Origin of the sequence: Roseivivax halotolerans (assembly GCF_900115815.1) — a bacterium.
GTDB classification, from domain to species: domain Bacteria; phylum Pseudomonadota; class Alphaproteobacteria; order Rhodobacterales; family Rhodobacteraceae; genus Roseivivax; species Roseivivax halotolerans.
The window spans coordinates 380,726-423,124 of sequence record NZ_FOXV01000002.1; the positions used below are offsets into that span (position 1 = coordinate 380,726).

Genomic DNA, 42,399 nt, shown 5'->3' on the forward strand with positions numbered 1-42,399 from the left:
GGCAACCTGTCCGGGGGTGAGCATCGCGCGCGGCTTGAGCGCGGCGGTGCCTGACTGGTCCCAGATATTGGTATCGACCGCATCGGGCAGCACCGTCTGCACCCGAACGCCGTCGCGCTGCACCTCTTCGGCGAGGCTTTCGGAAAGCCCGAGAATCCCGAATTTAGAACTCGCATAAGGCCCGTCGAAAGCGCGTCCCTGCTTGCCGGTGACGGAGGAGATGTTGACGATATCGCCTTCCTTCTGCGCCAGCATCGGCTTCAGAACCGCGCGGTTCGACAGGAAAGTGCCGGTGAGGTTCACGTCGATGACCTTCCGCCATTCCTCGAAGGTCGTGTCGGCGACGGGCTTCAGCGTTCCCCCGACGCGCAGGATGCCAGCGGAGGCGACGAGGATGTCGATCCGTCCATCAAGGGCCATCGCGGTGTCGGCCATCCGCGCCATGTCGTCTTCCGAGGTGATGTCGGCGGCGCAGACCGTGGCCGCCGCGCCGATCTCTTCGGCGACGGGCGCGAGCGCCTCTGCGCTGAGGTCCACCAGAACGACGCGCGCGCCCTCCTCCGCGAATTTCAGCGCCGTGGCGCGGCCGATGCCGCCCGCGGCTCCGGTCACGATGGCTGTCTTGCCGCTGAGGCTGTCACTCATTGCGGGATCTCCTCGGTCATCAGGTCTGGGCTGCGCGGGCGCGCGGCATCGGCAGAAGGTGCGGGTCGGGCAGGGCCATCTCGAGACCGAGCTCGATGAGCCCGACGAGCGCGACGGCGAAACTCTCGGGCGACATCGTGCCGCCGAACGGTCCGGCGAGGGCCGTGCCCTCGATGAGGGGCGTCTCGACCGTGCCCGGAAAGATCGTGCGGACGACGATGCCCTCATCCTCGAGTTCGCGCGCCATCTCGCGGCCGAGCGCGGCAAGCGCGAATTTCGTCGCGCAATAGGCCGGGGCGAGCGCCTGGCCCTTCATCCCGTGCGGTGTGATGGAAGACCCGATATGCACGATGTCACCGAAGCCCGCCTCGCGCATCAGCGGCAGCACGGCATGATCGGCAAGAACAACTCCGTGCAGGTTGACGTCGATGGATTTCTGCCATTCGGCAAGGCTCAGATCATGCGTGCGAGGCGGCAGGCTGTCCGCGCTTTCACGCCCGTAGACGGCGGAGGCAACCAGCAGATCGACTTGACCGATCTCGCGCATGAGCGCCGCAATGCCGTCCATGTCGCCGGCTTTCGATACGTCAGCTGCCTGCGTGACATGGCCGAGCCCTGGCCCGGCGCCATCGAGCGCTTGGGCCAGCGCCGCAAGGCGGTCCTGCGCGCGCCCCACACCGACAACCTGCCAGCCGCGCCGCGCAAGCTCCAGCGCCACGGCCCAGCCGATCCCGCTTGTCGCGCCGGTGACGAGGGCGATCTGCCTATCGGTCATTGCGAACGCCTCCGCCGCAGGGCCGCGCGCAGGATGGGTCGCTGATGCGCCCGCGCACGGGTTCGCCGCTCTGCAGCCGCGCCGGGACGCTCGACCCCGGCGATGAAGGCACGCAAGGCCAGCGCGAAGAGGCGCGGTTTGACGATGGGGAAGAAATGCCCCGCACCGGGCACGACGATGCGGCGCGCGCCGGGCACAAGCTCCATCAGCGCCTCCGAGGTCGGCAGGCAATGGCTTTGTGCGCCGTAGACCAGCAGGAGCGGCATCTCGAGGGCAGCGAGCTTTTCGGGCGCGAGCGGCGCCTCGTCATCCATCTCTTGCCGCGCGCTGGTCCTCTCGAGCAAGCCCCGCCACTTTTCCGCACCCCGCGCGCCCATCTGCCGCGAGCGCAGGTTGATCCCGGCGCGTTTGCGAGGCCGGCCCGCCGCCCGGCCCTCCACGCGCGCCGAGACGCCGCCGGTCGCCAATGCCGCCTGTCCGCGCGCACCAAGATCCGACAACAGGCGAAAGTCGATCTCCGAATCGTCGGGCGGGAAGGTCTCGACCCCCTGTTCTTCGAGCTGTTTGCGCCAGACCGGCCAATGCGCCCAGTCGCAAAGCCGCATAGGTGGCTGGAGCGTCCCGACCTGAGTGTCCGCGACCGTCAGGCTCGCCACGCGATCGGGCGCCATCATCGCGACGACAAGCGCCACCCGCGCGCCGTGACTGTGCCCCACAAGATGCACCCGGCTCAGCCCGGTCTCGTCCATCAGCGCCAGCACATCCCGCGCGAGCGCCTCGAGCCCGTAGCCCGTCTCCGGCATGGAGCTGCCGCCGTGGCCGCGCAGATCGGGCAGCAGCATCGGCATCTCGCGGCCGAGATGCCGCACCGCACCGAGATACCAGAAGGCAAGGTTCGCGCCGAGGCCGTGGATAAGCACCACTGGCGTCTGCCCGTCCTCGAGAGGCGGGCCGACAAGCTGGTAGTTCAGCGTGACATCGGGGCGGACCAGTTCCGGCATGGCATCCCCCGCGTCAGTCCATGTAGCCGAGCTTTTTCATCTGTCTCAGGAGCGCCTCGCGCTCTTCCTTCGTGGGTTCGGGACGATCTGCGTCGCTCGTGGCGGCGGCGCTTTTGGTCGTTCCTGCCTTGGTCGCCGTGATGCCCGGCACCAGCGCCTCGACCGGCACCCGGCCTTCGAGGTTCTTGGGCACGGGCAGGCCGAGCAGGGTCAGCATCAGCGGCGTGATGTCGAGAAGGTTCAGCGCATCGACCTGCTCGTCCTGCCGGAATGCGGGGCCGTGACCGATGAAGATGCCCTCGGGCCGGTGCGTGCCATCCGCGAGATCGCGCGGCTTAACCGCCTCGTCCGAAGAGATGATCGACACGAACCCACCATCGCGCAGCTTGAGCGTGATGTCCGGGCACGGCTCCACGAAGGGGCGGCCACGCATCTTGTTCATGTCGAGCCCGGCGAGCACGGGCTTGCCGTCCTTGTCGGTCCAGGCCAAAAGCTCCTCGCGCAGCTTCAGCGCGACATCCATGTACTGATCCTCGGTCACGCCGGTGCCATCGCCGGGATCGGGCTTGATGAAGATCGCATTCGAGGACGGTGTGGGACAGAAGGCGCGCGTGCGCTTCCAGTCGATCATCGCCTGATGATCCTTGAGCTTGTCGGCGGCGAGCTTCGCCTCGCCCTCGCCATAGCCGCCATCGCGCCAGTGCAGGTAGCCCTTATCCGCGAGCCACTGGTTGATATAGACGATCTCGTCCGTCGGCCCGAACCCGTGATCCGAGGTAATGATCACGTTCACGTCCTCGCCCGCCGCCTCGACCATGCGGCGGATATTCTCGTCCATCCGCGCGTAGAAATCTGTGACGAGCCGCGTGATCTTGTCGGTCTCTTCGCCGGGCTCGCCCGAATAGACGTTCGGGTCCATGTAGCGGTAGAAGAGGTGCTGCACTTTATCCGGCCCGTCGAGCACGATCGCGGCAAGCTCGGTCGGATCTTCCTTGAGCAGGCGGCACATGACGTCCGTCCAGGCCTTGTCGCGGACGTTCTGCAGCTCGATCCATTCTTCATGCTCGTCGGGGGCGAGGCCCTGCACGACCTTCTTCTCCTCGCCGATATCCATGCCGAGGTCGCGATAGTCGAAATCGTCCGACGCCTTCAGCTCTTCGAAGAAGGCTGGCGGATGGATGCCGCCGCGAAGGTGCTTCCAGGGCACGAAACCCGACGCGATATAGCCGTCGATCTGCGGCGCGGGATAATAGCCGAAGAAATTGAGCGCGGTTGCCCGCTTGCCGCCGCGATTGGCCATCGAGAAGACAGACTCGGCGCGGTTGTCCCTGCCGTCATTGATCTTGAGGAAGACGTTGCCGTCCTCGAGGAAGGCCGGGCGAAGGAAGTCGTAGATCCCGTGCGTTTCAGGGCTGACGCCCGTGGTCATGGACGTCCAGGCCGGCGGCGTAAGCGGGTTCCGCGTCGACATCAGGTGCGCCACGGTCCCGTTCCGGATCAGGCTCGTGAGGAAGGGTAGAACACCCTGCTCGGACAATGGCTTGAGAAGGGTGAAGGTGGCCCCGTCAAGGCCGATCATCAGGACGCGCTGAGACACGGGGGATCGCTCCGGGCTGGAAATTCAAAACATGAAATACTGCAATTGCACAATTAATCGGGTAGCAGAGGCCTACTGCCCTCGCAAGGCAAACCACCGCTTGCACAGTAAGGTGTCGCACTATAGCCCGAACGTGCCTCAGGAATGGAAGACCCGATGTCGGACAAGCCGTCAAAGGACGCCGATCGCGACGTGACCGCCGAATTTTCCGATGTGCTGCGCGCACAGAAGGAAAAGCAGGAACGGCTGCGTCACGTGCAGGAATTCGTGACGACGCCGACCTTCCTGGATTTCGCGCAGATGTCGGTCGAGGTTTCGGACGATCCCGAGCAGCTCGAGGCGCGGCGCCGCGACATCACCTACCGGATAGAGATCCTGCGCTCCGTTCTCGGCTTGCTCGAGGATGAGCTCGAGGCGATGGATCGCGTCTCATCCGTGCAGGAACGCGACAAGGCCTGAGCTTCGAGCAATCCCGCCGTTGCATCTTCGGGCAGGCTGGGTCTTAGTCTTGGTGGAGAACCCTGCGCCATCCGAAGCGACGAGGTCGATGCCCGAACCCCTGTTCATAATCGCGCCGCCGCGGTCCTACACCTCGCTGATCGGCGGGATGATCGGTCAGCATCCGCAGATCTACGGTCTGCCGGAGCTGAACCTGGCCCATACCGAAACTCTGGGCGGCGTGATGGCCACGCTGAAAGGTCCGATCGCACCCTTGATCGCCGGAATCCTCAGGCTTCTGGCCGAACTGCACGAGGGCGAGCAGACCGAAGACGCCGTGGTGCGCGCCCGCGCCTGGATGATGAAGCGCGCCCATTGGACCGTCGACCGTGTCTTCCAGCACATCCAGGAGCAGGTCGGCGACCGCATCCTTCTGGAGAAAAGCCCGATGACGGTGATGAACGTGGAGCACATGCGCCGCCGTCACCGCATCTTTCCGCGCGCGAGTTACCTGCACCTTACACGGCATCCGGTAACCACCGGCACCTCGCTCATGTCCCTCCGCGAGACAATGTTCGCTGGTGGCGCGGTCGGCGGCGGCGAGGCGGCACCCGGCCGGCCCGCGCGAGATCCCGAGAACCAGTGGCGAGCCTGTCACGAGAATATCGAAGCCTTCACCGCCGAACTCGAACCGGGCCAATGCCTGCGCGTGAAGGCGGAACTGCTGCTGAGCGATCCCGAAGGCTACCTCGCGCAGATCTGCGACTGGCTCGGCATCGATAGCAGCCCCGAGGCCATCGAGGCGATGATGCACCCGGAGACCTCGCCCTTCGCCTGCCTCGGCCCGCCCTCGGCGAAGTTCGGCAACGATCCGAACTACCTCAAGAATCCCGCGCTCGACCGTGAGCGGATCAAGAAGGTCAAGGCACCGCCGCTCGACACGCCGATCACCTGGCGCAGCGACGGGTCTCATTTCGCGCCTGCGACGATGAAGCTCGCGCGGCAATTCGGCTACGGATGAGCGATATGGCGAAAGATCATCTCAAGGCTCCGGAGGTCCTGGCCAAGAACGGACTTGGTCATCCGTCGAGCGCCGTCGCGCAAGCCTTCGCCCTGTTCGATGGCGCGGTTTATCTCGGCGCATCTGCTCCACGCGCGAGCACGGCCGAAGACGCCGCGCGGATCTTCCGACACTTGCCGGACGGCGCCTCTTGGACGCCCTGCTATACCGCAGCGCCACGCCGGCTCGACGCGGCAGCAGAGGCGCGCCTTGCCGCGCGCCGCCCGCTGGCAGACGCCACCGGCGCTCCAGAGACATTGGCCGAAGCTTTCGGCATCACGTGCTTTGCCCCGTTCGAGGGCAAAGGCGACGGCCTAACGCGGCTTTATGCAGGGACGGCGTCGCTGTTTGGTCCGGGGCTCTTGCGATCCGGGCCAGGAGGCGCTTTCGAGGACATTTCCGCGCCGCCCTTTGCTGAAGGCGACATCGCGACGGGCGCGCTTCAGTCTTTTCAAGGCCGTCTCTACGCCGCGCCTCGGGGAGAGATCACCGCCGAGATCGACGAGGCGGCTGCGCCGCGTACGGCGCGTCTTTACGCATCAGACGATCCAGCCGATCCCGAGAGTTGGCAGCAAGCCTCGCGCCCCGGTTTCGGCACCGACCTGCCCGGCGAGATCGTCGCGCTCTGCGCAACGCACGGGCATCTCTATGCTGCGACGGCCTGCGCGCGGAAAGGCTTCGCGCTCTGGCGCACGGAAGGCGGCGAGAGCCTGCCGCATAACTGGACGCAAGTGCTCGAGGCCGGCGCATTCCGGTTCGCGCAGAACATGATGGCAGCCTCGCTCTGCGCCTTCGGAGACCATCTTTATATCGGCACCGGCATTCCGGGACTGGGCGCGGCGCGCACTATCGACGTGGCCGAAGCCGCGCCGGAGCTTTTGCGGATCGCGGCGGATGGAACCTGGGACGTCGTGGTTGGCACGACGCGCATCTCGCCCGACGGCCTCAAGGTGCCGCTCTCAGCGCAAGGGCCGGGGTTCGACGATCCGTTCAACGCGGCGATCTCGGCTCTCGTTGAACATGACGGCGCGCTTTACGCTGGCACGCAGAACTGGGCCCCCTACGCGGCGATCCATGCGGGCGAGGGTGTGCCCTTGCAAGGCGGCTTCCAACTCTGGCGCAGCCTGGATGGCGAAAGCTGGGAACCCGTTCTCGACGAAGGCGCGGGCGAGGTCACGGAGACCGGGATCCGCGCGATGATATCGACCGAGGCGGGCCTCTGGATCGGGACCGAGCGGCACACGCCCCTCATGCGCCTCATCGACCGTATGGCGGGCGGCGCGCGCACGGAACTCGCCGCTGCCTCAACAGGCTTCTCTGTCCTGAAACTGGCTTAACTGTAGCCCACGGCCCGCGCCGCTTTCGGCAAGGCGACCGGTGGCGCGGGTTGCGTCTCCACGATCTCGGCGAAGGGCTGTATGTCGCTCGGCGCATGCGCCCCGTATGGGCCCGGACCCGCAAAGGGCGAGGCTTCGGGCCTCGCCATAGCCGCGCAGGCCGCCGCGTCGGTCGTCAGTCCCAAAGCGCGGGCAAGCCTGCCCATCTCGGTCTCGGGCGCCGCGGCGACATCCTCGATCCGCACCGCGTGGCGCGGCGCATCCGGCAGAAGTTCGGCCAATGCCGCGGTTGCCTCTTCGGCCATCGACCAGAGCTTGACCGGATCGGGGCTCTTCTTCTGACCTTCGATCGCGCCGCCGCTTGCCCCGAGCAGGGTCGCCACCGCCCCGTCACCGCGCGACATGATGAGTTCGCGATAGCTGGCGGGATGCTTGCGCACTGTCACGATCTCCGCATCCGGGTAGAAGGCGGCGATCCGGGCGCGCGACTGCGTGTCGAAAAGTCCAGCGCCCAGCGGGATCACCGCGCGGCGCGGCGCGAGCCGGTCCCGGAAGAAGTCAGCGGCCATCGAGGTCGGCCAGAAGAGCCGCTCCATGAGCCAGCGGCGGGCCATCTCGACGGAGAGCATGCTCTGCTCGCCCCCAAGCAGAAGGCCGAGCGCGCGCAACAGACCGTGCAACTGAGCCGCGCGGAAGCCCGTCATCTCGAAGACCGCATCGTAAAGCGTGTCTTCCGTCTCGATATTGAGGAACGGAAGGTCGAAGGCTTCGGGGTTGCGGCCCAGCGCCGCGGCGATGGTGCCTATGGACGCGCCGGGCGCGCCGACGACAAGAATGGGTTTCGGCCGGCTCATCCCCATCACAATCCGTAGCGCTGGAAGAAGGCCACGATCCGCTGGGTCGCGTCGACTTCCTGGCTGACATTCCCGGCAAGCCGCGAGCCCGTCGGCGTGGAGCCCGGCCAGTTATGTCCGCCGCCTTCGACGACGTAGAATTCGAGGTCGACAGAACCCGCACAATCGAAGCTTTCCCGCACGACGCGCGTGCCGTCCTGCACCCGGTCGGCAAGAGCCTCCGTGCGGCCGCCGCCACAGCCATTGACCTGCGTCCAGAAGGATTCCGTCTGCGCCCGGGAAACCACGGACCCGCCGGCCCCGACCCCGAGGATCTTGATCGCCGCGACCTCGCCGCCGCCGAAGGGCATGAGCCGGTCATCGGTGCCATTGAAGAAAATCATTGGCTTGCGCGCGGTCGGACGGCATCTGTCGATCAGAGAGGTCGGCATATTCGCGACGACGACGCCGTAGGCGCGAAAGAGATCTGACGCCTCGCAGGCGAGCCGCTGCGTGAACATGCCCCCATTGGAAATGCCGGCCGCGAAGAGCCGCCCGGTATCGACACCGTAACGCGCGCGCACATCCGAGGCGACGGCGCGGACGAAGCCGACATCGTCGATATTCGAGGCCGTGGTCGGGCGGCCATCATTCCATTGCTTGTCGGCGGAATTGGGAAAAACCACGCCGAAACCATTCTGCTTGGCATATGCCGCGAACCGGGTTGTCGAGGCGATGCCCGCCCCCTCGCCCGCGCCGCCGTGGAACACGAGGACGACCGGCGCGCCTTGCCGCATCGTGGCGGGATCGACGTAATAGGTTCGTTGCACGCCCTGGTGAGTGAGGGCGATCTGCTGCAATCCGCTGGCCTGCGGCGCGGCCGGCCGGCGCTCGGCGCGGCGCTCCTCTATCCGGTCCTTGAACCGCTCTCGCAGCGCGTCGCGGATCGGCCTATCCGATTGCGCGAGCGCGGGCACGGCAAGGCTCGTCGCGACAAGGAGGAGGCTCAGGAAAGTCAGGACCGGACGTGGCATCTTTGCTCCAGGCTGCGATCTTCGAAGGGTTAGCAACGCCGCGCATGGCTGTCTATCGACGTTGCCGTCATGGGTACTGGCGAGCTCAACTGAGCCTATGGCAAGTGCCATGATCATGCGGTCCTTGGCGGCGAGACGGATAGAGACTGGCTCTCCTGACGGCGTGACGACTTCCGCCGCGTCGCGCGCCTCGGTTATCCGCGAGAGGACGAAGGAGCGCGGTCGGCCGGTCAATCCTTCACCGAGCATCTTGGCAACCGCTTCCTTGGCGCACCATCCCGACAGAAGCCGCGCGGCTGCTTCGGGCCCGGCGGGATCGATCACACCGAGACAGCCAAGCTCGTCGCTCGAGAACGCGCCCTCGGCCAAAAGATCGGCGGCGACGCCCTCTGCCGTTTCCATGTCGACGCCGATACGCGCGCCCGTCGGCCCCACTGCCGCCAGCGCCGCGCCGCCCGCATGGGATAGCGTGACCTCCGGCATCTCGCCCGGCACACCAAGCCAGTTGGGTCTTTCGGGCAGGATGTAGGGTCGCCCCTCGGCATCCGAGGCGATCTCGATATCGGCGGGCAGAAGCAATGCGCCATGCGCCGCGACGATCCAGGCGCGCGCCGCTTCCTTGAGCGCGATCCGTCCCATCAGCCAGTCGCGCCGCCGCTTTCCGGTGAGCGTCGCGAAATGGGCGCGTTCGGCATCAGAAAGGATCGTCGCCGCCAGAACCCGCGTCCAGATCCCGCCCGCATCGTCAAGAAACCCGCGCGGGAATGCCGGGACGGACCAGACGCGCACACCCTTCGGCGCAGAGGGGAAGAGCGCGGTCGCATCCTGACCGTACCACGCATCGCGCGGACGGTAGCGCGCCTCGTAGAAGCTGTGGGGCACATCGAAGAACCGGTCGCGCCAGCCCCTGACGGATAGAAGCCGCGTGCCGTCGGCGGCGATACAGTCGAAGTCGCCTTCGAGGAAGCGCGCGGCTTGCGGCTCATGGGTCGGCGCATCGTCCGCGTCGCGAAAGCCGAGCCGCCCGGACATGCGCGCGCCCGCGACCGCCTCACCCCGCGCATCGGGCAGGTCGATCCGCGCGATGCCGGAGGGAAAGGAGCTGAAATCCGTGCCCCATCCTTGCGCGATCCAGAAGGCCGTCACGTGGCCCACCTGGTCGAGCAGCGCGGGATTGATGAGCAGCCCTTCGGGAGCCTCGCCATTGGCGAAGAAGTCCTGCAACGGCATGTCCTTCAGGACGGCATCGAGCCCGCCCGCGTCCCATGCATCGAGCGTTGCGACACCTTGAAAGAGCGGCCCGTGGAACATGCCGGTCGTATAAAGCGCCTCGTCGGACCAAACCGGCGACTGCGGCGCGGCGAGCCCAGGCAACGGGGGCGGCAGGTCGTCCGCATCCATCGCCGCCTCGGCCTCGAACAGAAGCGCGCTTTCGCGAAGTAGCCGCACATGGACACGGGAGCCGCGCAGCTCAGCTTCGGTGGTCAGCGTTGCCGGGCCATCGTCGAAGGCCACCCAGTCGCGGGCGCGGACATTTTCAAGCCGTGTTGCAACCGTTCCCGTCAGGCAGGCGGCGGCTTCCAGCACCATCTCGAGGCTCACGGCGAGCGGTAGGACCGGCAGCGCCTGCAAGTCAGGATCGCTGTCCGAAACGTGGTCGGCATAGAAGGTATGATGAGCGATAAACGGGTCGCCGAGCGGGTCGAAATCGCTCTCGGCGCGCAGATGCGTGTCGCTCATATCGACGCGGTGCAGCAGCGGTGGCTGCCAGTCGCCGGGCTCGGTCTCGGACCCGGTTGCGCGCCCACCCATCGCGGCCTCCGCAACGCTACCCGCCGTTTCGAGGAAGCGCTGCATCAGGCCGAAATGCCCCTGCATGAGACCGGCGGCCATTGCGGGATCGGCGCGCTCTGCGGTGGTTTCGGACGGGGGTTCTGAATGCGGGGCCGGAGCAGGATGGCCCCGCTGGACCGTATCTGCGCGTTGCTCGGACATTGGCGCGACCGTGCCGGCATCCCTAGCCAGCGCGGTTGCAAGCTCGGCGGCGACATCTTCGGGCAAACGGACAATTGCGAGCGTGTTGTCGATCCGCTGCGGGCGGCGCTTCGGCGGATCCGCCTCGAGATCCTCGCGCGCCAGATCGCGCCCGGCAAAGAGCCCGGCAATATCGATCTCGCGTCCCGCGCAGAAGATCCGCCCCAACGCCTGCAAGAGATGTCCGAGTCCGCCGCGCCGCCGCGAGTCGAGCGCGATCGCCGTCGTATCGCGCCCCTTGAGCGTGTCCTCGACAAAGCCGGTGAGGTTGGAGGACGGCCCGATCTCGACGAAAAGACGCACGCCATCCTCGTAAAGCCGCTCGACCGTTTCGGTGAACCGCACCCGCGCCGCCCATTGATGTGCCGCGAGCGCACGCAGCGCATCGGGCTCTTCCGGCATCGGCGCGGCGCTCGCGCAGGAATAAACCGGCAGGGTTGGCGACGCGAAATCCATCGCGCGGTAGACAGTCTCGACCTTGTCGGCGACATCCTGAAACAGCGGCGTGTGGTAGGGTCGGTCGAAGGGCAGGAACGCGGTCATGCCGCCTTCGGGGCGCAGCTCTTCGGCAATGGCTTCCATCCGGGCGCGGCTGCCGAACAGCACCGCCTGGTGTTCGCAATTGTCGAGCGCGAGATGCACGTCGCGGTCCGCCTCGACGATCTCGAGGATCCGCGCGCGAGGCACGCCGCCCACCGTCAGAAGCGCGCCCGAGCCGACGCCGCCCGATGCCTCGATCTCTTGGTAAAGCCCGTTCAGCGCACGAATGCGCGTCGCGAAAGCGGCGCGATCCTCGGCCGTCTCCGTCTTTCCGAAGACGCCTGCAGCCGCGAGCGCCGAGTTCTCTCCCGAAGAATGGCCGAGGACCAGATCGGGCGTAAGGCCCACCCGTCCCATCACGGCCATAAGCGCCTGCGCGGCGATGAACATCGACTCCGAGCCAAATTCGAGACCGAAAAGCTTGTCCGCGAGGAGCTGCGAGAGCTCGGGCGAAAGGGTCGTCGGCGGCGGGAAAACGGACGCAGACGGCGGTGTCTCGCGCGATGGAAACAGCCCATCCCAGAAATCGAACCATGCGCGCGCCTCGGGGAAGGCGGTGAGCACCTCGCCGAGCATGCCCTGGTATTGCGCGCCTTCGCCGGGAAAGACGAAGACCATCTTGCCCCCGACCGGCGTGTCGGACGCGATGATGCCCGACTTGATGCGGAAACTCGTCTTGCCAGCCTCCAGCCGCTCGGCCGCTTTGACGAGCTTTTCCTCGAGGTCGGTCCGGCTCTCGGCCACGATGGCGAGGCGGTTGTCACCGGACCCCACCGTCTCGGCAGCGAAACGCGCGATCTCCGCAAGCGAGGCATCATCCCGCACCGCGATCCGCTGGCCGAGATGGCGCGCGCCGGTGGCAAGCTCTGGCGCGGAGGCAGCGGCGAGCACCACAAGCTCTTCCGCCCAGTTGGCGGGCGTTGCGCCGTGGCGGCGCGCCGGATCGTCAGCCTCCGTCCGCGCCTCTTCCAGAACCGCGTGCGAATTGACACCTCCGAAGCCGAACGCGTTTACCGCTGCCCGGCGCGGGACATCGGGCGCGCTGATCCAGGGCCGCGTCTCGGTGTTGACGTAGATCGGCGTCTCCTCGATCCCGATCCCGCCCCGCACCTTGTCGCAGAGCGTCGGCGGCAGCGTCTTGTGATAGAGCGCGAGCGCAGACTTGATGAGCCCCGCGGCACCGGCCGCCGGGATGCAATGCCCGATCATAGATTTCACCGACCCGATCGCCGTCGTCGGCAAGCCCGAGGCAGAGCGCCCTCCGAAAACATGGCTCAGCGCGCCGATCTCGGTGCGATCACCAAGCGGAATGCCCGTGCCGTGCGCCTCGATGAGGCCCGGCGGCGTCTCGGCTGTGCCCGCATCCGCGATTGCCCGCTCGATCGCGAGGCGCTCGCCTTCAAGCCGCGGCGCCAGAAGGCCCGAGCCCTTGCCGTCGCTCGACTGGCCCGCGCCCTTGAGGATCGCGTAGATCCTGTCACCCGCCGCTTCCGCATCTTCGCGCCGCTTGAGCGCCAGAAGTCCCAGCCCCTCGCCGAGAAGCGTGCCGTCGCCGCCTTCGGAGAACGGGCGCACATGTCCCTTGCCCGAAAGCGCGCCGAGCTGGTTGAACACCATGTAGACCTCGGCCGGGATCGAGGCGTTCACCCCGCCCGCGAGCATCATGTCAGACCGGCCCGCGCGCAGCTCGAGCATCGCGGAATTGACCGCGAGGATCGACGAGGAGCAAGCGGCGTCGAGAATGTAGTTCGGCCCGTTGAGGTTGAGCCGGTTGGCGATCCGGCCCGACATCACGTTCGGCACGAGGCCCGGCGCGATATCGGCGTTGAAGGGCGGCAGGCGCTTGGCCATTTCCTCCCGCACGCGGTCGAGCGTCGCGGGATCGGCCCAAGGCATGAGCTGCGCGAGGATCTCCCGCGTCTGGTCAAGGACGACGCCGTGCTGCACCACCGCCGCGTTGCCGCGATGCAGGTAGGTCGAATGGCCGATGATGACGCCGGTGCGCTCGGAATTGATCTCGGCCTGCCGCGCATCGGCGAGAGCGGCCTGCGCCACCCGGAGGGCGACGAACTGGTCCGGCTCGCTGCCGTCGACCGAGGACGGCATCACGCCGAGATCGACGGGATCGGCAGCGAAATTCTCACCAAGATAGCCGCCGCGCGCAGTTGGAATGTGGGTCGGGCCTTCGGCGCTCAGATAGCGCTCGGCTTCCCATTCGGGGGGCGGTTCTCCGACGAAATCCAGCTTGGCGCAGATATTGGCCCAGAAGCGATGGATATCGCCCGCGCCCGGAAACATGCCGGCCATACCGACAATGGCGATATCGCCCTGCCCTGTCCCTGCCCGGCTCATTCCGCTGCCTCGGCGCGCGGCGCACCGGTCACGTCGGACAGGATCTCGCCCTTGAAGCCCGCGAAGCGTGCAAGCCCCGCATCGGATGTGCACTCAAAGGCTTCGCAGACGAATACCGGCCGGTCGTCCGCATCGACAACGACAGCGTCGAACAGGACCTGCGGCGCGGCGACATCAGTCCGCATCTTGAGAACCATGCGCGCGGGCTCTCCGCCGCTGAGCGGCACGAGCCGGCCGATGGCATTCGGCAGCGCAGGCGCGTCGCGCGTCACGACAGACCAGACCCAGGCAAGCTGCGCCACGGCATCGAGGAGGCCCGGATCGACCGTCCAACCCGGGCCCGCACCGAAGGCATCGGCCGGGCTTGGCGCGATGCGGGCGGAGACGCCACTTTCATCGAGGCCGGTGAGGTCTTTCACGCGCTGGTATTCCGAGCCGTGGAACAGCATGTCGCGATAGGCCGCGCGGGCAGAGACCGGCGAGGCAGCAGGCCGCGTCATCAACACCTCGAGCGCCAAATCCTCGATCCCGTCGAGCATTGCCGCGTCGGTCTTGGGACGCAGAAGCGCCGAGGCGCGGTAATGACCGCGATGGGGCGGCTCGGCCGCTTTCAGATCGACGCGGGCGGAAAAACCTGTCGGATCGCCATGTTCCGCCGAATTGCCCACGACCAGAAGATCGCGCCTGCCGTCGTCGTCGAGCCGGAGCCCGTTCAGCGCGCGCAGATCCGAAAGGCCCGCAACGCGCCAATCGGGCCAGATCGCGGCGGCGGCTTCGGCGCAGATCTCGGCGGCGCAAGCCAGAGGCAGGACCGCCGTGCCGCCAATCCGATGTGCATCGAGCCAGGGATCGGATGCGACGCTCAAATGCCGCGCGATGGCGGTGCCGCCCTTGGGCGCGGGCACTGGCGTCGGGTCCGGCAGAAGCGGGAAGGCGGAAGGGGCGACCGGCGCCGCAGCCACCGGCTCGCCGCCCGCGCGGTCGCTTTCGTGTTTCTCCCAGGGGCCCGCCCCGAGCGTGACTTCGGCGACGCCATCCGGCGCGCGCAGGATCTCGTCGAAGAAGGCCTCCGCGCCGCCGGAGGCCGGCACGAGCGTCACGCCCTGAGCCTCGAATTTCGCGCGCACCGCGTCCGAAACCATGCCCGCGCCGAACTTCGTCGCGTCCCACGGCCCCCAGTTGATCGCGACGGCACGGCTGTTCGCCCAGCGATGATCGAGCGCGCAGGCGATGCGGTTCAACACTTCATTCGCGGTGGCATAATCGGTCTGGCCCGAATTGCCGTAGCGCCCCGCGACCGACGCAAAGAGCGCGAAGAAAGCCGGTGGCGCGGCATCGAGCCCCGCTGCAAGCGCCAGCGCGCCCATGACCTTGGTCTCGACCACGCGGTCCCAGCTCTCGGGCGTTTTGTCCTGGATCAGCTTGTCCTCGATCACGCCCGCGCCGTGAATGACGCCGTGAACCGGGCCGATATCGCTCAGCAAGGCGCGTACGGCGTCAGGATCGGCCATGTCGCAGGCGCGATAGCTGACCTCGGCTGCGCCGAGCGCGGCAAGATCGGCCAGGTTCGCGCGGATCTCGCGATCCCGCTGGATCGCGCCGAGGCGACGTTCGATGAGGACGGGCGTGACCGCCTCGCCCTGCGCCTTCGCCTCGGCGGCGAGATGCTTGCGCAGAGCACCGGCATCGCGGATCGCCGCAAGGTCGGCAGGCTCATCGCCCGGCAGATCGGAGCGGCCCACCAGCACGAGCCGCGCACCGGCGCGGGCGAAAGGACGGAGAATTTCTGCGGTGATGCCGCGCGCACCGCCGGTCGCGAGGATCAGCGCGCCTTGAGGCAGATCGCGCGGTGCAAGCTCCGTGACTTCGCGCGCCACGCTGCGGAAGATGGTGCGCGTGCCGCCCGGATAGCCGACCTCGATCCGGCCCTCATGCGCGGAGAGCTCGGCGAAGAGGATGTCCGCCATCTTGTCGGCATCGAGCCCGGGATCGAGATCGACCGCGCGGGTCCGGGCCTCGGGCCATTCCTCGCGCAGTGATTTCGCAAGGCCCGTAGACCCACCCGCAAGCGTCAGGCCGGCCGTGCCGTCGCGCCCGAACATGCCGCTAAGCGCGGAGGCGAAAAGAACGCGGCCGGTCTTGAGGCTGTCCGCATGATCGCGGGCGAGCGCATAGGCGCTCTTCTCCGACGCGGCCAGGGCCGCACGCCACGCCTCGAGCCCGGCATCGAGCGGAACGGGAATCGCGTCGAGCGCTGCAAGATGCACGAGACCTGCGAGCGGCGTGCCGGTTTGCGCGGGCACTTCCGCTGGCACGATCTCGGGCGTGCCGCCAGCCGCGGCGATGCGCTCTGCAAGACGCTTCGCCACGCCACGGCTGTCTTCGGTCAGAAGATAGGTGCCTTTCCGCAGAGGCCCTGTGACGGGGCCCGGCTGGGCCTCCGCCTCGAAAACGAACCGGGGCGGTCGGGCCATGTCGACATGGTCCGCATTCTCCGCCCCGGCAGGATCAAAAGGGACCGGCGCCCCTTCTTTTTCAAGATGCGTCGCCAGCGTCTCGACGATCGCGCCGAGGGTCTTTTGCGCGTTCAGCGTCTCGCCGATCGGCGCGGCAGCTTTCGCCTGCCCCTCCGGCAGTGCCTTGACCAGCGCGCCGACGATCTCGAGCCGTTTGATCGAGTCGATGCCGAGGTCGGCTTCGATGCCCTGATCGAGGCCCAGCATGTCGGAGGGATAGCCCGTCCGGTCCTCCACGATCTCGAGCAGGAGGGCGGTCATGCCGGCCTTGTCGAGCCCGGCGGACGACGCGGCGGGAGCGGCGGCAGGCTGCGGCGCCGGGGCGGGCGCATCCGCTTTGGGCGCTGCCGCGGCGGCCTGAGGTTCGGGCTGCGCGGCCGGAGCGGGCGCAGGCGCGACCGGCGCCGGTGCAGCAGCGTGCGCGGCAATCGCCGGACGCTGCATCGCCGGGCGCGATGTCGGCGCGAAACGCTGCACCGGACGCGCGCTGCGTGCCGCCGGAGCCTGTGCGCCAAGGCTCGCCAGCATCACGCGCTCCTGGGTTTCGAGGAAGCACGCCATCGTGGCCTGGAAGCCGGCCATGATCGTCTCGCTCGGGGTGTCATAGTAGGTTTCTGGATAGACCGCCTCGCTCCGAGACAGGTCCTGTGGGCTCTGGTCCATGCGGGTCTCCTTTCGCGGTCCAGGGGATACGACCTCCGTGATGGTGGCCGTGGCGGGTAGGTGTGCAGGACGCGACGGGTCGGTCGCGGGTTTCGCCCCGCGCGCCTCGATGTCCTCGAGCGTGAGAACGGGCAGCGGCGGGCTGCCTGCGGGGCGAGCGCCCGATCCGTTCAGCATCCAGATATTGCGGCCTGGCTCTTCGATGCGTTCGACCGGGCCCTTGAGCGCAATGCTCTGCGCCCCGCGTCCCGAGAAGAGCCGCGCGAGATCGAGCGTCGCGCCTTGCGACAGAAGCTGCCCGAGCGCGCCGAGGAAGCCTGCAAGACCGCCCTCTTCATCATCGACCGAAATCGCGAGCACGTCTTCGCCCTGAAGGCACTGTCGGACCATGCCCGCATGACTGCCCTTGGGCCCGAGGCTCAGGAAGACGCGCGCACCGTCGCGGTGCATCGCCTGCACTTCGCTCATGAATTCCACCGGGCGGGCAAGCTGGCGCGCGAGCGTGCGGCGCACGGCCTTTGCGTCGGCCTCGTAAGGCTCGGCCGTCGTGTTGGCGTAGACCGGGAAAGCCGGTGCCGCGACCGGCATCTTGTTGAGGAACCCGGCGAGACGCTTTTCCGCCGGGGCGACGATCGGCGAATGAAACGCCGCGCCGACCGGCAGGACCCGGAAGGAGAGTCCCTCGGTCTCTGCTTTCGCGCCCGCCGCTTCGATGGCGGCGCGGGTGCCCGAAAGGATGCTCTGTTCCGGTGCGTTGTGATTGGCGACACAGATGTCGTCCATTCCGGCGATCAACGCCTCGATCCGCTCGCGCGGGGCACGGACCGCCGCCATCGTGCCAAGGTCTGCCCCGTCCCCTGCCTCGACCATGAAGCGGCCGCGGGCGCGGGAGACGCGGAAAAGATCGTCCCGCGCGATTGCGCCGGCAGCGTGAAGCGCGACAAATTCACCGTAGCTGTGGCCCGCGGCCATATCGGGCGCGAGGCCGAGGTTGCGGAAGACGTCCCACAGACCGGCCTCGACCGCGCCGAGGGCGGGCTGCGCCATGTCGGTCCGGGTGAGCGTTTTGGCTGCCTCTTGGCGCGCCTCTGCGTCGTAGGCGGCCTCGGGCAGGATCGCGCGGCTCAACGGCTCGCCCAGTGCGGCATCGGCGGCGGCGAGGCTCGCGGCCATCTCGGGCAGCATCATCGCGAGATCGGCGAACATGTCGGGATATTGGCTGCCCTGCCCCGGGAAGATGAGCGCGAGCTTACCCCCGCTCCCAAGGCGCGGGCTGTCGCTCCAGCTTGCGCCGGCGGGTAGCGGGCCGCCATCTTCAAGCGCCTTGAGAAGCGCGACAAGCCGTGCGGACAGATCCGCCACGTCCGAGATCACGAGCGTCGTGGTCAGCCCTTTCTTCGGGGCGGCCTCCCAGAGGCTCAGCGCAAGATCGGCAAGCTCCGGCGTCCAGCCTTGTCCAAGCCGGTCAAGCTGGGTGCGGATCTGCGAGGCCACGGCCTTTGCGGACGCGCCGCGCCAGACCAACAGCTCATGCGGCCAGCGCGACCGCGCGGGCGGCATGAGCGCCGGGATCGCGCGCTTGGCGTCATGCTCCTCAAGCGTCACGTGGAAATTGGTGCCACCGAAGCCGAAGGCGGAAACACCCGCGCGACGCGGCTCCCCGTTATCGAGCCAAGGGCGCGGACGGTCCACGAGATAGAGCGGAAGACTCTCGTCGGTCAGCTTCGCATTGGGCGCACCCTGGCGGCCATGCGGCGGCAGCACCGAATGATGAAGCGAGAGCGAGGCCTTGATGAGCCCCGAGATCCCCGCCGCCGCCTTGGTGTGACCGATCTGCGTTTTCACCGATCCGATCGCGGCGGAACGCGGTGCGGCCCCGGCCTCGGTCAGCAGCCTCGTCACGGTCTCCATCTCGGCGGTGTCGCCGACGACGGTGCCGGTGCCATGCGCCTCGAACAGACCCACCGTTTCGGGACCATAGCCCGCCATTTCGTAGGCCCGGCGCAGGGCGCGGATCTGCCCGTCGGGATGCGGCGCGGTCATCGACTTGGCCTTCCCGTCCGACGAGCCGCCGACGCCCTTGATGACCGAATAGATGCGGTCGCCGTCACGCTCTGCATCAGCAAGCCGCTTCATCGCGATCATCGCAAGGCCTTCGGAGATAACGATCCCGTCCGCGTCAGCTTCGAAGGACGCGCAACGCCCGCGCGGGCTGAGTGCGCGTGTCTTGGAGAAGCACAGATAGCCGAACGGGCCCTGGACCGTGTCGATCCCGCCCGCCAGCACCATGTCCGACCGCCCCGTCTCAAGCTCGAGCACGCCCTGGTAGACCGCCGCGAGCGAGGAGGCGCAAGCCGCGTCGATCGTGTAATTCACCCCGCCGAAATCGAGCCGGTTCGCGGTGCGACCGGCCGCCACGTTCAGAAGGATTCCGGCGAAACTGTCTTCCGTCCATTCAGGCAGATAGGACGCGGCGTCCCCGTCGATCTTGCCGAGGAAGCGCGGCATCTCCGACCTGACGGCATATTGCGCGCCGACATCGCCTGCGCCGCCTGACGCTCCGAGGATAACGGACGTCTTGAGCCGCGGACCTTTGATCCCCGCCTCGCCCGTCAGCCCCGCATCGTCGAGGCAGCGCCGCGCCACCTCGAGCGTCATCAACTGCAACGGATCGAGCGCCTTCACCGCGCGCGGCGGAATGCCGTAGCGCATCGGATCGAAGGGCATGTCCTCGAGGAAGCCGCCCCATTTGGAATAGATCTTGTCGGGCGCGTTCTGGTCCGGGTCGAAGTAGATCCGCCAATCCCAGCGATGCGACGGGATCTCCGAGATCGCGGAACGCCCGTCGAGCAGGTTTTCCCAGTATTCGCGCAAGTTCCGCGCACCGGGCAGAAGCGCAGACATTCCGACAATGGCGATATCGGCCGGCTCGGGCGCCCGCACGTCTGCGGGAGTGACCTCTGGCTTCTCCGCCTGAGCCGCGATCTCGCGCAGAAGCGCGCCGCCGTCTTCGCAGATGCCTGTGTGCAAGCCGCGGATGTCGGTCAGCGCGTCGCGCAGCTGCGCGACCTGGCCGATCATGTACATGCCTTCCTGAAGCTGCCGCTCGACCGGCACGGTAAGAAGATCGTCCCCTTGCCGCTCGGTCGCCTTGGAGGCGATGCGCAGGCGGCCGAGCGTGAGGCTCTCCAGCTCTTCGCGCATATCCTCCGCACCCACGCCCTGCGCTTCGAGCGCGCGGCGCTTGGCGGCAAATTCCTGTGCGAAGGGGGTGAGCGCAGCGCGGCTCGCATGGCCTGCGCCGGTCTCCAGCGTCACGGTTTCGGTGCAGGTAAGAAGCGTGTTCTGGAACGTGTCCGCGATGGCCCCGTCCCGCACCGCTTCTTCGGTAAAGAGATACGCGGTGCCGACCAGCACGCCGACCTTGATGCCCTTCGCGGCGAGCGGCGCGGCGAAGGCCCCGACGATGGCCGCGGAGGCCGCATCGTGGATGCCGCCCGCGAAAAGAACAGAGATCTCGGAGGCGGTCTTGGCGTCGTCCACCTCTTCGAGAATCGTGCGGACCATGTTGTCCCAGAGAACCAGCGAGGACATCGGCCCCACATGGCCGCCGCATTCGCGCCCTTCGAAGACGAAGCGGCGCGCACCTTGGTCAAGGAACATCGACAACAGGCGCGGCGAGGGAACATGCAGGTATGAGGGGATGCCATCGGCCTCGAGCGCGACCGCCTGATCGGGGCGCCCGCCCGCAATGAGCGCGAAGGAAGGTCCATGCTTGAGCGCGACCTCCACCTGGTCCTTCACGAGCTGCGAGGGCGCAAAGCCCAGAAGGCCCACACCCCAGCTCTTGCCCTGAAGCCGCTCGGCCACATCCGCCAGAAGCTTGTCGGCCTGGGCCGGGCGCATCAGTGCCAGTGCCACCATCGGCAGCGCGCCACCTTCGGCCACCGACTGCGCGAAAGGCGCAACGTCGGAGACGCGTGTCATCGGCCCCTGGACGATCGGAAACTCGGTGCGGTGGTCCGCTGCGAGCGGCGTGCCAGCACCGAGAATGTCGGTATCCGCCGCGCGGGCGACCGCTTCGGCGGAAAGCTTTTCAAGCGCCGCGCAGAGACGTCCGACGCTGCCATAGCGCCGCGCAAGATCAGGGGCGAAGGCCGCCGCCTGCCCCATCGGCGCAAGATCGCCACCCGTGATATTCCAGCCGAACGCCCCGTCCGCGAGTGCGTTCTGCGCCTCGGCGACGGCTCCCGCGATATGCGCGCGAAGGCTTGCGGCGGCGTTCCTGCCCGGTGCTTCGATACCGCACCAGCGCAGGCCGCACTGACCTTCGATCAACACCGTCTCGCCACCGGTCATCCGCGCAAGGATCGGCGCGACACGGTCCGCGAGCGCGCTCTCGCGCAGCATCAAGCATTGATCGTCGAGAACCACGCCCGCGGCACCGCCCGCGCGCACCGCGCCTGCCGAATGCAGACCGATGCCACCGCGCACGAAAACCTGCGACAGCCCGGCAGCGCGGGCTTTCTGAAGAAGGATGAAGCTCGTCGCCTCGCCGACGCGACCGCCCGCTTCGTGGCCTTTGAGGATCACGCCATCCGCCGCAAACGGACCGGAAAGGCGGTCGTCCCACGTCGTTGCCTCGAGCATCACATGAATGCCCGCCACGCGCATGGCCTCGACTTGGGGCTTGGACGCGAAGGCGACCGAAGCCGGAAGAATGACCGTGCCGAGACCCGCCTCACGGTAGGTACCGACAAGTTCGGAGGCGAGCGCCGCATCGGCCACCTCCACGGCCCAGCCCGCCGGAGCCGTCTGCGACAGACGCGAAAGCCCCGCTTCGAGCGCGCCCTCCGGCAGCGGCAGCTCCGCGTTGAAGACGCCGATCCGCCCTGCCCGCTGCGCCGCGATGGCGAGCGAGGGGTCGCCCGTACCCGCGGGGGTCAGAACAAGGATACCGAAATCTTGGTCCATGTCGCGTCTCCGTCAGGGGCGTACGCAGCGCCCGTCCTTGAGCGTCAGGTCTTCTTCGTGATGCTGGGCGCGGCGTCGGCGATGGCCTCGGCCTCTGTTGTCTTCGTGGTCTCTGCGGTCTTTTCATCCGCTTCGAGCTTCTCGAGGCAGGCCTGAAGCTTCTCGATCCGCTCTTGCAGCTTGTCGCGCAGCTTTTCGGGATCGCGCCCCTGCGCGAGCGGCGTTCCGGCCTCGGCCGCAGCGCCGTCGCCCGCACGATTGGCCATCATGCGCCGCAGCAGCGGGCGTCCGCGAAGACCGCCGGCCGCTCCGGCGCCAGCGCCGCCTGCCGCGCCCGCGGCCAAGCCGCCGCCACGCGGTCCCGCCCCGCCATTCTGGGCGCGCGCGCGCAGACGTTCTCGCAACGCGCCACCGCCGGCTCCGGCACCCGCGCCGCCACCGCCAAGCCCTAGGCCGGCGCCCACACCGAGTGGACCGCCACCCCCAGCCTGTGCGCCACCGCCGCGCCGCTCAGCCAGGATCTGGCGCAGCCGCGCGCCGCGCTCACCGGTCGCTCCTCCCGCACCAGCGCCCGCGCCGCCGCCACCACGCCGCGCCCTGAGACGCTTCAATGCTTCGAGACGCTTGTCGTCTTCGGTATCAGCCATGACAGTCCCCTTCCCACTTCCACACCCGTGTTCTGCGCGCTTTGTGTCGTGGCGCAGTATTCCGTCAGATCAGACTTGCCTTCCTCGGCCGCGGGCCTTCGACATACGGCACCTCGAAGACCTTCTCGTGCATCACCGGCCCATGGCCGAAATATCCCTGTTCCCCAAAGGCTTCGCCATGATCGCCCATGATCATGAACCACGTGTTCGACGGTGCCTTGTCAAAGAGCGCACCGAGCAGCCCGTCGAGATATTCGACACAGCGGATCTGTTGCTGATGCAGCCCGCGCATCACGTCGTCCGAGAAGAATTCGTCAACGCTCATCGCGGATGCGCCACGACCGCCAGCATCGCCGCCCTGGGCCAGCGTCTTGGCGACGCCGTGCAGTCCCGAAATATGGGGCAGTGCCTCGTCCTTGAGCATGTAGGGGTAATGCGTCTCGCCGAGATTGAAGAAGTGGAAGCTGGGATGATCGCGGGAGAAGCTCACGTCCTCGATCATGCCCGCGAAATCATTGTGGTTGGACATCAGCTTGTAATCGTCGAACGCGTTCGAGATGACCGTCTGCGGGTTCAGGACCGGCATCGAGACCCGGCCCACGGTGCGATAGCCATACTGGCGCAACATGCCCGGCAGCGAGAGCTGCGGCAGGAACGTCTCGAAGGCGAGGTCTGGGATCTCGAGGCGATCGGACCACTTCGCGAAATCCTCCTTGTAGACCTCGGAGGCGTAGACATGGGCTGGCGACAGATGCGGCACGAGGCCCATCATGAAGGTGTAATGCGACGGCGCCGTCCACGAGGCGTAGGAGTAGCGCTTCTGGATATCGCCAAGCTTGCGCAGGTTCGGCGCATCGGCGGCCATGACCGAGTCATAGCGGCAGGAATCGTAGGTAATGAGGACCAGATTGCGCGGCATGTCGTGTCGGTGTCCTCTCAGCCGGCGGCGGCTTCACGGCGGGCGGCGAGACGTGCGCGGATCGCGCCGCGGCGGGCACCGCCATCCTCGCCCGGAGCGGGGAGTTTCTCTGCGATGGCCGCCTTGAGCGCGGCCGCATGCGACGCCGCATCCGCGGGCACCTCGGCCTCTGCGAGCGTTGTCAGCTCGGGATGTGTTTCCTGCAGCTTGGGCGAGTTCAGGATCGCGGCGCGATAGCATTCCGAGGCATCACCGGGACGCCCCATCGCGAGGTAGATATCGCCCATCGCCTTCTGCACGAAACCCGATCGGCGCGCCTTGGGGCCGAGTTTCATCAGCATGTCGAGGGCATCGCCGTGGCGGCCCGTCTGCGACCGCGCTTGCGCCGCACGGAGCGTGGCGCGCAGATTGTTCGGCTTGATCGCGATGGCGCGTTCAAAGCTGCGGACGGCTTGCGCTGGCTCGTCGAGCGCGGCCTGCACTTGGCCCAGCGCCTGATGCACCGGCGCACGGTCCGGCGCGAGGCTTGCCGCCTTGTCGAGCGCCTCTCGCGCCGCATCCATCTCGCCCTGACGCATGAGGATGCGGCCAAGCTGGTAATGCGGCATCCAGAGATCTGGCTTGATGTCCGAGACGCGGGTCAATTCACGCACGGCCTCGTCCGTCGCACCCGATTGCGCGAGGGCGCTCGCGAGAGACATCCGCAGCCGCACATCCTGTGGATTGTGCAAAACGCCTTCGCGCAGCGCCTCGAGTGCCTCGGAAGACTTGCCCGCCTCTTTCAACATGCGCGCCAGGCGCAGATACGCGGCGCTTGCCGACGGATCGAGCGCGATCGCGGTCTCCAGCTCCGTCATGGCTTCCTCGCTCTCGCCCATCTTGCCGAGCATTCCGGCACTCAGGATCTGGGCGGGGACGAGATCGGGCTTCAGCGCTTGCGCTTCCTGGAAGTGCTCCAGCGCGCGGTGCGGATCGTTCAGCTTGGCAAAGACCCGCCCAAGCCCGAGATGCGCGATTGCAAGGTCTGGTTGTGCTTCCAAAAGATCTGTAAAGATCTCTTGAGACGTATCCAGATCGCCGTCCTTCAGGGCGGCCATCCCGTCTTTGACGCGCTGACGCAAGAGTGCCTGGCTCTCACGGGCAAATTGGCGGTCGGACATCTCAGATCCCCCTGAAATATTCTTGGCGGCGCGAAATGCGTGCGCCTTGGCAGGCTTGGTGGCAGCGTCTCAAAAACACCCCCGGTATAAGGATTGGCAGAGATCACGTCTACATGAACCTCCGCTAAGTCACGCTTGACTTTTCAGAATCACCTTTATTCCGCCACTGGCTATATAATTGAAAGTTAACTATCTTTTTGCAAACGCATTATTGCGCGAAGGCGAATTTGCGGCGAAGTAGCGCGTCAGAAATGCTGCGCTGCGGCTAAAAAGTTGAGCATCAGTGACAGATTTACAACGACATATCGGCGCATGGCCGCCGCAGAGACCGCGGCAGCGCGAATCGGTATTTGTAAATTCTCGAATCGATTCGACCGAGCTGCGCGATCCGGCTGTCAGGTGACCTTGGAGCGCTTCGCATAAGCGGGGTCGCGCCACATGTCTTCCCCGATGACACGTGTCAGCACGGAAACCGCCGCGTCGATATCCGCCGTGTCGAGAAAGAGCGGCGTCAGCCCGAAGCGCATGATGTCCGGCGCCCGGAAATCGCCGATGACGCCGTGTGCAATCAGTGCTTGCATTGCCTCGTAGCCGTGTTCGAACCGGAACGAGACCTGGCTGCCGCGCATCGCGGGATCGCGGGGGCTCGCCAGAGCGAGGTCCGGGCACGCCGCTTCGACACCGGCGATGAACCGCTCGGACAATTCGATGGAGGCTGCGCGCACATCCTCCATCGCGACCCCGTCCCAGAGGTCGAGCGCGGCATCGAGCGCGGCCATCTGCAGAACCGGCGGCGTGCCGACGCGCATGCGCTCGATCCCTTGCGCGGGCCGGTAAGCGGGCTCGAAGGCGAACGGCGCGTCATGGCCGAGCCAGCCCTGCAGGGCCGGCATCACCGTATCGGCGAGATCGGGTCGCACGTAGATGAAAGCCGGGGCACCGGGCCCGCCATTGAGATACTTGTAGGTGCAACCGACCGCGAACTCGGCACCGGCGGCTGTCAGGTCGATCGGAAGCGCACCGGCGGAATGCGCCAGATCCCAGATCGCCACCGCGCCTGCATCCTGTGCCGCGCGCGTCAACGCGGCCATGTCGTGACGCCGCCCGGTGCGGTAATCTACCTCGGTCAGCATCAGCGCCGCGACGTCCGGGCCGATCCGGGCCGCGATGTCCTCGGGGTCGACGACCTCGAGCCGGTGCCCTTGCCCCAGCGTCGCGATCAGCCCTTCCGCCATGTAGAGATCGGTCGGGAAATTGCCACTGTCGGACAGAACGACCTTGCGGTCGGGGCGCATCGCCAGCGCGGCGGCCAGCGCCTGATAGACCTTCACCGACAATGTATCGCCCAGAACGACGGAGCCTTCGGGCGCACCGATGAGCTTGCCGATCCGGTCGCCGATCCGCGCGGGCTGCGCCATCCAGCCGGCCTTGTTCCACCCGCCGATGAGCATGTCTCCCCATTCGTGGCGCATCGCCTCCTGCATCCGGACGAGCGCGGCATTGGGCAGCGGGCCTAACGAGTTCCCATCGAGATAGATCACGCCTTCGGGCAGATGGAAGAGATGCTTTCGTGTGACGGATGATGCGGCTGACATGGAAGCTCCGGCTCGGTGACGGGCAAGCTATGACATGAACGCTCGCTCCCGAGAAGGTGCGCGGGACTTTCTTCGCTTCGGTGCTACCGTTCCATGCAGACGGACCAACAGGAGAAAACATGATGCGCCGAGCGCTCGTTTCCACACTTCTCATTGCTGCCCCGACCCTCGCCCAGGCCGAGCCTGCCCGCTACGAGCTCGACCCGGCGCATACGACCGTGGCCTTTCTAATCGATCACGTCGGTTATGCAGCGACCCTTGGCCTGTTCGGCGAGGTCGCGGGAACCTTCACATACGACATGGAGACCCAGGAACTCAGCGACGTCGAGGTTACGGTTCAGACCGGCAGCCTCGAGACCATGAACGACGCACGGGACGAACATGTGCGCTCGGGCGATTTCCTGGCCGTGAACGATCATCCCGAAATGGTGTTCACCGCCGATAGCGGCACCCCGTCAAGCGATACCGAAGGCGAGGTCGCGGGCGAGCTGACGCTTCTGGGACAGACGAACCCCCTTGTACTCGATGTCACGCTGAACAAGGCCGAGGAATATCCGTTCGGCCATGGCCGCTTCGTTCTCGGGCTGACCGTCCGGGGCAGCCTCAACCGGAGCGATTGGGGCATGACCTACGGCGTCGACAACGGGCTTGTCGGCGACGAGGTGACGCTCATCATCGAGACCGAAGCGATGCGTATGGACGAATAAAGCCAGTCCGCGCCGCCGGGGCACCGGCGGCGCGGTGTCGCATCAGGCCGCGGACCGGGCCTCCGCCCTCTCCGCCGCGTAGCCCGTCCATCCGTTCTTCGTATAGCGCGCCGCAACCGCGCCGGCCTCGTCCAGACGGACCAAGGTCAGCCAGCCATTGTCGAACAGGGCCCGCACTTGCGGCTGGCGCTCCAGCACCTCCGAGATCATCGCCTCGGGCGCGTCGATGGCGACAACGAGGCGGCTGGCGGCATGGCGCGGCGCTTCACCGTCATGCACCGATTGCCAAGGCAGACCGGCGCGCAAGGCTCCGCCATTTCCCTCGAGCACACCGATGCCGCCCACGACATTGTGCAGCAGCTTGTTCCCTGCTCCGAAGGTCTCCGGCGCGACCGTCGAGCCGTGGTATTGCAGCGCGATCCAGCTTGCCACGACGACGGGCGCGCTGAGGATCAGCTCGAGCGTTGCGGCATCCTCGTCCTGCCGCCAATCGTAATCGTGCAGGAAGACACGGCCGCCAAGATCGCGCCCGGCCGTGCGGGAGCGCGGCGCGGCGATGAAGCCCCGGCATCCGGCAAGCCCCCATTCGGGCCGGATCTCGGACCAGTCCTGCCCGCGAGCGGCGAGCGCATCGGCGACCCCGTGCGGAAGGCTCTGAGCCCGTTCCGTTCGAGCCATCGCACCGGCCTGCTTGAGCGCCAGCTTGAGGCGCGCGATATCGCCTGCATGGCTGTTGTGCACACCGTCGGTGAAGAGCGCAACCTCGTCGGAAACGGTGTCGTGCAGCCCGGCGACGAAATGGGTGTCCGCCGGGATCTCGATGCCCTCGCCCGCGAGCCTGCCGCGCACCGCCTGATCGTTCAGAAGTGCAGCCAGAAGGCGCGCGTTCACGTCACCTGCATGTCCGCCACAGGCCCCGCATTGCAATGCGCTGCGGTGAGGCGCGTTGGCGACCTCCGATCCGTGACCGCAAATCAGCACAAGTCGCGCGAAGCCAGAGGTCAGCGACATCGCCTTGAGAATACGCGCGGCAGCCGCGACACGCTCCTCGAGGGGCAGATGAAGCGTCGGCGCGTGGCTTGACGAGGCCGGTTTCGGAAGGCCGAGACCGTCGCGAACGAGCTTGCCGACATAAAGCGGCCCTGCGGCCTCGACGAAGGCGAAGGCCGAGACGGCGGCGCGCTTGAAACGCCCCCAGGCGCGGATCGCGCGCAGGTAGATCCTGCTTTCGGTATCGTCGCCCTCAGCCTGCGTATCGACCGCCGGGGCCAGCAGGATCGGGGCGCGCATCTCGACGATGTCGGAGGCATGGCCATGATGCCGGATGGGCAAGCCGAAGAAACCGGCAAAGCCGATGGTCCGCAGGTCGGGATCTGCCGCCTCCAATGCACGGCGCAGAACTTCGGAGCGCACGTCGATGCAGAATGCCGCCTGGATCGCAGGACGTGCACCGGTCACTGCGGCGGACGGGCCGTCAAGCATGTCGGCGAGCTTCCGCTCTGCACTCAGATCGGCGGCCTCCTGCAACGCCGCGCTCAGCCGCATCTCCTGATCGGGCTCGATCGGCATTGTATATTCATGCAAAGCTGCGTGCCATGCGTCGCAAGTGAGCGCTCCGCCTTGTTCGAGAAGGGCCTCATCCCAGATCAGCCGGATCGTGAGCAGTTCGAAGAGCGTGCGGTCGCGGCCGCCATCCCGCTCCGCGATCCAGCCGAGATGCCGCGCATATTGCGCCCAGCCCGACAATGTCACGAGAAGCCGATGAAAGTAGAGCTGAGCCGCCTCCCGCGTCAGCCCGAGCGCGTCGCACGCCGCGCAGAAGGCCGCGCGCACATCCGTCGGCGCCTCGGCAACGCGCGCATTGAAGCCATGAAGCCCCGCAAGACCGGGCGTGAGGTCGCGGCTGCCATAGGCCCGCCAGGACCGCCAAGCATCGCCTTTGGCCGCGGGCCAGAACGCCTGACCCTGATCGAAATGCGCCGCGGCCCAGGAGCCGAACCGCTCTTCGATCAGCCCAGGCCAATCGATGCCGCTGGCCGCGCGCGCCAGATCGGCCACCGTCGGCAGAGGCTGTACCGAGGGCGCATTGACCCGCGCCGCGCGGCGCAGCGCATCTGACGTGATGCCGTGCCGGGCCGCGGCATCGGCCAGATCCTCCGGCGTGATCTCACCGCTATCAATCATCTCGGAGACGGATTTCCGAGGCAGGAACATCGCCCCACCGCCGACCCGTGCGAGGCGTGCCGCGGCAACGGCGCGGTCCTCCCTGGCCTGTCCAAGCCACGGGTTGACCGCGACCGTCGCCTCCAGAGGAAAAGCAGGCGGCACCTGGCGGATTGCATCCTCGGCAGCCGCGAAGAACTCGAGCGCTTCGCCGGGCCATGTCATGTGCATGTTCATTGGATCTCCTCCTTTCCGGGGGTCCAGCGGCCGCTGAGCCGTTCAAGGACCGCGTTGATATAAAGGCCGTTCATCAGATGGACGCGCATCCCCGCGGCTGCCGGATGTCCGGCCCAGAGCGGGAAGGTGGTCTGCGCGACGGCGGCGATGGCGAAACTGACGAGCGCAAGGATGATGGTCGCCCAGATCAGCCCGTCCGGTGCGGGCGGTGGCGGCAACGTTCCTGAAGAGGCCAGCGTCGCGCCCTGCTGCAGCGCGAAATACGCCACGGTCGCGGCGACCGACATCGCCACCGTTCGCCAGGCCAATGCGCGCGGCGCGAGATCGGCCAGACCTTGGGCGATCAGGTAGACCACGCCGAAGATGAGGATCGCGCCCAGCGCCACGGTCTGCGGCGGCTTCGATCCGATCCCGAAGGCGAGGCCGACCACCATGTAAAGCGCCAGTGCGAGGCCGAAGGCCCGCGCGACCGCGCCGAGCTTCGGCACCGCAACCGGGCCGGGCCGCCGGATCGCCGCGACCTCGCGCACCGCATCGCCCGAGGCAAGGAAGGCATGCGCCTTGTAAAGTGAGTGCGCGACGATATGCAGAAGCGCCAGCGGGAACAGGGCGAGCCCGCATTGCAGGACCATGAAGCCCATCTGGGCCGATGTGGACCAAGCGAGCGCGGTCTTCACCGCCGGTTGCGTCAGGGCGACCGCCGCACCGATGAGAGCGCTGAACCCGCCGATGAGCGCAAGCACCGCTAGCACGCCGGGCACCGCGACCAGAACGTCGGCAAAGCGAATGAGAAGGAAGCCGCCCGCGTTCACAACGCCCGCATGCAGGAGAGCGGAGACCGGCGTCGGCGCCTCCATGACCTCGGTCAGCCAGGCGTGCGTCGGCACGAGCGCGGATTTGAAGATCGCCGCGACCGCCAGAAGAAGCGCTGCAAGCCAGAGTGTCCCGGTGCCTTGCCCGGCTTGCGCGGCCGCATTGATCGCCGCGATATCTGACGTGCCGAACCCCGCAACGAGAAGGCCGACCGCCAGGAGGAGCGACCCGCTCGCGACGATGCCGCTCAGAGCCTTCTTGCGCGCGGCGCGCTGCGCACCCGACCGCCCGGGATAGAACAGCAGAAGCCTGTGAAGCGCGGCACCGGTCGCAACCCAGCCAAGCGCAAGTTGCACGACGTTCCCCGCCGTGACGAGCAGGAGAACGCAGGCGATGGTGGCCGACATCCAGCCCATGAACGCAGGCTGACGGGTTTCGCCGTCCATCGCCACACGCGAAAAGCGCAGCACGATCCAGCCGACGAAAGCGACAGTGAGTGCCATTGCCACGCTGACGATGTCGAGACGCACGGAGAACCCGATCTCGGCAAAACCGATAAGCGGGCTGGTGACCGGACCAGACAGCCACAAGAAGGCGCCTGCCGCGAGCGCGACGACCAAGGCGCCAAGCGCGGCAATCTCAGGGACGCGCAAGAGCCGCGCGCCCCTGGCAGGTGGCCGCTGTGCCATCAGCAATGCTGCGGCAGCCAAGAGAGCCGGCGCGATGAGTAGGGGAAGGCTCATGATATCTCTCCTTCGTTCAATCGAAGGGACATCTAGAGGGCGGCTTGTTTGAGATAAATTATATTGTTTGGAATGTTTCGTTCTATTAATTAGAACAAATGCGTCTCAACTATCATCATCTGCGCTATTTCCAGGAGGTCGCCCAGGAAGGCACGCTGACCCACGCGGCGGCGCGCCTGAACGTCTCGCAATCGGCGCTCTCCTCGCAGATCCGGCTTCTGGAAGAGCGGCTTGGGCATAAGCTCTTCGAGCGAACGGGGCGCAAGCTCGTGCTGACCGAAGCCGGACGCATCGCGCTCGATCACGCCGAGCGCATCTTCGACATGGGTGACGACCTGATCGCCATGCTCGCACAGACCGGCGATGTGGCACCGCCGCTGCGCGTGGGGGCGCTGTCGACGCTGTCGCGGAACTTCCAGCTGCAATTCCTGCGGCCGGTCCTCGGCGCGGCAGCGACCGAACTCGTGCTCACGTCGGGCAACAGCCAGACGTTGCTGACCGCGCTCGAGGATGTGGCGCTCGACGTGGTTCTTCTGACCGAATTGCCCCCGCGGGATCGCCTGCCCGGGCTCGTGGCGCATCGCCTCTCCGAGCAGCCCGTGGCGATCCACGGAACGGAGCGCCGCCTGCGGCACCCCGACCTCGCGACGCTTCTGTCCGAAGAGCCGGTGATCCTGCCCACGGAAAGCTCCATCCGGACCGGGTTCGACAGTCTCGTGGATCGGCTTGGCATCACCCCGCGCATCGCCGCGATCGTTGACGACATGGCGATGGTCCGGCTCTTGGCGCGGGACGATATCGGTCTCGCGATTACGCCTCCGGTCGTCCTCGCCGACGAATTGGCGCAAGGACTTCTGGTGCGCGCGCCCTTCGAGCTCGACATCGTTGAGAGCTTCTTCGCGGTGACGGCCAAACGGACTTTTCCGCATCCGCTTCTCGGTCGGCTGCTCTCACCGTCCAAGACATAACGCAAATTCGCACTTCAGGATTCGGAACCCCGCGTTTTCGCACATATCACGTCGCGATTTGCGGAGTTGGCTTGGCGATCTTGATCGTCAAGTCTTGGGCATCGCTTGTTCAGGAGAAACCGTCATGAGCTGGAACCCTGCCCTCGATCCCCATTGCCCGACCGGCGACGAAGTCGATGCGATCGAGACCGTTATCATCCCGCGCGCTCGCGATCTCGGCGGGTTCGAGGTGCGCCGCGCCCTACCGGCACCCCGCCGGCAGATGGTGGGCCCGTTCATCTTCTTCGACCAGATGGGACCGGCGGAGTTCCTTCCAACGCGCGGGCTCGACGTAAGACCGCACCCGCATATCGGTCTGGCAACCATCTCCTATCTCTACAGGGGCCGGATGCACCACCGCGACAGCCTCGGCACCGATGCCTGGATCGAGCCGGGCGCGGTCAACTGGATGGTCGCAGGCCACGGGATCACCCATTCCGAGCGCACCGACGATGCCACCCAGACAGAGACCATGCCCTTTTTCGGTATCCAGACCTGGGTGGCGCTGCCGAAGGATCACGAGGATCGCGCGCCGGAATTCGAACATGCCCCGGCGGATGCGCTGCCTGTGCTCGACGGCGAAGGCAAACGTGTGCGGCTGATCCTCGGCTCGGCCTGGGGCGAACGCGCGCCGGTGAACACCGCGTCCGAGATGTTCTATGTGGATGCACGGCTTGAGCCCGGCGCGGCGATCCCGCTGCCAGAGGATCACGAGGACCGCGGTGTCTACGTGGTGGAAGGCGCGGTGACCGTCGCGGGGGAAACCTTTGAGGCAGGACGCATGATGGTTTTCCGGCCCGGCGACCGCGTGTCGCTGCGCGCGGGGCCGCAAGGCGCGCGGATCATGCTTCTGGGAGGCGAGACGCTCGAAGGATCACGCTATATCTGGTGGAACTTCGTTGCGTCTTCGAAAGAGCGGATCGAGGAGGCCAAAGAGGCCTGGCGCGCGGGCGACTGGCAGAATGGGCGCTTCCATCTTCCGCCGGGCGACGATGCGGAGTTCATCCCGCTCCCCGAAAAGTAACGGGTGTGGAGCGCGCCGTGGCAGCGCGCCCCACACTCGGTCGGCTCAGTTCTGAAGCGACCAAAGATAGGCGAGAAGGTCGCGGCGATCCGCCTCGTCGCGGAGGCCCGGATAGCTCATCTTCGTGCCGGGCGCGTAGTCGCGCGGATTGGTGAGCCAAGCGTCCATCGCTTCGGGCGTCCATTGCTCGCCCTGCAGATCCTGCAAGGCGGAGCTGTAATTGTAGCCCTCAATGGACGCGATATCGCGGCCGATCGAGTTCACGAGGTGCGGGCCGACACGGTTCTGTTCCTGGTCGGCGACATGGCAGGCGCGGCACTGGTTCCAGGTCTGGCTGCCGGCTTCGGCATCACCATCGAGAAAAGCCATCTGCGCCTCGGGCCACGCACCATCGGACGCACCGCCCTCCGAGCTTGCTTCGGTGCTGTCCTCCGCCTCAACCTCGGACGCCGCGTCGTCGCTGGACGAGGCATCGGCGGTTTCGGTGTCCTCAGTGGCAGCCTCGCCTTCATCCGCGGCAGCCGCATCGGTATCCTCGGACGCGGACGGCTCCTCTGCGGCGGCCGTCTCGGTTTCTTGGGCAGGCGCGTCCGCTTCGTCCGCAGCAGCTGTCTCGGTCTCCTCGGCAGGCGCGTCCGCCTCATCCGAAGCAGCTGTCTCGGTCTCCTCGGCAGGCGTTTCCGCTTCGTCCGCAGCAGCTGTCTCGGTCCCCTCGGCAGGCGCGTCCGCCTCATCCGCAGCAGCCGTCTCGGTCTCTTCAGCAGGCGCACCCGCTTCGTCCGCAGCAGCTGTCTCGGTCTCCTCGGCAGGCGCATCCGCTTCATCCGAAGCAGCTGTCTCGGTCTCCTCGGGCGCAGCCTCCTGCTCGGTGTCGGGTTCTTGCGCCACCTCATCCGTCTCGGCAGAGGCCGTCTCGACCGCCGCGTTCCGGCTTCCCTCATCCGCCATCTGCGGATCGGGCACGACGAGCGCAAACCAGGCTGCCGCCAAGACCAGCGCACCACCGAAGACGCAGATCGCGCCGAAGACGCCCTGATCGAAGTTATCCATATCCTTGAACATGATCTCGTTCTCCCTGTCCTGTCTCCGTCCGATCTGTATCGCGCGGGCGAAGAGAAAAGACCCGCTCTCGACCTTTTGCGCGGCGGCGTTGCGCCCGGCACCGGACGCCGCTTGGGAACGAAGCTGCACCGCGCGGTCTTTACACGCAAGCGCACCGCACCAGTTCTCTGCGTTACCGCGCGATCCTGCCCGCCAAGACAATGCCCGCCGCCCGGAGATCGGGCCGTGGACACCGGAGACACAGATGAAGCTCAACCTCCTCGCCATCGCAATCGCTGCAAGCCCGACCGTTCTGGGCGCGCAGGATCTCGTGACCCGGAACCGCGTCGGCCTGCCGGATGCTCCGAACACGCTGACGTTCCGGCTGACGGCCTACGATCTTTATTCAACGGATCAGGACACGAAGGCGGCCTTCGAAGAGCTTTTCAGCGAGTTCATCGAGGCGCGCCCCGACTGGAAAATCGAAACGCAGCTCCAGACCGGAAATATCGGCCAGGAACAGGCGCGGCTTCTGCAGCAGGTGCGCGCGGGGCGCGGTCCCGATTGCGCGATGATCGACAGCTCGCAGCTGGCCGTCTTCAAGAATGCCGGTGTCCTGCAACCGATGAACGCGGTTTTCTCCGAGGAGGAGGTTGCCGACCTTTTTCCGTATGTGCGCGATGCCATCACCGATGAGGGCGGCAACGTTCTGGCCTGGTGGTGGTTCACCGATCTGCGCGTCCTCTACCGCGACACTTCGGTGGTGCCCGACGCGCCGCAGACTTGGGACGAGGTTCAGGTGGCCGCGGAGGCCGCCGTCGAAGAGGGCAAGGAAGGCATTCTTTTCAATGGCGGGCGCTGGGAAGGCACCGCTTTCGACTGGCTCGCCAATTACTGGGCGCAAGGCGGCACGCTTGTGGACGAGAACGGCGCACCCGTCTTCGCCGAAGGTGAGAACCGCCAGAAGTTCCTTGATGCCGTGGCCTATTATCAGCGTCTCGTGGAGGCCGGTGCGGCGCCCCAGCGGGTGACCTCGATCACAGATTACGATGCGTTCAACGCCGCCGCGGCGGCAGGCACGGCGGCAATGTTCGTCGGCGGCAACTGGCAATACGGTCAGTTGCGAAACACGCTGCCGGAAGAGGATTTCGCCGATTGGGCGGTCTCGGAACTACCTGGCCCCACGGCTGACCAGCGCGCCACGGGCACAGGCGGCTGGAGCATTGCCGCGTTGTCCGACGATCCCGAAAAGGCGGAGCTCTGCGGCGAGATCGTGAAGGAGATCTATGCCGGTCCCGGCAATGCCTACCAGGGTCTCTTGCCGACATCGGAAGCCATCTACGAGCGCTACGACGCGTATGACGGCCCCGAATTCGAGCTATTCGCCGAGGCGCTGCAGAACGGCGTGGCCCGGCCCGGCGCGGAGATCTACCCGGAGATTTCCAACCAGATCCAGATCCTGATCGGCGATGTCCTGTCCGGCTCCGCCTCCCCCGAAGAGGCGCTCGAGGCCGCGGCGTCCGCGGTTCAGGCGGCTTACGAGCGGCAGTGACGGCAACGTCGGAGCGCGCACCGGGCCAGGTGCATCCCGCGCCCTGGCTCGTGCCGGCGGTGCTTGTCCTTGCGGCCTTCTACGCCGTGCCGGTCTTCGATGTGGCACGCCTTGCGTTCAGTGACGCGAGCCTCGTCGATCCCGCGACCGAGGTATCGACTGCAGCCTTTCGCGCTGTCCTGAGCAATCCGGCGCTTCCCGGCGTCGTCGCCACGACGCTCCTCTTCGTCGTCGTGAATGTCGTTGCGCTTCAGATCCTCGGTCTTGCCATCGCGCTCCTCATCGCGCGGGGCGAGCGGCGCGAACTGCCCGGCATGGCGGCCTTCCGGACGTTGGTTTTGGCAGCATGGGTGGTCCCCGGCATCGCCAACGGGCTTATCTGGCAGATCCTCTTCGACGAGGCCCCATACGGCACGCTGAACTCCATTCTGGGCGGTCTCGGGCTCGGCCCGGTCGCTTGGCTCTCCGATCCGCAGATGGCGCTCGTCTCCGCCGTGATCGCCAACCTGTGGCAGGGCACCGCCTTTTCGATGATCGTGCTTTATGCCGCGCGGCGCGGCATCGATCCGACACTCTACGAGGTCGCCGCACTCGATGGCGCGGGGCCCTGGCGGACGTTTCGCGCGATCACGCTGCCGCTTCTGCGCCGGGCCATCGCGGTGAACACGGTGCTGGTATCCGTCCAGACGCTCAACACCTTCGACTCGATCCTCGCACTGACTGGCGGCGGGCCGGGGCGGGCAACGGAAGTCTTGGCGCTCTTCACGTTCAACACCGTCTTCTACAACCTCGACCTCGCTGCGGGCTGCGTTCTCGCGCTTTTGCTCTTCGCGCTCGGCATGGCGTTTACCCTGCTGATCGGCTGGCTCAATCGAGGAGCGAGCGAGACATGAGCGCCGCCCGAACCGCAGATATCCTGACCTATGTGGCTCTGATCGCTCTCGGCGTGTTCTTCGCCGTGCCTTTCGCCTGGCTCATCAGCCTCGCGCTACGCACGCCCGCCGAGGTCTATCTCGGCGCGGCGCGCTTCATTCCGTCCGAGCCGACTCTCGCGAATTTCGCCACGATCCTCTCCGATCCGGCGTTTCTCATCTACCTCTGGAACGGGCTGAAACTGTCCGCCGCGGGCGGCGGGCTGGCGGTCGCGCTGGCAATCCCGGCGGCCTATGCGTGCTCCCGCATCGATTTTCGCGGACGCGGCGCGGTGATGGTGTCGCTGCTGGCGGTGCAGATGATCTCGCCCCTGGTGATCCTCGTGCCGCTTTATCGATGGATGAATGCGCTCGACCTTCTGAACCGGGATATCTCGGTGATCGCGATTTACGGCGCGCTGGGTATGCCGCTCGCGGTGTGGCTTCTGAAGGTCGCTTTCGATGCGATCCCGCGCGAGCTTGAGGAAGCGGCAGAGATCGACGGCGCGTCGCGGGTCGATATCCTGATGCGGATCACGCTGCCGCTTGCGCGCCCCGGGATCGCCTCCGCCTTCATCCTCGCGATGGTGATGAACTGGTCGCAATTCCTGATCCCCTTCGTGCTTCTGGAGCGGGACGCCGACTGGCCGATCTCGGTGGCGATCTTCAACTTCGCAGGCTCGGTGAGCGCCTCGACCACCCAGCTGCTCGCCGCCGCTTGCCTCGTGGCGGTGTTGCCGGCGGTCACGATCTTCGTGCTTCTGCAACGTATGATCGTCTCCGCATTGATCGCGGGCGCAGTGAAAGGCTGACGCGCTTGCCGCGATATGAACCCTTGCGGAATTCGAAACATCTTATAATCTGCATAAATGATTATACGTCGCAGAACCTTCCTGGGCTCGGGGCTTGCCTTTGCCTCGCTCGCCTCCACCGCGCTCCTGCCAACCCGCGCCGTCTCCGAAATGTCTCTGGGGGACGCGCGCCTTCGCACTGTTTCGGATGGCAACCTCATCCTGCCCGAAAGCTTCGTGATCGGCGATCTGCCCGAAGACGAGGCGGTGCCCATCGTCAAAGCTGCGGGATACGCCCCTGACAATCTCGAAGCGCCTTGCAACCTTGCGCTTTGGGAGGACGGCGATGCCCGTGTCCTCTTCGATGCAGGCTCTGGCAGCGGCTTCATGCCGTCGGCGGGCGAGATCGTCGGCAACCTCGAAGCCCTCGGCCTCGCGCCGGACGACATCACGCATGTCATCTTCACGCATGGCCATCCCGACCACCTGTGGGGGGCACTCGACGATTTCGACGAGCCGCTTTTTCTGAACGCGCAGCATTACATGGGCGCGGAAGAGCATGCCTATTGGTCCGACCCGGCCACGCTCGACACGATCGGCGCCGCGCGGCAGAGCTTTGCCGCCGGTGCGGCGCGCAGGCTCGAGGTTCTGGGCGACGGCCTGACACTCGCGGGCGCGGGCGACGAGATCCTGCCGGGTCTGTCGATGGTCTCCCTTCCCGGCCACACGCCGGGTCACATGGGCGCGCGGATCGTAAGTGGCGGAGAGAGTGTTCTCATCGTCGGTGACGCGATCGGGAACGCGCATCTGGCACTCGCGCGCCCGGGATGGCCGAGCCCCGCCGATCAAGACCCCGATCAGGGGATCGCGACCCGCATCTCGCTGCTGGAGGACCTGGCCGCGAGCGGCGAGACGATGGTCGGCTTCCATCTGCCCGATGGCGGCATCGGCCGCATCGAAGCCGCGGCGGCCGGCTACAGCTTCCGCGCCCTCTGAAAGTTATTCGGCCGCCTGCGGCACCCGCGCGAGCTGACACTGGCTCCAGAGCTCTCCGAGCGCAGCCAGCAGCTTGGCGACATCCGTGCCCGAATGCACCGGCGAGGGCGTGATCCTAAGACGCTCGGTCCCTTTGGGCACGGTGGGATAATTGATCGGCTGGATGTAGATCCCGTGGCGAGACATCAGAACATCAGACAGATAGCGGCATTTGACGGGATCGCCGACCATGACCGGGATGATGTGACTGGGGTTGTCGAGATGGGGGATGCCCAGCCGGTCGAGCCCTGCACGCACCTGTGAAACACGCGCCTTTTGCGCCGCACGCTCCGACTGGGACATCTTGAGATGCCGGACACTGGCGAGCGCCCCCGATGCGACGGCGGGTGGCAGAGCCGTGGTGAAGATGAAGCCGCTCGCGAAAGACCGGATGAAGTCGACCAGCGCCGCGGAGGCGGCGATATAGCCCCCCATAACGCCGAACGCCTTGCCGAGCGTTCCTTCGATCACGGTCAGGCGATCCATGAGGCCCCGCTCTTCGGCGACCCCGCCGCCGCGCGGGCCGTACAATCCGACCGCATGAACCTCGTCGAGATAGGTCATGGCACCGTAGCGATCCGCAAGATCGCAGATCTCCGCGATCGGGGCGATATCCCCATCCATAGAATAGACGCTCTCGAAGGCGATAAGCTTGGGCGTCTCCGCCGGCAGCGCCGCGAGATGCGCTTCGAGATCGGCGAGATCGTTGTGTCGCCAGATCACCTTCCGCGCACCGGAATGGCGAATGCCCTCTATCATGGAGGCATGGTTGAGCGCATCCGACAGGATCACCAGGCCCGGAATGCGCGCGCCGAGCGTTCCAAGGGTCGCCCAATTCGAGACATACCCGCTCGTGAACAGGAGCGCCGCCTCCTTGTCGTGAAGCCCCGCGAGTTCCGCCTCTAGTTCGACATGGGCGCGCGTGGTTCCAGAGATATTGCGCGTCCCGCCCGCCCCGGCCCCGACCTCGTCCACGGCACGATGCATGGCATAGAGCACATCCGGGTGCTGCCCCATGCCGAGATAGTCGTTGGAGCACCAGACGGTCACGTCACGGCTCGTGCCCTCGCAGCGCTCGAGGGCCCGAGGGAACTGTCCGCAGCGGCGTTCGAGATCGGCGAAGCGGCGGTAGTTTCCCTCCTCGCGAAGACGGGTCAGCGCGTCCGAGAAGAAGCGGTCGGGGTGAAACGTCATGTGCCGCCGGCCTCGGCCACGATCTCGGAAAGAAGGTCCTCGACGGCCTGCATCGGGCCGTCCGGGTAGTCGCGATGCATGATCTGCACGACCCCGTCGCGGTCGGTGACGGCAATGCCGTAAGGGCAGTGCACGATGTTCATCGGGTCGGCTTCCATGACCTGTCGGCTGATTACGGCCGAGCAGAAGATGAAGATGTCCGCCTCGGTGAAAAGCATCTCCTCCGAGCCGACATCCTCGCCCGTGCGGTTCAGCATCTCGCCAACATGGCTGGTATAGTCGATCACCAGCCCTTTGTTCACGATGGCATTCTCCACCGCGAAACTGGCATCGCCGAAACTGCCCTCGAAATCATACGTGATCGCCTCCTGCGCGAAGGCTGGCGCGGCCATGAATGCGGCGGCGATGATAGATGATCTGAACATGTCGCTCCCCCCTTGGAATTCAGGTCTGCGCCGGGCGAACGGGCCGCCCGGCGCGTCGGCCTCAGCCGAACATGTCGCTGGTGATGGCCGCATACCAACCGACGCTCTCTTGGTAGGTCTGCGCGCGCGTGGCCTCGTCCTCGCCGGTCTCCGAGATGAAACCGCCGGTGCTGGCGATCTTCTCCTCGGTCGCCTCGTAGGAGGCACCGACCTTCACACCGTCCTCGGGCGCGATGAGCGACCAGCAGGTGTTGGAGAACTTCGCCGGGAAGACGCGGCTGTCGGTCAAAGCGCCAAGCACGGCATTGGCACAGACCTTGGCCTGGCTGTTGGCCGAGAAGCCGGATTTCGGCATGTCGCCCTGCGCGGCGGCGTCCCCGAGAACATGGATCGCCTCGTCCATCTTGGACGACATGTCGGCCGCGTTGACCGGGGCCCAGTCGCCCTCGGTGATGCCGGCCGCGTGCGCGATCTCGCCCGCCTTCTGAGCCGGAATGACGTTGCAGACATCGACCTGCTCCACGACGCCGTCGATATCGAGTGTCATCTCGGAGGGGTTCACCGATACGTTCTCGCCGCCGAAATCAGGACCGATCCGCTCGATCATGCCGCCGTAATGCTTCTGCCAGCCCTCCTCGAAAAGCGCCTGCTTGGAGAAATTGGCCTTGGGATCGACGATCAGGATCTTCGCCGTCGGATTTATCTCTTTCAGGGTATGCGCCACCATCGAGACCCGCTCATAAGGTCCGGGCGGGCAGCGATAGGGATTGGGCGGCGCGACCATTGCAAAGCGGCCGCCTTCCGGCATCGCAAGGATCTGAGCCTTCAGAAGCTCTGTTTGCGAGCCGCCCTTGTAGGCATGGGGCATGGCGCTCTGCGCCGAGACGTCCCAGCCCGGAACCGCGCCATCCTTGAAGTCGATGCCCGGCGACAGGATCAGCCGGTCGTAGGGCACGGTGGCTCCGCTTGCCAGCGCCACGGTCTTGGCGTCTCGGTCTACGCCCACGGCCCAGTCATGCACGACATTGATGCCGTAGTCGGCGGCAAGCGTGCCGTAGCCGTGGCCGAGGCCATCCATGTCCCGGACACCGCCAAGATAGAGGTTCGAGAAGAAACAGGTGTAGTATTGCCGCGTCGGCTCGATCAGGGTGACGTTCACAGCACCCCCTGAATCCTTGGCAATGTAGCGCGCGGCGGTCGCCCCGCCCGCACCGCCACCGACGACGACGACACGCGGCGCGCCCTGTGCCATGACCATCGGAGCGGCCAGAACGGCGCTTCCGGCGGCGAGACCGCTCAGAACGGTCCGTCTGTTGAGTTTCATGTTGTCTCCTCCCGGTGTTGTGCGGGCCCTTATTCGACCTCGCTGAAATACTTGGCGAGCGCGGCGATCTCCTCTTCGCCGAGCCGCTTCGCAATCGTCTCCATCACTTGATGCTGCCGCTCGCCGATCCGGTAATCCACGAGCGCGCCGACGATATAGCTTTCGGGCAGCATGTGGATCTGAGGGATCGCGCCCTGAGGGTTCGGCGAATGGCAGGCGGTGCATTCGGAGGCGAGGTAGGCCCCGTAATCCGCATCGGCCTCGATCGCCATGATCTCGGCGATCTCCGGATGCACGAGGCTTTGATCGGCCAGCACAATCTGCGCGCTGGTTACCGCGCCGGAGCAGAGTGCCGTGAAGACACCGCCCCTCATTCCGGGCTCTCGGACTGGATGTAGGCGGTGACCGCCGCGATCTCGTCCTCGCTCCGCAGGCCGGCAAACGACATCTTGGTGCCCTGGTAGGTCTCGCGCGGGTTGGCGAGAAACTCGGCCAGATGCTCCTCGGTCCAGATGACGCCGTCCTCACCAGCCGATTGCATCGCGCCGGAGTAGGAAAAACCATCGACGCCCGCGACCGTCCGGCCGATCAGGCCGTTCAGCTCAGGACCGACACGGTTTTGCGCGTCCGGGCCGACCTGGTGGCAGGCCTGACATTTGCGGAAGACCTTCGCGCCTTCCTCGACCAGCGCCGGATCGACGGCGGCGACCTCCTCGGCGGCCGATGCGGGTTCTTCGGCAGCAGGTTCCGCCGCAGCTTCTTCCTCGGCCGGAGCCTCGGGTTCGACGGCGCTTTCCTGCATCGACGCGCCACCGCCGCCTTCAAGATCGATGCCGCCGCCATCGCTGTCCGGCGTCACGTCGAGGACGCGGGCGCGCATGACGATCTCCACGCTGTCCTTGCAATTCTCCATGCAGACCTCGCCCGAGAAACGATCAAGCTCCGTGTCGGCGCGATCGTCCATGTAGAAGTTGCCCGCATTTGGCATCTCGATCTCACCGAAACTGTCCCGCGACAGGACGAAATCGTCTTCCACGACCTCGTTGAGATAGAGGATATAGGCAGTGATCGCGTAAACATCGTCATCGCTCAGCGATTGCGCGTTGCCGAAGGGCATCGCCCGGTGGACGTAATCGAAGACGGTCGAGGCATAGGGCCAGTAAGAGCCCACGGTCTTGACCGGATCCTCGGCATCGAGCGTGCCGAAGCCCATGGAGTGAGAACGGCGGTGGAAAAGTCGGCCACGGGAGCGGCGGGATGAGCCTGCTGCGGGCGGCGTAAAAGTCGGCCACCTTTGCCCTTTCTGGTGACA

At 66.5% G+C, this 42,399-nt stretch carries 29 protein-coding genes (1 of these 29 running past the window's edge); 10 read left to right on the plus strand and 19 right to left on the minus strand.

The window, feature by feature from the left end:
- The 4 genes in view from BM171_RS04810 to BM171_RS04825 are tightly spaced (at most 19 nt apart) and all read right to left on the minus strand, a layout consistent with a single transcriptional unit that may run on beyond the window.
- Positions 1 to 645: the 5' portion of an SDR family oxidoreductase gene (locus tag BM171_RS04810; protein ID WP_093009682.1), read on the minus strand. It extends 108 nt beyond the left edge of the window; 645 of the gene's 753 nt are visible here — the first part of the coding sequence; the start codon lies at positions 643 to 645; the stop codon falls past the left edge of the window.
- Between the two features lie 19 nt (positions 646 to 664).
- The gene (locus BM171_RS04815) at positions 665 to 1,420 is read right to left on the minus strand and encodes an SDR family oxidoreductase (protein WP_093009683.1); all 756 of its coding nucleotides are present in this window, start codon (positions 1,418 to 1,420) and stop codon (positions 665 to 667) included.
- Positions 1,417 to 2,421: an alpha/beta fold hydrolase gene (locus BM171_RS04820; RefSeq protein ID WP_093009684.1), complete on the minus strand. Its 1,005-nt coding sequence runs from the start codon at positions 2,419 to 2,421 to the stop codon at positions 1,417 to 1,419. Before BM171_RS04820 ends, BM171_RS04815 begins: the two co-directional genes overlap by 4 nt.
- A gap of 13 nt (positions 2,422 to 2,434) precedes the next feature.
- Positions 2,435 to 4,018 (minus strand): alkaline phosphatase family protein, encoded by a 1,584-nt coding sequence (locus tag BM171_RS04825; protein WP_139218667.1) that lies wholly within the window; start codon positions 4,016 to 4,018, stop codon positions 2,435 to 2,437.
- Between the two features lie 144 nt (positions 4,019 to 4,162).
- Here BM171_RS04825 and BM171_RS04830 point away from each other — a divergent pair, with 144 nt between their 5' ends.
- The 3 genes from BM171_RS04830 (at position 4,163) to BM171_RS04840 (ending at position 6,853) form a co-directional block, all read left to right on the plus strand.
- Positions 4,163 to 4,477, plus strand: coding sequence for a hypothetical protein (locus BM171_RS04830; RefSeq protein ID WP_093009686.1), 315 nt, complete (start codon positions 4,163 to 4,165; stop codon positions 4,475 to 4,477).
- 88 nt (positions 4,478 to 4,565) lie between these two features.
- Positions 4,566 to 5,477 (plus strand): sulfotransferase family protein, encoded by a 912-nt coding sequence (locus tag BM171_RS04835; RefSeq protein WP_175497489.1) that lies wholly within the window; start codon positions 4,566 to 4,568, stop codon positions 5,475 to 5,477.
- Positions 5,478 to 5,482: 5 nt separating this feature from the next.
- Positions 5,483 to 6,853: a hypothetical protein gene (locus BM171_RS04840; RefSeq protein WP_093009688.1), complete on the plus strand. Its 1,371-nt coding sequence runs from the start codon at positions 5,483 to 5,485 to the stop codon at positions 6,851 to 6,853.
- Here BM171_RS04840 and BM171_RS04845 read toward each other — a convergent pair.
- The 7 genes from BM171_RS04845 to kynU form a co-directional block, all read right to left on the minus strand.
- Complete coding sequence (locus BM171_RS04845) at positions 6,850 to 7,707, minus strand: sulfotransferase family protein (RefSeq protein WP_175497490.1); 858 nt, start codon at positions 7,705 to 7,707, stop codon at positions 6,850 to 6,852. The genes BM171_RS04840 and BM171_RS04845 overlap by 4 nt on opposite strands.
- Before the next feature lie 5 nt (positions 7,708 to 7,712).
- Positions 7,713 to 13,646 (minus strand): type I polyketide synthase, encoded by a 5,934-nt coding sequence (locus tag BM171_RS04850; protein WP_093009690.1) that lies wholly within the window; start codon positions 13,644 to 13,646, stop codon positions 7,713 to 7,715.
- A complete protein-coding gene (locus BM171_RS04855; RefSeq protein WP_093009691.1) occupies positions 13,643 to 21,799 on the minus strand; it encodes a type I polyketide synthase in 8,157 nt (2,718 codons plus the stop codon). The genes BM171_RS04850 and BM171_RS04855 overlap by 4 nt, the downstream gene beginning before the upstream one ends.
- Before the next feature lie 44 nt (positions 21,800 to 21,843).
- Entirely contained in the window at positions 21,844 to 22,446 is a 603-nt protein-coding gene (locus BM171_RS18860; protein ID WP_093009692.1) for a hypothetical protein, read from the minus strand.
- Positions 22,447 to 22,510: 64 nt separating this feature from the next.
- Positions 22,511 to 23,365: a sulfatase-like hydrolase/transferase gene (locus BM171_RS04865; protein ID WP_093009693.1), complete on the minus strand. Its 855-nt coding sequence runs from the start codon at positions 23,363 to 23,365 to the stop codon at positions 22,511 to 22,513.
- 17 nt (positions 23,366 to 23,382) lie between these two features.
- Complete coding sequence (locus tag BM171_RS04870) at positions 23,383 to 24,525, minus strand: tetratricopeptide repeat protein (RefSeq protein WP_093009694.1); 1,143 nt, start codon at positions 24,523 to 24,525, stop codon at positions 23,383 to 23,385.
- 395 nt (positions 24,526 to 24,920) lie between these two features.
- Positions 24,921 to 26,120 (minus strand): kynureninase, encoded by a 1,200-nt coding sequence (gene kynU / locus BM171_RS04875; RefSeq protein WP_093009695.1) that lies wholly within the window; start codon positions 26,118 to 26,120, stop codon positions 24,921 to 24,923.
- Between the two features lie 119 nt (positions 26,121 to 26,239).
- On the opposite strand from kynU, the gene BM171_RS04880 reads away from it, so the two are divergent.
- Positions 26,240 to 26,827, plus strand: coding sequence for a YceI family protein (locus BM171_RS04880; RefSeq protein ID WP_245760183.1), 588 nt, complete (start codon positions 26,240 to 26,242; stop codon positions 26,825 to 26,827).
- Between the two features lie 42 nt (positions 26,828 to 26,869).
- On the opposite strand, the gene BM171_RS04885 is transcribed toward BM171_RS04880, so the two are convergent.
- Complete coding sequence (locus BM171_RS04885; RefSeq protein WP_093009696.1) at positions 26,870 to 29,227, minus strand: YbcC family protein; 2,358 nt, start codon at positions 29,225 to 29,227, stop codon at positions 26,870 to 26,872.
- On the minus strand, positions 29,224 to 30,783 hold the full coding sequence (locus tag BM171_RS04890; protein ID WP_093009697.1) for a proton-conducting transporter transmembrane domain-containing protein: 1,560 nt from the start codon (positions 30,781 to 30,783) through the stop codon (positions 29,224 to 29,226). Before BM171_RS04890 ends, BM171_RS04885 begins: the two co-directional genes overlap by 4 nt.
- 98 nt (positions 30,784 to 30,881) lie before the next feature.
- Between BM171_RS04890 and BM171_RS04895 the strand changes: the two genes are divergently transcribed.
- Both BM171_RS04895 and BM171_RS04900 read left to right on the plus strand, forming a co-directional pair.
- Positions 30,882 to 31,751 carry a LysR family transcriptional regulator gene (locus BM171_RS04895; protein WP_093009698.1) on the plus strand — a complete coding sequence of 290 codons (870 nt, stop codon included), beginning with the start codon at positions 30,882 to 30,884 and terminating at the stop codon, positions 31,749 to 31,751.
- A 124-nt stretch (positions 31,752 to 31,875) separates the two neighbouring features.
- Positions 31,876 to 32,814, plus strand: coding sequence for a pirin family protein (locus tag BM171_RS04900; protein WP_093009699.1), 939 nt, complete (start codon positions 31,876 to 31,878; stop codon positions 32,812 to 32,814).
- Positions 32,815 to 32,859: 45 nt separating this feature from the next.
- Here the strand turns inward: BM171_RS04900 and BM171_RS18865 are convergent, their stop codons facing one another.
- The gene (locus BM171_RS18865; protein ID WP_175497491.1) at positions 32,860 to 34,005 is read right to left on the minus strand and encodes a c-type cytochrome; all 1,146 of its coding nucleotides are present in this window, start codon (positions 34,003 to 34,005) and stop codon (positions 32,860 to 32,862) included.
- A gap of 115 nt (positions 34,006 to 34,120) precedes the next feature.
- Between BM171_RS18865 and BM171_RS04915 the strand changes: the two genes are divergently transcribed.
- From BM171_RS04915 to BM171_RS04930, 4 genes are read left to right on the plus strand one after another with little or no spacing between them, the layout of a single operon-like run.
- Positions 34,121 to 35,407: an extracellular solute-binding protein gene (locus tag BM171_RS04915; RefSeq protein ID WP_093009701.1), complete on the plus strand. Its 1,287-nt coding sequence runs from the start codon at positions 34,121 to 34,123 to the stop codon at positions 35,405 to 35,407.
- Complete coding sequence (locus BM171_RS04920; RefSeq protein ID WP_245760184.1) at positions 35,404 to 36,300, plus strand: carbohydrate ABC transporter permease; 897 nt, start codon at positions 35,404 to 35,406, stop codon at positions 36,298 to 36,300. The genes BM171_RS04915 and BM171_RS04920 overlap by 4 nt, the downstream gene beginning before the upstream one ends.
- Positions 36,297 to 37,130: a carbohydrate ABC transporter permease gene (locus tag BM171_RS04925; protein ID WP_093009702.1), complete on the plus strand. Its 834-nt coding sequence runs from the start codon at positions 36,297 to 36,299 to the stop codon at positions 37,128 to 37,130. Before BM171_RS04920 ends, BM171_RS04925 begins: the two co-directional genes overlap by 4 nt.
- Before the next feature lie 57 nt (positions 37,131 to 37,187).
- The gene (locus BM171_RS04930) at positions 37,188 to 38,105 is read left to right on the plus strand and encodes an MBL fold metallo-hydrolase (RefSeq protein ID WP_093009703.1); all 918 of its coding nucleotides are present in this window, start codon (positions 37,188 to 37,190) and stop codon (positions 38,103 to 38,105) included.
- A 3-nt stretch (positions 38,106 to 38,108) separates the two neighbouring features.
- On the opposite strand, the gene hemA is transcribed toward BM171_RS04930, so the two are convergent.
- The 5 genes from hemA to BM171_RS04955 all read right to left on the minus strand — a co-directional run bounded on the left by hemA (position 38,109) and on the right by BM171_RS04955 (position 42,300).
- Positions 38,109 to 39,338 carry a 5-aminolevulinate synthase gene (gene hemA / locus BM171_RS04935; RefSeq protein WP_093009704.1) on the minus strand — a complete coding sequence of 410 codons (1,230 nt, stop codon included), beginning with the start codon at positions 39,336 to 39,338 and terminating at the stop codon, positions 38,109 to 38,111.
- Complete coding sequence (locus BM171_RS04940) at positions 39,335 to 39,763, minus strand: DUF302 domain-containing protein (protein WP_093009705.1); 429 nt, start codon at positions 39,761 to 39,763, stop codon at positions 39,335 to 39,337. Before BM171_RS04940 ends, hemA begins: the two co-directional genes overlap by 4 nt.
- 61 nt (positions 39,764 to 39,824) lie before the next feature.
- A complete protein-coding gene (locus tag BM171_RS04945; protein WP_093009706.1) occupies positions 39,825 to 41,087 on the minus strand; it encodes an NAD(P)/FAD-dependent oxidoreductase in 1,263 nt (420 codons plus the stop codon).
- A 29-nt stretch (positions 41,088 to 41,116) separates the two neighbouring features.
- On the minus strand, positions 41,117 to 41,461 hold the full coding sequence (locus tag BM171_RS04950) for a c-type cytochrome (RefSeq protein WP_093009707.1): 345 nt from the start codon (positions 41,459 to 41,461) through the stop codon (positions 41,117 to 41,119).
- Positions 41,458 to 42,300: a c-type cytochrome gene (locus BM171_RS04955; RefSeq protein WP_093009708.1), complete on the minus strand. Its 843-nt coding sequence runs from the start codon at positions 42,298 to 42,300 to the stop codon at positions 41,458 to 41,460. The genes BM171_RS04950 and BM171_RS04955 overlap by 4 nt, the downstream gene beginning before the upstream one ends.
- Between the last annotated feature and the right edge of the window lie 99 nt (positions 42,301 to 42,399).

Excerpts from the sequence above, each read along its gene's own strand:
- BM171_RS04815 (WP_093009683.1), bottom strand. The coding sequence starts at position 1,420 with ATGACCGATAGGCAGATCGCCCTCGTCACCGGCGCGACAAGCGGGATC.
- BM171_RS04930 (WP_093009703.1), top strand. The coding sequence starts at position 37,188 with ATGATTATACGTCGCAGAACCTTCCTGGGCTCGGGGCTTGCCTTTGCC.
- BM171_RS04840 (WP_093009688.1), top strand. The coding sequence starts at position 5,483 with ATGGCGAAAGATCATCTCAAGGCTCCGGAGGTCCTGGCCAAGAACGGA.
- BM171_RS04820 (WP_093009684.1), bottom strand. The coding sequence starts at position 2,421 with ATGCCGGAACTGGTCCGCCCCGATGTCACGCTGAACTACCAGCTTGTC.
- BM171_RS04890 (WP_093009697.1), bottom strand. The coding sequence starts at position 30,783 with ATGAGCCTTCCCCTACTCATCGCGCCGGCTCTCTTGGCTGCCGCAGCA.
- BM171_RS04885 (WP_093009696.1), bottom strand. The coding sequence starts at position 29,227 with ATGAACATGCACATGACATGGCCCGGCGAAGCGCTCGAGTTCTTCGCG.
- BM171_RS04855 (WP_093009691.1), bottom strand. The coding sequence starts at position 21,799 with ATGGACCAAGATTTCGGTATCCTTGTTCTGACCCCCGCGGGTACGGGC.
- BM171_RS04850 (WP_093009690.1), bottom strand. The coding sequence starts at position 13,646 with ATGAGCCGGGCAGGGACAGGGCAGGGCGATATCGCCATTGTCGGTATG.
- BM171_RS04895 (WP_093009698.1), top strand. The coding sequence starts at position 30,882 with ATGCGTCTCAACTATCATCATCTGCGCTATTTCCAGGAGGTCGCCCAG.
- BM171_RS04835 (WP_175497489.1), top strand. The coding sequence starts at position 4,566 with ATGCCCGAACCCCTGTTCATAATCGCGCCGCCGCGGTCCTACACCTCG.
- BM171_RS04865 (WP_093009693.1), bottom strand. The coding sequence starts at position 23,365 with ATGCCGCGCAATCTGGTCCTCATTACCTACGATTCCTGCCGCTATGAC.
- BM171_RS04950 (WP_093009707.1), bottom strand. The coding sequence starts at position 41,461 with ATGAGGGGCGGTGTCTTCACGGCACTCTGCTCCGGCGCGGTAACCAGC.
- BM171_RS18860 (WP_093009692.1), bottom strand. The coding sequence starts at position 22,446 with ATGGCTGATACCGAAGACGACAAGCGTCTCGAAGCATTGAAGCGTCTC.
- BM171_RS04955 (WP_093009708.1), bottom strand. The coding sequence starts at position 42,300 with ATGGGCTTCGGCACGCTCGATGCCGAGGATCCGGTCAAGACCGTGGGC.
- hemA (WP_093009704.1), bottom strand. The coding sequence starts at position 39,338 with ATGACGTTTCACCCCGACCGCTTCTTCTCGGACGCGCTGACCCGTCTT.
- kynU (WP_093009695.1), bottom strand. The coding sequence starts at position 26,120 with ATGTCAGCCGCATCATCCGTCACACGAAAGCATCTCTTCCATCTGCCC.
- BM171_RS04915 (WP_093009701.1), top strand. The coding sequence starts at position 34,121 with ATGAAGCTCAACCTCCTCGCCATCGCAATCGCTGCAAGCCCGACCGTT.
- BM171_RS04940 (WP_093009705.1), bottom strand. The coding sequence starts at position 39,763 with ATGTTCAGATCATCTATCATCGCCGCCGCATTCATGGCCGCGCCAGCC.
- BM171_RS04900 (WP_093009699.1), top strand. The coding sequence starts at position 31,876 with ATGAGCTGGAACCCTGCCCTCGATCCCCATTGCCCGACCGGCGACGAA.
- BM171_RS04945 (WP_093009706.1), bottom strand. The coding sequence starts at position 41,087 with ATGAAACTCAACAGACGGACCGTTCTGAGCGGTCTCGCCGCCGGAAGC.
- BM171_RS04845 (WP_175497490.1), bottom strand. The coding sequence starts at position 7,707 with ATGAGCCGGCCGAAACCCATTCTTGTCGTCGGCGCGCCCGGCGCGTCC.
- BM171_RS04830 (WP_093009686.1), top strand. The coding sequence starts at position 4,163 with ATGGAAGACCCGATGTCGGACAAGCCGTCAAAGGACGCCGATCGCGAC.
- BM171_RS04870 (WP_093009694.1), bottom strand. The coding sequence starts at position 24,525 with ATGTCCGACCGCCAATTTGCCCGTGAGAGCCAGGCACTCTTGCGTCAG.
- BM171_RS04925 (WP_093009702.1), top strand. The coding sequence starts at position 36,297 with ATGAGCGCCGCCCGAACCGCAGATATCCTGACCTATGTGGCTCTGATC.
- BM171_RS04880 (WP_245760183.1), top strand. The coding sequence starts at position 26,240 with ATGATGCGCCGAGCGCTCGTTTCCACACTTCTCATTGCTGCCCCGACC.